Below are 56,349 nucleotides of genomic sequence, written 5' to 3' on the forward strand. Positions count from 1 at the left end.
TTCAAATCCGGCCGAAGCCGGTCGCCGCTTAGGGCTCGGATTGTTCACGGTCGACGATTTGATGCGGTAGTCGCCTATGAGCGGTCAAAACGAACGCAGCTGGTTCGCCGATCGACCAAACGGCGAGCGCACTGTGCTTTGCTCAGACCGCCACCGAGTGCCTCGCCGTTCCCCCTTTGAAATATGTATCGAACTTGGCCGCGATGGTTCGAATGAAGGGGCGACTTTCAGTCCGTACGAGGAAACTGTCACCATCGAATTCAAGCGCTCGGGCAGGATCGTGGAGTGCGATGGACCTCGAGCGATGAAGGAGCTGCTCGCCGGCTTTGCCGAACCGCTCCACCAGGTCGACTGCCGAGAAGGCAAAATCACACATCAGCCGCTCGATGATCCAGCCACGGACGCGATCGTCGTCGGAAAGGGCAACGCCGCGGACGGCAGCCAACCCGCCATCCGCAACCATGCGCCCGTACCCGGCAGTCGAAGCCATGTTCTGCACGTAGCCTTGGCGAAAACGACCGATGGACGAAGGGCCAAGTCCGATCAGTGTCGGGCAGCGATCCTCAGTGTAGCCCTGAAAATTGCGATGCAAAACCCCTGCGCGGGCCGCTATGGCCAGCGCATCGTCGGGCTTCGCGAAATGATCGAGTCCTATTGCCTCATATCCCTTGGCGACAATTGCCCGCGCCGCGAGTTGAGATTGGGCGAAACGCTCAGTGGGACTCGGCAGCCATGCCTCGTCGATCATCGTCTGATGCTTCTTGAACCAGGGCACATGTGCGTAGCCGAACAGGGCCATCCGGTCTGGCTCCAAGGTCAGTGCCTGCGCCACCGTGGAACAGATCGTCTCGCGTGTCTGATTCGGGAGCCCGTAGAGCAGGTCCAGATTGACCGATTCGACGCCCCGCGAACGAACCCCGTCGACGACTGCCTTGGTCTGCAAAAAACTCTGCTCACGATTAATTGCTTTTTGCACTTGCGGATCGAAATCCTGCACGCCGAGGCTCGCCCGCGTTACGCCGATTTGAGCAAGTGCATCAAGGCGCGCCTTGTCCATGTCGTTGGTTTCGATTTCGATGCTGACCGTAGCATCCGGGAGAAGGTCGAAGCTGTCCCGCAAGGCCGCTCCAAGAGCAACCATATCATCGGGCCTCAGAATAGTTGGCGAACCGCCACCGAAGTGGATTGCACGGACATGTGCCTTGCCGCTCACCAGACCGGCAATCGTGACGATTTCGGCATTCAGCGAGCGCAGATAAGCGGCCACCGGCTCATATTGGTGCGTCTGCTTGGTGTGGCAGGCGCAGAACCAGCAGAGCTTGTCGCAGTAAGGAATGTGCAGGTACAGCGAGATTTCGTCGCCGCTTTCCAGCGTCTCCAACCAGCCACGGTAAATGGCAGCATCGATCCCCGAATGGAAATGCGGCGCCGTCGGATAGCTGGTGTAGCGTGGGACGTTCTCGCTGAGTTTGACAGCTATTTCCGATTGCATCTCGCGTTCACCGTGTTGCCCGCCGGAACACTGCACGCATCGCTGAAGCAGACCCTGATCTCGATCAGCCGCGCTCATGGACAAACCGCCGCAGGATTTCTCTACCTGGATGGGTATCCTGCCGGCAGTTAGGATCGGGTAAGGCGAACGCATGACCTTTCGGCAAGACATTCATAGTTCCGGCATTCCTGTTCTTTGCTTCCCTTGCGAGGCACGGCGTCGCGGTGTCTGCGGTGCGCTCGATCCAGACAATTTGGTTGGGCTCGCCAAGACTTGCTCGCGTCGCCGGATCGAGTCAGGAATGGAGTTGACCGGCGAGGCACAGAACGTCGACAGCTACTCCAACGTGCTTTCAGGCGTGGTAAAGCTATCAAAGAGCCTGTCGGATGGGCGCCAGCAGATCGTCGGTCTCCAGTTTGCACCGGATTTTCTGGGACGTCCTTTCAAGGAGGAAAGCTCGATCAATGCGGAAGCGGCAACAGCAGTCACGCTGTGTTCGTTTCCGCGAGCGGCCGTCGAACGGATGATGAAGGCGTCACGGGAATTCGAGCATCGCCTGCTCAAACAGACGCTGAATGAACTCGATGAGGCGCGCGAGTGGATGGTGACGCTGGGGCGCAAGACAGCTCCGGAAAAGGTGGCGACTTTTCTCCTCATGATGGCCCGGAATATCGATTCCAGTCTCGATGCGGCTTCCGGGTCGGCCTCCTTCGATCTGCCGCTGACGCGTGCCGAAATGTCTGATTTCCTTGGAATCACCAGCGAGACCGTGAGCCGCCAACTGACGCGATTGCGGGCTGACGGGGTGATTCGGATTGAGAACGCACGCCATGTGACGGTGGACAGCATAAGCCGTCTGGAGAAGCGCTGTGGCGGCGGACGCGAGCGGCCCTAAGCGGCGAGGCCATGTCGCATGACTCCGGGGCGGGCCGTGTTTGCCTTTTAATGCGATGTCGCCGCGCCTTCGACGAAGCGGCGTCACGGTTGTCGAGACAAACAGCTTTCGGGCTTTGATAGGAACGTGACCAATCGCCAGGTGTGTTTCGGCACATACCGGCGAAGCATGGTCCTTAATCTGCCACGGCTCGGCGGAACGATCGCGTTCGTTTCCAATGGGATCCGAACAACGTTTGGCAGGGCATCGGCAATAGCATCCAACGCGCGCAGAGCCTCAGCTTTCGCCTCAGCGATCGCGTCTGCGCCCGCCCAACCCAGGGAACGCCTTCCATGAGGGAGTGAGCCCGCGCTGCGTTCCTCGTTCATTCGCCACCTGCTGATTGCGCCGCACAAAATCGTGCGGCCTGACATAGATCAGGGCGAGGGGGCGGCGGCTGCGCGATTAGTGCGCTGCGGATTTGGCATCCACCAGATTCGAGATCGGGATCTGCAATGAAATTCGGCACAGAGATCGTCCTTCTAAGCGTGTTCGCTTTTGCGGCCCTGGTGGCCGCCGGCTTCGGCGTGGATGAACCTTTCCGCCGACACATGTGGGTGTTGTTCTTCGCAGTGGCTGGTTTCACTGCGATCCTGTTGCGCAACACGGAGTTCAGGCCAGCAGCTCCGATTGACCCATCCGCTTACATGGATGGTCCGATCCGCTACGGCGCGATCGCCACCGTGTTCTGGGGTGTCGTCGGCATGCTGGTCGGCGTGGTGATCGCGCTGCAGCTCGCCTACCCCGATCTCAACATCCAGCCCTGGTTCAATTTCGGTCGTTTGCGGCCGTTGCACACATCCGGTGTCGTTTTCGCCTTCGGCGGCAACGCGCTGCTTTGCACGTCTCTGTATGTCGTGCAGCGCACCTGCCGCGCGCGCCTCTTCGGCCGTGATCTCGCCTGGTTCGTCTTCTGGGGCTACCAGCTGTTCATCGTCATGGCCGCGACCGGCTACCTGCTCGGCATCACCGAGGGCCGCGAGTACGCCGAACCCGAATGGTATGTGGATGTCTGGCTGACCATCGTCTGGGTCGCCTACCTCATTCTGTTCCTTGGCACGATCCTGAAGCGCAAGGAACCGCATATCTACGTGGCCAACTGGTTCTACCTGTCGTTCATCGTGACCATCGCGATGCTGCATGTGGTCAACAACCTGTCCATACCAGTCTCGTTCCCGGGCTCCAAGAGCTACTCCGCCTTTTCAGGGGTCCAGGACGCCTTGACGCAATGGTGGTACGGCCACAACGCGGTCGGCTTCTTTCTCACCGCCGGCTTCCTCGGCATGATGTATTATTTCGTGCCCAAGCAGGCGAACCGGCCAGTCTATTCGTACCGGCTGTCGATCGTCCATTTCTGGGCTATCATCTTTCTCTACATCTGGGCCGGGCCGCATCACCTGCACTACACCGCCTTGCCCGATTGGGCGCAGACGCTCGGCATGGTGTTCTCGATCATGCTGTGGATGCCGTCCTGGGGCGGCATGATCAACGGCCTGATGACGCTGTCCGGCGCCTGGGACAAGCTGCGCACCGATCCGATCATCCGCATGATGGTGATGGCCGTCGCCTTCTATGGCATGTCGACCTTCGAAGGCCCCATCATGGCGATCCGGGCGGTCAATTCGCTGTCGCATTATACCGACTGGACCATCGGGCACGTCCATTCGGGTGCGCTCGGCTGGGTCGGCATGATCTCGTTCGGCGCGATCTACTACATGGTCCCGAAGCTCTGGAACCGTCAACGGCTCTACTCGCTGAGGCTCGTCACCTGGCACTTCTGGCTGGCGACACTCGGGATCGTCGTCTACGCCGCGGTGATGTGGGTGTCCGGCATCATGCAGGGCCTGATGTGGCGCGAATATGGCGAGCAGGGCTTCCTGGTCTACTCCTTCGCCGAAACCGTCGCCGCCATGCACCCCTACTATGTCCTGCGCGCCATCGGCGGCGCCATGTACCTCTCCGGCGCCCTGATCATGGCCTGGAACATCACCAGGACCATCCTCGGCCACCAGCGCGAGGAGGAGCCGATGCCGAGCCCCGTCGCCATCCGACCTGCGCGATCAGGAGCCAGGTAATGGGCTTGATGGACAAACACGCAATCATCGAGAAGAACGCCACGCTTCTTCTCGTTGGCTCGCTGCTCGTGGTGACGGTCGGCGGCATCGTCGAGATCGCGCCTCTCTTCTATCTCGACAACACGATCGAGAAGGTGGAAGGCATGCGCCCCTATTCGCCGCTCGAACTTGTCGGGCGCAACATCTATATGCGCGAGGGCTGCTACCTCTGTCATAGCCAGATGATCAGGCCGTTCCGCGACGAAGTTGAGCGCTATGGCCACTACAGCCTGGCTGCCGAGTCCATGTACGATCACCCCTTCCAGTGGGGATCGAAGCGCACCGGGCCGGATCTCGCCAGAGTTGGCGACCGCTACTCGAATGCATGGCATGTCGCGCATCTTACCGACCCGCGCTCGGTGGTGCCGGAATCGATCATGCCGAGCTATGGGTTCCTGAAAGACACGCCGATCGACGTGAAGGATTTCTCGACGCATCTGGTCGCCAACAGGCTTGTAGCCGTCCCTTACACCGATGACATGATCGCCCACGCCAATGCGGATCTGGCGGCGCAGGCCGATCCCAATGCCGACACATCAGGCCTTGAGGCGCGTTACCCAAAAGCCAAGATCGGCGACTTCGACGGCAACCCGCAACAGGTCACCGAAATGGATGCCCTGCTCGCCTACCTGCAGATGCTTGGCACACTGGTCGACTTCAAAAATTACGACGAAGCCGCCGGCTACCGCTGAGGAGAACGCTGATGACCTACAATTTGATGCGGGCGTTTGCCGACAGCTGGGGCCTGGTTGCGATGGCGCTGTTCTTCGTGGGGTGCATCGCCTTTGCCCTACGCCCCGGCAGCCGAAGGCTGGCCGACGAAGCGGCCCGCATTCCGCTCGAGGACGAGTGATCATGAGCGACGAGCATATCGATGAAATCTCTGGCGTCTCGACCACCGGCCACGAATGGGATGGTATCCGGGAGCTGAACAACCCGCTTCCCAGATGGTGGGTTATCACTTTTTACGTCACCATTGTCTGGGCGATAGGCTACACCATTGCCTATCCAGCATGGCCTCTGTTGCACTCGGCGACAACGGGTGTGCTCGGCTATTCCAGCCGCAACGAGGTCAGGAACGAGCTGACCGCGGCTGAGGCCGCCAAGGGCAAATATATCTCGGCGGTGGAGTCCAAGAGCGTCTCGGAAATCGCCGCGGACGACGGCCTGCGCGAATTCGCAATCGCCGCCGGTGGCGCCGCTTTCAAGGTCAATTGCGTACAATGTCATGGCTCCGGCGCCCAGGGTTCCAAGGGCTTTCCCAATCTCAACGACGACGACTGGCTGTGGGGCGGCAAGGCCGAGCAGATCCAGCAGACGATTACGCACGGCATCCGCTTCGCATCCGATCCGGACACGCGCCTGTCGGAAATGCCGGCCTTCGGCGACATCATTACCGCCGACCAGATCGCACAAGTCAGCGCCTACGTGGCCAGCCTTTCCGGCAAGGTCCGCGATGCAAGTCTGATCCAACCCGGCGCCAAGGTCTTTGCCGAGAATTGCGTGGCCTGTCACGGCGACAATGCAAAAGGCAACAGGGAATTCGGCGCCCCCGACCTGACCGATGCGATCTGGCTCTATGGATCCGGTGAGACAGCCATCGCCGCACAGGTCCGTGCGCCAAAACAGGGCGTCATGCCGGCCTGGGTTGGCCGTCTCGGCGAGATCAAGGTCAAGGAACTTGCAGTTTATGTCCATTCGCTTGGCGGCGGAGAATAGGAATGGAAGGTCCTATTCTTCGGTCCCCCCTGCCAAGCGGACGAGGCCCGGCGTGAGCCGGGCCTCGACACCATCCCTAATGCGATCTGCACAACCCGGCAAGGCTATCCTACGGCGAGGCTTTACGACAGGTGCCCCTGACATTGGCTGGGAAAGTGGAGTTGCACATGCGTGACAAGACGCAGTTGACAGGGCTCGAAACAGAAACTGTCAATTCCGCCAAAACCCGCAAGCCGCTTTATGCCGCGCGTCAAAAGATCTTTCCGAAGCGCGCCTCGGGCAACTTTCGTCGCTTCAAATGGCTGGTGATGACGATCACACTTGGCATCTATTACCTGGCTGCGTGGCTGCCTTGGGCTCGCGGTCCATTTGCCCCGGACCAGGCAGTCCTGCTCGATCTCGCGAACCGGCGCTTCTACTTCTTCTTCATCGAGATATGGCCCCAGGAATTCTTCTATGTGGCCGGCCTCCTGGTCATGGCGGGCGTCGGTCTTTTCCTGATCACCTCGACTGTCGGCCGTGCCTGGTGCGGCTATGCATGCCCTCAGACGGTGTGGGTCGATCTGTTCCTCGTCGTCGAACGTGCGATAGAGGGCGACCGTAACGCTCGCATGAAACTCGATGCAGGCCCCTGGACCGCCCGCAAGCTGATGCTGCGCTTATCGAAGCACGCCGTCTGGCTGGTCATCGGTGCGGCGACCGGCGGCGCCTGGATTTTCTATTTTGCCGATGCGCCGACGCTGGTTGGCGAACTCTTCACCGGCACCGCGCCACCCGTCGCCTACATCACTGTCGCCGTGCTGACGGCTACCACCTACACGTTCGGCGGTCTGATGCGCGAGCAGGTCTGCACCTACATGTGCCCATGGCCGCGCATCCAGGCAGCGATGCTCGACGAAAGTTCTCTCACCGTCACCTACAATGACTGGCGCGGCGAACCGCGTTCTCGCCACGCCAAGAAGGTCCTTGCCGCAGGGCTGCCGGTCGGTGACTGCGTCGACTGCAATGCCTGCGTCGCGGTCTGCCCGATGGGGATCGACATCCGCGATGGCCAGCAGATGGAATGCATCACCTGCGCGCTGTGCATAGACGCCTGCGACGGGGTCATGGACAAGCTCGGCAAGGAGCGCGGGCTGATCTCCTATGCGACACTGTCCGACTACAACGCCAACATGATGCTGGCGACCGCGGGCGGCTCCAGTTCAGTCAACCCGTCGCAGGTCAGGACCGCTGATGGCCTGTTCTCCGACAAGGTGGCGCATTTCCATATCCGCAAGATCTTTCGGCCACGCACCTACGTCTACATGGGTATCTGGTCGCTGATCGGCCTGGGTCTGCTCTATTCGCTGCTGACGCGCGATCGGCTCGAAGTCAACGTGCTGCATGATCGCAATCCGCAATTTGTCACGCTGTCCGACGGCTCGATCCGCAACGGCTACACCGTCAAGCTGCTCAACATGATCCCCGAGCCAAGGACGATCGTTGTCGCGATTCAAGGCTTGCAGGGCGCCGAGATGAGCGTGGTCGGCGACGACATCCCGGAAGGCCGTTCTTTTGCCATTCCGGTCGAACCCGACCGCCTGAAAATGCTGAAGGTCTTCGTGCGCCAGCCGGCGGATCAAATCCAGGGCACAGCGCAGACCTTCAAGTTCCGTGTCGAGGACAAGGCGAGCTTCGAGGCGGACGAATACACCGCCACCTTCAACGCGCCGGAGACTGCCAGATGACCGCTAACGCTGAAAAACCCCGCGTATTCACCGGCAGGCACATGCTGGCCATCATCCTAGCCTTTTTCGGGGTGGTCATCGCGGTCAATCTGACGATGGCAACGCTCGCCAACACGAGCTGGACCGGCCTTGTCGTCGAAAACACCTATGTGGCGAGCCAGCAGTTCAACAAGAAGGCCGAGGAGGGGCGGGCGCAGGCAGCGCTCGGCTGGACCGGCAAGCTGACCATCGCATGGGGCGAGGTCCGCTATAGCCTTACCGACGCCGTCGGCAAGCCGATTGCCTTGCATGGCGTCAAGGTGCTGTTTCGCCATCCCGCCTACGAGAAAGAGGACAAGGCGGTCAACCTCGCCCTCGCCTCCGGCCAGGAATTCGCAGCCCAGCACATGCCGAAGGATGGCGTCTGGATCGTCGAAGTCGACGCTGACGCCGGTCTGGCCGAGCCCTACCGCGAAGTCCGCAGGATCATGATTTCCCATGGAGCGCTGAAATGAGTTGTTGTGCACCGGGCGCCGAAATGGCGCTTGATCTGGGCAGCACCACGTCGGTCCTGCCGTCTAGTCAAGAGATCAGGCTGGCGAGCCGATCGCTTGGAGATGATCTCCGCCAAACCGATCTTTCGGTGCCGAGCGTTCATTGCGCAGCTTGTATCCAGACGATCGAGACGGCGTTGGGAACGCTCGATCGCGTCGAGAGCGCCCGCGTCAACCTGTCGACGAAACGGGTCTCGGTCCGCTGGCGTGGCGACGAGGTTCCACCGTTCGTCGCCGCGCTTGGACGGCTCGGCTACCAGGCGCATCTCTTCGCCCCCGAGATTGATGAAAAGGACAGGACGCTTTCGGAGTTGATCCGCGCCGTCGCGGTTGCCGGGTTCGCGGCGGGCAATATCATGCTGCTTTCGGTCTCTGTCTGGTCCGGGGCCGAAGGGGCTACCCGCGACCTGTTTCACTGGGTCTCCGCATTGATCGCCATCCCAGCGCTCGCCTTCGCCGGCGGCATCTTCTTCCGCTCGGCCTGGAATGCACTGCGCCACGGCCGCATGAACATGGACGTGCCGATCGCGGTCGGAGTGTCGCTCGCTTACGCCATGAGCCTCTATGAGACGATCAACCATGGCGACCACGCCTATTTCGACGCGTCGGTTTCGCTGCTTTTTTTCCTTTTGATCGGCAGGACGCTGGATCACGTGATGCGCGAACGTGCCCGCACCGCGGTGAAAGGCCTGTCGCAGCTGGCCGCACGCGGCGCCATGGTGCTGCGCGGCGATGGCGCGCGCGACTATCTGCCGGTTGGCGAGATCGAACCGGGGATGCAGCTGCTGATCGCGGCCGGTGAAAGGATCCCCGTCGACGGCAAGATCATCCACGGAGCGTCTGATCTCGACTGCTCGCTGGCCTCAGGCGAAAGCGCGCCGAAAAACGTGGCGCCGGGCGAAGCCGTGCAGGCCGGCGTGCTCAATCTTACCGGCCCGCTGACGATCGAGGCGACCGCCGCCGCGAAGGATTCGTTCCTCGCCGAAATGGTTCGGCTGATGGAAGCCGCAGAGGGCGGTCGCGCGCACTATCGCCGCATCGCTGATCGCGTGTCGGCACTCTACGCGCCCGTGGTTCATCTCACCGCCTTCGTGACATTCCTGGGTTGGATGGCGGCGACGGGCGACTGGCACCGGGCGATGACGATCGCCATTGCCGTTCTGATCATCACCTGCCCGTGCGCGCTCGGCCTCGCCGTACCGATCGTTCAGGTGGTCGCCGCGCGGCGTCTGTTCGAGAACGGCATCATGGTCAAGGACGGTTCGGCCATGGAGCGCCTGGCGACGATTGATAACGCAGTGTTCGACAAGACCGGAACGCTCACGCTCGGACAACCCCGGCTCCTCAATGCATCGTCGATCGATCCGGCCATGCTGGCAATCGCGGCAGACATGGCCGCGCACTCGCGTCACCCGTTTTCAAAGGCCATAACCGGCTTTGCCGCTCCTGGCGGGCAACACAAATTCGATGCCGTCACAGAGCATCCGGGGTTCGGGATCGAAGCCACTGTCGCCGGAAGCATCTGGCGGCTGGGTCGACGCGGATGGGCTGGATGGAAGGCCCGGACCGGTGGTGAAGGCAACCATGGCTATGGCGGAACGGTGCTGACAAAAGACGGGTTCATTGTCGCGACCTTCGATTTCGAGGATGCGCTGCGCGCCGACGCGGCGGCGGCGATCAAGCGATTGAACGATACTGGGGTGTCGATGCAAATGCTGTCGGGCGATACCGCAGGTGCCTGCGGTGAAGTTGCAAGAATGCTGGGTGTCGAGGACTTCGTTCCGTGCCTGCTGCCGTCGGGCAAGGTCGAGCGCATCGAGACCCTGGCGAAAGACGGACACAAGGTTCTGATGGTTGGCGACGGCCTCAACGACACGCCGGCGCTGAGCGCGGCGCATGTCTCGATCGCTCCGGCCACCGCCGCCGACATTGGCCGCAATGCCGCCGACTTCGTATTCCTGCGCGAAAGCCTTCTGGCAGTGCCTCTCGCGCTGGACGTCTCGCGCAAGGCGGGACACCTGATCCGCCAGAACATCGCGATTGCGATCGTCTACAATGCCGTCGCCGTGCCGATCGCCATCCTGGGCCACGCCACGCCTTTGTTAGCGGCGATTGCCATGTCTGCCTCATCGGTGCTTGTTATTGGAAACGCATTGCGCTTGCACGGCTTCGGGGCGAATGCGACGCTGCAAGTTATTCAAAAAGTCGGACGCTCCGCAGTCAGCTATTCGGCATAATCCTCGTGACGACGTTGCTCTATCTCATACCAGTGGCCCTTTTTCTGGGTGCACTGGGTGTGTCCGGCTTCGTCTGGGCATTGCGAAGCGGTCAATACGAAGATCTCGACGGAGCCGCCGAGCGGATACTAATTGATCGGGACGACAAACCGGAACGCTGATTTCAATCCGCTGTGCATAAGATGCGCGGATCGCGCTCGTCAGTCGAGCCGGCTCGGTCGGGAACAAGCTGTCCATGCTCCATGCTCCATGCTCCATGCTCCATGCTCCATGACCATCTTGACCTAAGCTGCACACTACATTTGTGAAAAGCCTCTGTCGTGCGAAGGACTGCCTCCCATTGCACCCAGTATGAGGCGTGTGATGCCACGAGAGTACCTCGCGTGGCCGGACGAGAGCTTGGCAATGTGCGCACGGGTTCCAAAGTGGAACGTCACGGTCGATCACCTGACCGTGAACCGCCAGTGCCGATTGGTCATGTCTGGCTGATCCAGATCAGGGTCATACTCATCGGCGTGGTCTATTGACCAGTCTTCGACGGAGAAATGCATGACTTACGGAAAGATTGGTCGTCATTATCAGCACCTTCACGGTTCTGGGTTTTCTGTCGTGTGGTCGGCCATGCCTTGTGCTTACGGCGCAGCCATTAGCTGACCGGCGTCGTGTGTATCTCGCTTGCTGGCTGACCATCCGCGTGGCTGCGCGGACAGGGGGCCGATCAACAGCTTTCGCCTTTGATGGGTTGTGTGCGTCGTTGCCGATCCATCCCGATTCCCGGCCCGCGCCTTGAGGCTATGCGACGGTACCGGAACCCAGCGCACGTCACGCGGTTCCGCGCGCGTGGTGTCCGCTCGTCACGACGATGAACGAACAAGCGGCTGGAGTACCATGAACACCGTACACATCATCGACTGCCACAATGCAAATGACTACTTCGCCGACAGGCAAGAGGGACCGATCGTGCAGCACTTGTTAAAGGCTGTCAACATCCGCGCGGAGCTCCACATGGCGTTGAACCGAACGAAATTTGGTGAGGCTGTAGTACGAGCGATGGAGGCGGAGTGCGACGTGCTTCACATCGCCGGGCACGGCAATGGTGACGGGATCGCTTCGTCCAGTGGGCGAAGTGGCCTTCTTTGGGCTGACTTCGTAAAAATGTTCCAGGGCTCGCATCCAGCGCCGAAGATCCTCGTGATGTCAACGTGCTGCGGAGCATCATCGGGGTTGGGACGTGCGTTTTCGAAATCGATCAACCGTCCGAAGTTGATCATTGGTTCGAGTGACGCGCGCTATTTCGACGACTATGTCGCCGCGTGGGCTTTGCTCTATCGGCGACTGAATTGCAAGGACATCGACATCGAAGCCATGCAGCAGGTTCTTGATGAGATATGCGCGGTCGTGGATAAAAGTTTCCGCTACCTTGGCTGGGATGACGAGAGAGAGCGCTACGTTCGATACCCTCACCCTCGCAAGAGAGCCCGCTTCGACGTCGTGGAGCGTGAGTAGTATGCGCAAGGGTTCCAGGTGGAATGTGGCGATCGATGCGGCGCGGCCGTCGCTGACCAGCGTCGCGAGTGTCTCGCTTGCTGGCGGCGATCTGCGCGGCTGCGCGGCGAAAGGGCGGGATCGGTTAGCCGCATCCACCTCTGAGCGCTTTGAGTGCTTCGTTGCCGATCGATGCGAATCTCCCGGCCCAGCGCCTTTAGGCAATGCGGCGGGCACGGAGCTCATGTCACTCGGCTCAGTTCCACCGTTACACGAGGATAGGCGACCGGATGGCGGCACGCTGATGGGCTCTGACGATAATTTTGACATCGTTGTCGTTGGAGCCGGCCCGGTCGGCCTTTCGTTCGCTGCGTCGCTTGCCCAAAGCGAACTCAAGGTGGCAGTTGTTGAACAGAACACATTCGATAGTCTGGCGAATCCGGCTTTCGATGGTCGCGAAATCGCGCTGACCAACGCTTCGATCAGAACCCTTCGCGAGCTCGGCGCCTGGGATGTCATCCCGGCTTCGGACAAATCAGCACTTCAAGGCGCGCGCGTGCTCAACGGCTCGAGCGCATTCGCTCTTCGTTTCGATCCTCCCAGCAACTCTGGAGAACCGCTGGGGGTTTTGGTTCCAAATTGCCGGATCCGCGAGGCGCTGTTCAAAATCGTCCGCTTGCAGGATCGCGCCCGGCTGTTGTGCGGCCACTCGGTCGTCGATGCAACAAACAGCCAAGAAGGAGCAGTCGTAACGCTCTCTAATGGCGCGCGTTTAACTGCTCGGCTGGTTGTTGCCGCGGATTCGCGTTTGTCCGCCACGCGTGATCTGCTAGGCATCGGCGCCGATATCAACCGGCTTGGCCACTCGATGCTGATTTGCCGAGTGAGGCACGAGCGCGCCCACCACCAGATCGCCATCGAATGGTTCGATCACCATCAGACGATAGCGATATTGCCCCTCGCGGAGGGCATGTCGTCGCTGCTGCTCACATTGCGCTCAAACGAGGCCTATAGACTGCTTGCCTTCGATGATGATTTGTTCCTGTCGGAGTTGACGAAACGGTGTCGAGGGCGCCTTGGAAAAATGACCTTGGCAAGCAAGCGCCACACCTATCCGCTGGTCACGACCTGGGCGCACAAATTCCGGGCGCCGAGCGCCGCACTCATCGGCGACGCTGCCATCGGCATGCACCCGGTGACCGCTCACGGATTCAACATCGGTCTCAGCAGCCAGAAGCAACTCGCCCGTGGAATCATGACTGCGTGCCGCGACGGCCGCAATGTTGGCGACCCCGACATGCTGCATATATACGAAAGGCGGCTGCGCCTGTCGGCGGCGCCGCTCTACCATGCAACGAACATATTGGTTGGACTCTACTCCAGAGACCACCTGGCGGCACGGCTTGCAAGGCATCTGGGGCTTCGCTTTGCCCAACATGTTCCCCTTGTCCGGCATGGGATTTCGGCGGAGCTCCAGCGGTGATACTGCACCAGCAGTCGCATTTTTGCGCGTGCTGGGCGAGCGATGAGAGAGTGCATGATGCACCGGAGTAATCCTGCTCCCCGACGCTGATCTCCGATTGAAGAATTAACCCGTCCTTCAGGGGGGCTGCATAGGCTGCGGACAAGCAGGAGTAAGCAAGCTGACCCGTCCAGCCTTGGAAAAAGAAGATCCGCTGGAGGCGAGAATCCTTCAGGACCAGCTCGCTGATCTGAGGGCAGGCCTTTTCGTCTCAATGCCGATAAGCATTGTGCTGTCCGGGCTGATTTTGACCGTGCAGGCCCTTTCCGGGAACGGTCTTGCTGGCGCGGCCTGGTTTTCGGTCGTTAATGCGATAAATGCCGCCCGCCTTGCACTCGCCCGTCATCAGCTGAAGGAACCCGGAGTCCAGGATGATCTGACACGGGTTTGGCTGCGGCTTCGCTGGTTTGGCAGGCTTGCTCTTCTGGCGGGATTCACCTGGTCATTCCTTGCCGTCCTAACGGCTGGATACACGACGTCTCAAGCATCGCTGCATCTAATAATTCTGGCGGGCATTTCAGCTGGCGCGGTCACGTACGGCAGCTCATATGCTGCGGCAGCGATATGCTTCATCACACCGCCACTCCTCATTGCCGCCGCATGTTTGCTGACGAAGGGAGCCCCGGAAAACTACATTCTGGCTTTTGCCGTCCTGCTTTTCGAGGGCGGCCTGGTTCGATCCTCGTTCGTTGGACAAGCGCGCTTCCGTGACGCGAGCCGCCTGAGACATCAAGCCGAGCGGCTTGCCGCGGAAATGGAGCGCAATTCCAGGGAGGACCATCTTACCGCGCTCCTCAACAGGCGGGGCCTCGAACATGCAATCGATCAGTTTGAGAACACCGATGGACCCTTTGTGGCCATGCTGATTGATCTGGACGGGTTCAAATCTGTCAACGATACCTACGGTCACAGAACGGGTGACGAGCTGCTTGCCAGGATCGCCCGCCGAATAGAGGAAGAAGCACCGGAGGGCTCAACGCTCGCCCGCATCGGTGGGGATGAATTCGTGCTGGTTTTTTCTTCGCGAAAGAATTCTCCTTCTCCCACCAATCTCGCGTCCAATCTCATAGCCAAGCTTGCTCGCCCCTATCCTGGGATCGCATCAGTCCGCATTGGAGCGTCTATAGGAATCTACTTGGCTGAAAACCCCGGACTAACGGAAATGTTGTTGCGGGCCGACATCGCCCTTTACACAGCTAAGCGCCGCGGCAGGAATGAATTTTGTCTGTTCGATGCCGAGCTAGCCCGGGAGTTGCAACGCCGCCAGTCAATCGAACGCGATCTTCATTCGGCGATAACGATGAGAAGCTTGGTCGCTTGGTTTCAGCCAATCGTAAGACTCGAAACTGAAGCCGTCGTCAGTTTTGAAGCCTTGCTAAGATGGTCTCACCCGCTTCACGGTCCCATTTCTCCGCCCGAGATCATGACAGCGGCACGCGAAACTGGAATGCTTCAGCTGCTAACTCAAACGGTATTCGCCGACTGTTGCGCTCTTATCGAGGGCTTGGTCAAAGCTGACCGTCGTGATGTTCGTGTGGCGATGAATGTTTCACCGTGCGAGTTGGAAGCTGGCGATATTGACGAGATGATTCTTAATGGTCTGGCGGCAAAAGACCTCCCTGCAACGATGTTCGACATCGAGATTACCGAAGAAGCCCCAGTGGATCCGGACAGAGTGGATGAAAAGCTCGCCCGGCTTTCACATGCTGGCATTTCTATCGCGCTCGATGACTTCGGCACCGGTTTTTCGACGTTGGCATCGCTCAAGGACAGTCGGATCAGGAAGGTGAAAATAGATCAGGGCTTCGTTCGCGGCTTAGCCAAGTCCCGGGAGAATCGGCTGCTTGTCAAAGCGGTGATTGATCTTGGTAGGACGCTCGGGATCGAGGTCATGGCCGAGGGCGTTGAAACAGAGGCAGATCGGCAAACTCTGTACAAGCTTGGCTGCAGAACCGCGCAGGGCTTCCTGTTCTCTAAGGCAGTGCCTCTCCATTTGGCACTTGATTCGGTAGTAAAAGAGCACGCGAAGGAGTTGTGACCGGCCTCTCCGTCCGTGCTGCTCGCGGAACTTTCATGTGGGGTGGACCTGACGCGCGAAAGCCGTTTCGGACGGTAGAGTTATTACGGGGGCGAAACTGAGCACGTGGTTTGGATAGCAGCAATCCGGTCCACCGGCGCACATGCAGCGGCTTCATACAAGCGTTCAAGTTGCGAGATGAGCTTGAGTGAACGACGTCGGAGAATTGCGTCCTTTGGACGCTGGTTTCGCGGTTCCCGTAGGATTCGATTACGGGAAGCGTTCTTGGCTGCTTCTCGGCTCAGCGCTCATCGGGATGAACAACGTACCCGCGGTCAAGGTCTTCGCGACCTCAACCCAGTCACCATCCCGCAACAGCAGCGGTCGGGTCCTGATCAAGCGCTCAGCCTCAGCACAGGTGCTGGAGCAACGGTAGAGCGCGGAAAACGTGTATCGGAATGCGCTGGCTCACCATAGGAAGCTGCCACGGCATGTCGAATGTCCCCAGGGGGCGGACCGTTCCCTTGCATTTGTCTCGATGACGGGCTCTCAAAGCTAAAGCCAAGAGAGCTTTATAAAAATCGCACCCGATCGGCTGCGCAACGACGACCAGCTGAGGCCCGATCGGGTGCTAAGGTCGTGCCAAAAAAGGCGCGTCACTGTCGCATTTCTAGCCGGCTTGCGATCGGACGTCATCTCTTGGCGATCGCTGCCCCTTCTCTCAAATGCGCTTAGCGGCGCCGATGGCGAATAGCGCAAGCTTTTCCACCCGTTTCTACTCCACTACCGAGACTCGTCACCAACCTCCTTTTATTCGCTTCCATATGGCCCATCCTGTCTCCAATCGAGGAGGAGCGCGAACATGGGCCAAGCCGTAGAACGTCTCAGTCTCGGGAATTCTTCTGCTCGCCAAACTGCCGTTGTCGCCGGCACCATATTTGGCAGGGTGACAGTGCACGACAAGATATCAGGCGTTCTTGTCTGGGCTGAACTATGCTTGCAAGCCATAACCCAAAAATCGCCGATCCCTTTGAATTCGAGCCGGATGAATGGGTGTTTCAAAATTTTTGGCGGTTTTAGGCAGAACCCTCCGATGGCCCGCGTACCGGTCAAGCTTCGTGAGCACTTTAGGTTCGTCGATCAGGCATAGGTTTCTTTCCCATGCCACATGCTGGCCGTTTGCCTAGTTCGGAAGCCCTCGAGAGGCGTTGCTCGTCTTGGTATGGCGTCGCCCCTTTTTCCGATCCATCGGCCACGGAGCTAGAATGGTGTCTAGCTGTTGCCGCCTACTTGGTCATCCGGCATGGAGATGCCTATATACCGACCTTCGAAAGGCTGGAATACGAGGTCGAACAAATGCGGCGGAAGCTCGGAAATCGCGAGCGAGCGCAGCGCGTGCTGGCCACGCTCAACCTAAATGGCTCGGACAGCTGGAGCCGTGAGGTTGGTTCTCAAGGCCTGGATGGCGCCGCAATCACATTCGCCCGGGCGGGGTAAAAGCGATTTTTTGGAGCCACTCGCGCTTTTGCGCTAACGAAGGTCCCGCGCCGTATTTGGGCCGGATCCATTTGTGGCCCATCAGAGAAGCAATTACCTTCTCCGGCGCCTCAACTGCCGTCAGCCGGTCCTCGAAAGTGTGTCGCAGGCTATAAAGACTATGCTCGGAAGTCGGCAGAAGTTCCTTGCTGGCGAGCACCTTGTTGACGAGCGCTGAAAGTGACGCGGCCTTGTCGCGATAACGAGGAAAGCCGTCCGGATGGAGCTTGATGGCTGCAAGTGCGCCGCCAACCAAGGGAATGTCACGGGCTGAATGACCGGTCTTCAAGCGACGGCCATTGGGGCGCACCCGCACATGCGGGATTTCTCGATCGAGGTGGATTGTTTCGGTGGTGAGGTTTGCCGCTTCAGAAAGCCTGAGCCCGGTATCGGCAATCACATAGATTAGATGGCGGGCTTCGTCATTGAGTCCGTCGAGCGCGCCTTCAGCGAGTATCTTCTCCTGAATGAACTCCGCTGTGAACGCAGCGCGTTGCCCGGGGACGGCGCCGGAAAGACGCAGGTTTCGAAAAACCGGCTCCAGCTTGAGCTGGTGAGTCAGATCGACGACGCGCAGCATTTTCGAAACATGGCCGATGTCCTTGTTGGCCGTACCGATATCAAGTCCATCCTCAACGATCCGCTTTTGCCACCACTCGCGGAACGCGATTGCGTCGTCCCGAGTGAGGCTTGCGATCTCCTTGTCGCCAATGACTCCAACCAGATTGGCAACTGCGCGCTTTTTGGGGTTACGCCATTTCTTGATTTGGTTGGGCGACATGGTCAGCAAGTTCTGTTGCTCGATCGTCTCGAATTCCTTGATAAGACCGCTCAGGCGGACCGCTGGCCGCTTCTCCCCACCCATGACGGCCGAGACGTCCTGCGCGTCCTCGATCGATTTTTTGTCGAGGAGCAGCTTGATACGGGCCATGAGTTCGTCGAGCGGCCCCGCTGCTAGTTCCTCGTTAGTGCGATAGGCCAATCCAAATGACCGCGCGCGCTTCCTCGCGGCTTCGAAACGCAGCCCCGCCTCGGCGGATTGGCCTTCCCGCAGTCTACGCCAATACGCCTCCAGCCCCGCGCCGAGGCTTTGCACTGCATCTCGCGCCCGTACACCGCGGGGATCGTCAGCCACGGCGACGCCCGTGGAAATGCGTACTAGGCAGCGGCGATCAAACGCCGCGAATTCCTTCGGCACCCTGCGGACGAGATACCAGATGCCTTCACGTTTATGCGGCTTTGGCGCTGCGGAACGTCGCATTATCTTTCTCTAATGTTACACAGTTTGTTACACAGTCTAAGATATGTTTCGCTTCGTGCTGGTCAAGCGCAACAAGGAAGCTTTTGAAAGGAAAGGATTTTTATGGAAGCTAAATGGCGGAGAGGGAGGGATTCGAACCCCCGATACCCTTGCGAGTATGCCGCATTTCGAGTGCGGTGCATTCGACCACTCTGCCACCTCTCCGCGAGGTCATGGTCGGCCGTTGGCGGCGCGGCGCACTAGATAACGGCTGACCGCTGGAGTTACAAGGCCCTATTCGAGCGAATTCCATGTTCCGCGAAAAGCAGCGGCGACGGCACACCCGCCTGCTTTGCCGGCGGCATGGTTCGGCTTGTCGTCCGGGGCAGGCCCGTTTGCCTTGACTCCAACGCAACCTTCGGTTAGGGACAGCCCGCATTCGGCGTGGAGGCTCTTCCGCGCCGCTTGTTTTTTGAACCCGCAGACTGACAAAAAGACGGCCGAACCGCCCGAGGCGGTTCATCGAGGCCGACCGAACAGCGAAAGGCAAAAAATGTTCGCAGTCATCAAAACGGGCGGCAAGCAGTATCGCGTCGCCGCCAACGATCTCCTGAAGATCGAGAAGCTCGAAGCCAAGGTCGGCGATATCGTCGAGATCGGCAATGTGCTCGCGCATGGCGAGGGCGAGAATGTCACCTTCGGCGCGCCGTTCGTCGATGGCGCACTGGTCACGGCGGAAGTCGTCGAGCAGGGCAAGAACCGCACCGTCATCGCTTTCAAGAAGCGCCGCCGCCAGAATTCGCGCCGCAAGATCGGCCATCGCCAGCTTCTGACCACAGTGCGGATCGCCGAGATCCTGCTGGGTGGCGCCAAGCCGTCGAAGAAGGCTGCCGCGAAGCCGGAAGCCAAGGCAGAGGCGAAGGCTGAAGTCGCCGCCGAGGCGAAGGCCGAGGCCGCCCCGAAGGAGCCGAAGGCCAAGAAGGAAACCAAGGCTGAGGCCGCTGCCGGCGAAGAGGCCAAGGCCGCGCCGCTGTTCAAGGCGCCGAAAGGCGAGCCGGACGACCTGACCGTGATCAAGGGCATCGGCCCGGTCGCGGCGAAGGACCTCGCCGAGCAGGGCATCATCACCTTCGCGCAGCTCGCCAAGCTCACCGACAAGGATGTCGCCAAGATCGACGAGCATATGCCGTTCAGCGCCGACCAGATCAAGGACTGGCGCGAGCAGGCCAAGGAACTGGCGAAGAAGTAATTTTCCCGGCGACGATCGTCGCCGGTACGGACTTGAAACGGAACGCGAACGCGTTCATAAGACCATTCAAGCGCCTCAGGGCGCATCGGAGTTAGTCAAATGGCACACAAGAAAGCTGGCGGTTCGTCGCGCAATGGTCGCGATTCGCACTCCAAGCGTCTGGGCGTGAAGAAGTTCGGCGGCGAAGCCGTCGTCGCCGGCAACATCATCATTCGTCAGCGCGGCACGCAATGGCATCCGGGCACCAATGTTGGCATGGGCACGGACCACACCCTTTTTGCGCTCGAAGCCGGCGCAGTCACCTTCAACAAGAAAGCCAACGGCCGAACCTACGTATCGGTGAACCCGATTACCAAAGCAGCGGAGTAGCCGGTTCCGCACCATAACACCGGCGCCCATCTCGGGAACCGGTGTCTGGCCAGGCCAGGAAAAGGATCAGGAGAGATGGGCTCGCCCTCTCTCCTTTTCATTTTTTCTTGCCCTGGAGGACTAAAATGGTTGCCGAAGCGGAAGACACCGAAGACGAAAGTTACGCGATCGATTGCCCGGCGCTGGCCACCGAGCGGCTGGTCATGCGTGCCCCGCGCGAAAACGATCTCCAGCAACTCGTCACGCTTGCCGACAACCGACATGTCGCCGAAATGCTGGCCCGCATGCCGCACCCCTATGGCGAGGCCGAGGGCCGCACCTTCCTTGCCATGGCGGCGTCGCGGCGCGCCGGCATCGTCTATGCGCTGACGCTCAGGGACAGCGACACTTTCGTCGGCTGCGCCGGGCTGAACACGACCGATCGCGGCCTGGAGCTCGGCTACTGGATCGGCGAGCCCTATTGGAAGCGCGGCTACGCCACCGAGGCCGCGCACGCGCTTGTCGACCTCGCCTTCCAGCGGACCTCGATCCAGGTGCTGCATGCCTCGACCAGGGTGATCAATCCGGCCTCGCGCCGGGTCATCCACAAATGCGGCTTCCAGTATGCCGGCCAGGGCATGCTGAACTCAATCGTCGCCGGCCAGGTTCCTGTCGAGCGCTATCGCTTGGATCGCAAGACGTGGAACAGTCTTCGCAACTGGATCCACTATTGATGGATGACGCCGGTCAAGCCAATGGTCGATGACAGCAACGACATTGAAACGATCGCGCCGATAGCGCCGGGTCACATCGAAAGCTTTCATCGCGCTCTCGATCTTGTTGCGCGTGAGCGGAAGTACCTGTCGTTCCTCGAAGCGCCGCCACTCGATCAAACCCGGCGCTTCGTGTTGGACCGTATCGCGGCGGGCGATCCTGGCTTCGTTGCCGTCGTTCGCGGCGAGGTCGTCGGCTGGTGCGATATCTCACGCCTTGAACGACCCATCCATGCCCATCGCGGCACGCTCGGAATGGGGATCGTTGCCGCCCATCGCGGGCGTGGGCTTGGACTGCGGCTTATCAATGCGACCTTGGCACAGGCACGCAAGGTCGGCTTTGTCCGGGTCGAGCTGTGCGTGCATGCCGACAATCCTCGCGCCATCGCTCTTTACGACAAGGTCGGGTTTGTCAGGGAGGGCGTTCAGCGCGACGCCATTTGTATCGACGGACAATACGGCGATACTATCATGATGGCGATCGTCGAACGCGAAAACGCAGCCGGATAAGGAGCCGTCAGCCCAGTTCGGCCCAGAGCGGGAGGTGGTCGGAACCGACGGCGTCCCGGTCGGACCAGAGGCGTTTCAGCGATCTGGCGAGCGAGGCGCTGGTGAAGATGTAGTCGATGCACTTGTGGCGGCTCTTGTCATCGGGCCGCTCAGGATCCACCCAGGTGACGAGGTCGGCGACCGCCAGACGCTGGGCGACGTCGACGGCGAGATCGGCGGTCAGCGGCATGCCGAATTCATGATCCGGCCGGCCGGCAAGCTCGACATATTCGGGCGAGCCCGGCAGCATGTTGAAGTCGCCCATGACGATGAAGGCTTCCGGATAGGGCAGGTCCGGCAGGCCGATCTCGGGAATGCCCGACAGGCCGCCGCCTTCCAGCGCATAGTTGAGGAGGCGCTGGCGCAGGAAACGGATCTGGCCCTGGCGCTCGACCGGGCTGCGATGGTCGAGATGGGTGGAATAGAAGCGGATGAAGCCAAGCGGCGTCTCGATCAGCGCCTCCAGCGCGCCGCGCTGGAAGTTCATGGTCTCGAGGCTGCGGCTTCGCGGAAGAAGGAGATTGCGCGACAGATGAATAGGCGTCGTCGACAGCACCATGTTGCCGAGCTGGAAGGAGGTCGAGATGGCGCGGCCGTTCTCCAGCCGCGAGCCGATATTGACCTCGAAATTGCTGCCATAGGCGGCAAAATAATCGGGCAGCGCCTCGCTGATCTCGGCCACCATGTCGCGACCGCCGTTGCGCGGGTTGTTGCGGGTCACTTCCTGCAGCGCGATGACATCGGCGCCGCGCACCGCGTCGGCGATGCGGCCGAGATCGTATTTGCCGTCGAGGCCGATGCCGTATTGGATGTTATAGGAAACGATCTTCATTACGTGCCCCTCCAGCACTTCCGCACAGTGCTACCGCGTCCTTGGTAAAAGGGCACCTGGCGCTTTAGTCACAAATCGGCCTCGCGCTGTGTCGCTCCTTGGTTTAGAGCAATCCCGCAAGCGCAATAGCAGAAACCTGAAAATCCGATGAAATTCCTCGACCAGGCCAAGGTTTACATCCGTTCCGGCGACGGCGGTGCCGGTTCGGTGTCGTTCCGGCGCGAGAAATTCATCGAGTTCGGCGGCCCGGATGGCGGCGACGGCGGCCGCGGCGGCGATGTCTGGGCGGAAGCGGTCGACGGGCTGAACACGCTGATCGACTATCGCTACCAGCAGCATTTCAAGGCCAAGACCGGCATGCACGGCATGGGCCGCAACATGACGGGCGCCAAGGGCGCCGACATCACGCTTAAAGTGCCGGCCGGCACCCAGATCTTCGCCGAGGACAATGAGACGCTGATCTGCGACCTAACCGTGGTCGGCCAGCGCTTCCTGCTGGCCAAGGGCGGCAATGGCGGCTTCGGCAACCAGCATTTCAAGACCTCGACCAACCAGGCGCCGCGCCGCGCCAATCCCGGCCTGCCTGGCGAGGAGCTCAGCATCTGGCTCCGGCTCAAGCTGATCGCCGATGCCGGCCTAGTCGGGCTGCCCAATGCCGGCAAATCGACTTTCCTGGCCGCTGTCACCGCGGCCAAGCCGAAGATCGCCGACTATCCGTTCACCACGCTCTATCCCGGCCTTGGCGTCGCCCGCATCGACGGCCGCGAGTTCGTGCTGGCCGACATTCCAGGCCTGATCGAGGGCGCGCATGAGGGCGTCGGCATCGGCGACCGCTTCCTTGGCCATGTCGAGCGCACGCGCGTGCTGCTCCATCTGGTCTCGGCGCAGGAGGAAAATCCCGGCAAGGCCTACAAGACGGTGCGCGCCGAGCTCGAAGCCTATGGTCATGGGTTGACCGACAAGGTCGAGATCGTCGCGCTTTCCCAGGTCGATATTCTCGACGCGGAGGCCCGCAAGAAGAAGGCGGCCTCGCTGAAGCGCGCCGGCGGCCGCGCGCCGCTGCTTCTGTCGGCCGTCACCGGCGAAGGCGTCGAGGCCGTGCTGCGGGCCTTGATGGCGGTGGTTGCCGAATCTCGCGATGCCGTGCCGGCTCCCGTCGAGACGCGCTGGCAGCCATAACGATGAAGTCGCTCAAATCCTACAAACGCATCACGGTGAAGATCGGCTCGGCGCTGCTCGTCGACCGAGCGACGGGCTTGAAGCGCGACTGGCTGACCTCGCTTGCCGACGACATCGCGGTGCTTGCCAATGCCGGCGCCGAAGTGCTCGTCGTTTCTTCAGGTGCGATCGCGCTCGGCCGCACCATTCTTGGCCTCGGCAAGCGCGCGCTGAAGCTTGAGGAGAGCCAGGCGGCGGCGGCCGTGGGCCAGATCGCGCTTGCCGGCGCCTGGTCGGACGCGCTCGGCAAGGACGGGCTGAAATCCGGCCAGATCCTCCTGACGCTTGGCGACACCGAGGAACGCCGCCGCTACCTCAACGCGCGCGCGACGATCTCGACCCTGCTCAAGATGAAGGCGGTGCCGGTCATCAACGAGAACGACACGGTGGCGACCTCGGAAATCCGCTATGGCGACAATGACCGGCTGGCGGCGCGGGTGGCGACGATGATGGGCGCGGACCTGCTGGTGCTGCTCTCCGACATTGACGGGCTCTACACGGCGCCGCCGGCCAAGGACCCGGGAGCGAAATTCATCCCGGTGGTCGACCGCATCACGCCCGACATCGAGGCGATGGCGGGCGCCGCCGCGTCCGAGCTGTCGCGCGGCGGCATGCGGACAAAACTCGACGCCGGCAAGATCGCCAATGCCGCCGGCACGGCGATGATCATCACCTCGGGCACAAGGCTGTCGCCGCTGATGGCGATCGAGCGCGGCGAGCGCGCGACCTTCTTCAAGCCGAGCGCCAATCCGGTGAAGGGCTACAAGACCTGGATCGCCGGTCAGCTCGAGCCGGCCGGCCGGCTCACCGTCGATGCCGGCGCCATCGGGGCTTTGAAGTCCGGAAAGTCGCTGCTGCCGGCCGGGGTAAAACTGGTCAGCGGCAATTTCTCGCGCGGCGACACGGTGGCGATCCTGTCGCCGGAGGGCCGCGAGATCGCGCGCGGCCTGGTTGCCTATGATGCCGCCGATGCCGTAAGGATCGCGGGTCTGAAGACGGCCGAGATCGAAAATGTGCTCGGCTACGAGGCGCGTTCGGCGATGATCCATCGCGACGACCTTGTGGTAAGCGTCGCCGGCGACCACGTATTGGCCGACGACTAAGTATTGAACGACGACGGGCGGAGGATGAACCATGCTGAAGCTGCATGAAAAATCCGGCGAAGACACGATTGTGCTGATGGCCGATATCGGCCGTCGCGCCCGCGCCGCCGCCCGACCGTTGGCCGTTGCTTCCACCAAGTCCAAGAATGCCGCGCTCGTCGCCATGGCCGAAGCCATCCTGCGCAACGAGCAGGCGATCCTCGATGCCAACGCCATCGACATGTCGAATGGCGAGGAGGCCGGTTTGTCGGGCTCCTTCATGGACCGGCTGAAGCTTGACACCTCGCGCATCAAGGCGATGGCTGACGGCATTCGCGAGATCGCCGCGCTCAAGGACCCGGTCGGCGACGTAATCGCCGAGTGGGACCGGCCGAACGGGCTGCATATCGAGCGCGTGCGCACGCCGCTCGGCGTCATCGGCGTCATCTATGAGAGCCGGCCGAATGTGACGGCGGATGCCGGCGCGCTCTGCCTCAAGGCCGGCAATCCGGTGATCCTGCGCGGTGGGTCCGACTCGCTCAATTCGTCGGCTGCCATCCATGCCTGCATGGTGGAAGGGCTGAAGGTCGCCGGCTTGCCGCAGGATGCCATCCAGCTGGTGCCGACCACCGATCGCGCCGCCGTCGGCGAGATGCTGAAAGGACTTTCCGGCAATCTCGACGTCATCATCCCGCGCGGCGGCAAAAGCCTGGTAGGGCGCGTGCAGACCGAGGCGCGGGTGCCGGTCTTCGCGCATCTCGAAGGCATCTGCCATCTCTATATCGACCGTTCGGCCGATCTCGACATGGCGGTCAAGATCGCGGTCAACGCCAAGATGCGGCGCACGGGCGTCTGCGGCGCGGCCGAGACGCTTCTGGTCGACCGCGCGGTAGCCGCCACGCATCTGGTGCCGATCCTCCAAGCGCTGCGCGCCGCCGGCTGCGAGATCCATGCCGACCAAGAGGTGCTGCGGGCTTTTTCCGAAGCCAGCCCAGCAACTGACGCCGACTGGGTGACGGAATATCTCGATGCCATCATCGCGGTGAAGCTGGTCGACGGCGTCGGCGAGGCGATCGAGCATATCGAGACCTTCTCCTCGCACCACACCGAGGCGATCATCGCCGAGGACGCGCAGGCTGTGGAACGCTTCTTCAACGAGATCGACTCGGCGATCCTGTTGCACAATGCCTCGACACAGTTTGCCGATGGCGGCGAGTTCGGCATGGGCGCCGAGATCGGCATCGCCACCGGCAAGATGCACGCGCGCGGACCGGTCGGCGTCGAGCAGCTCACCTCGTTCAAATACCGCGTGCGCGGATCGGGACAGGTGAGGCCTTGACCTTTTTCGCCCGGCAGGCCTGAGGGGAGGCCAAGGCGAATGCTTTCGCAAGCCGAGCAGCCTGTCCCTGCCCGCTATCTTCGCATGCCCCACGCCGCCAGGGGCCTGACGGTCGGCCTGTTCGGCGGATCGTTCAATCCGCCGCATGCCGGCCATGCGCTGGTCGCCGAGATCGCGCTGAGAAGGCTGGCGCTCGATCAGCTGTGGTGGATGGTGACGCCCGGCAACCCGCTGAAAAGCGCGCGGGAACTTGCGCCGCTCGCCGAGCGCATCGAGCTCTCCGAAAAAATCGCCAGGAATCCCAGGATCAAGGTCACCGCCTTCGAGGCATCGCAGCATGTGCGCTATACCGCCGACACGCTGGCCCTGGTCAAGGCGCGCAATCCGGGTGTCGATTTCGTCTGGATCATGGGCGCGGACAGTTTGCGCGACTTCCACCGCTGGCAGCGCTGGCGCGAGATCGTGCTGACCTTCCCGATCGCGGTCATCGATCGCCCGGGCGCGACGCTCTCCTTCCTGTCGTCGGTCGTCGCCAAGACCTTCGACTACGCCCGCATCGACGAGGGCGACGCGCCGCTGCTCGCCCGCATGCCGGCGCCGGCCTGGACCTTCATCCACGGCCCGCGCTCGTCGCTGTCGTCCACCGCGATCCGCAAGGCCGCGAAGGGCTGAGCGCCCTCCTTCCCCACAAGGGGGGAAGGGAAGGCGTGCGATGTCGCTTTTGCGGCGGCCTTTTGCTTCCCGGTAAGCGATGCTGACAGACCATGCTGGAGAAGAACCCCACCAAGACCGACGCCGTCCGCGCCGAACAACCGGCGCCGCTGATCGCCATTGCCAGCGTCATCGTGTCGATGGCGCTGATCGCGATCGGCAATGGGCTGATGTTCGCCTATATCCCGGTGCGGCTCGGCGCCGACGGGTTCGACCCGACCTGGGCCGGGCTGATCGTCACCGGGCTTTCGGCCGGCGGGCTGGCCGGCTGCATCCTGACCGGGCCGCTGGTGCGACGCGTCGGGCACGCCCGCGCCTTCATGGTGCTTTCGGCGCTGATCGCGCTTTCCAACGCGGCGATCGGCGCCGGGCCGATCCCGCTTTTGTGGATCGCCGCGCGGGCGCTTTACGGCTTCGCCATCTGCGGACTGTTCATCGTCGCGCAGAGTTGGCTGAACGATGCGTTGCCGAATTCGATCCGCGGCCGGGTGATGGCGGTGTTCTATGTCGCCTATATTGCCGGGCTGGGCGTGGGTTACGCGACGCTCGCCCTGGTCGACATCCACTCGGCGGCCGCGTCGCTGATCGGCATCACCTTCACCGCGCTTTCCATCCTGCCGGTCGGCATGACCAGGCTTGCCCAGCCGCCGGCGCCGCAGGCGGCGTCGGTCGCGCTACGCCGCGCCTGGCGGATCTCGCCGGTCGGCGTCGCCGGCATGCTCGCGGTCGGCGGCCTGTCGATGATCGTTTCCGGCTTCGCGCCGATCCACGCCACCGCCAAGGGCTACAGCCAGGCCGATGTGGCGCTGCTGTTGTCGGCCATGCCGGTCGGCACGCTGATCCTGCAGATTCCGCTCGGCTGGATTTCGGACCGCACCGACCGGCGCTACGTGCTGGCCGGGGCGGCGGCGCTGGCGGTCGTCGCCAGCACCTTGGCCATCGTCTTCGACGGCGGTGCGCTGATGGCGCTGGTGGTGATCTATCTGATCTGGGATGGGGCGTCGGAATCGATCTACGCGCTGTCCAGCGCGCATGCCGCCGACCGCGCCGCCAAGGACGAGCTTCTGGCGCTGTCGAGCTCGATGCTGTTTGCCTGGTCGCTGGCCGGCTTCATCGTGCCCGGCATCGTGACGGCGCTTTCCGCCGTTTTCGGCACCGCCACCTTCATCTATGTCGGCATCGTCATCGCCTCGGCCTTCTGCCTGTTCGTGCTGTGGCGCGTGACGGCGGGGCGGCCGACACCCGCAGCCACAAGCGGCAGCTTCGCGCCGATGTCGGCGCAGACGCCGCTGCCGGTGGAGCTCGCCTTCGCGCCGGACGAGACGGCAGCCAAGCACTGATCGAGGATGGACCGATCGGGCTACTGCTTGCGCGCTTCCGGCGCCGGGACTTCCGGCGGCGGCAGCGGGATCGAGATGCCTTCGCTGTCGAAGGCCTGCTTGGCGCGCTTGGTCATGTCGATCTGGGTCGAGAAATAGTCGGCGGCCGATGTCCAGTAGCGCAAGGTAAGCGAAACCGTCGCGTCGCCGACACTGGCGATGAAGGCGATCGGAGGTGGTTCGCGCCGGATGCGCCTTTCGGCGCCGGCGATGGCAAGCAGCGTCTTCTGCCCGCGGTCGATATCGTTCCAGGAGCCGATGCTCAAGGTCACGTCGGTGCGGCGCACGCCGTTGCGGGTGAAGTTGCGCACCGGCTGGTTCCACAGCGTCGAGTTGGGCGCCAGTATGTAGACGCCTTCGGCGGTGCGCAGCTTGGTGGCAAAGAGGCCGATCTCCTCGACGGTGCCCGCGATCGCGCCGACCTCGACATTCTCGCCGATGCGGAAGGGCCTCAGTGCCAGAAGCATGATGCCGGCGGCGATGTTCTGCAGCGTGCCCTGCAATGCCAGTCCGATGGCCAGGCCAGCGGCGCCGATCGCGGCGATGATGGAGGCCGTCTGCACGCCGAACTGACCAAGCACCATGATGACGACGAGGATCAGGATGGCGTAGCGCACGACCTGCGAGAAGAAATGCCGCAAGGTCTCGTCGAAGCCGTGGATATGGCCGAGGCCGGCATAGATCGAGCGTTCGGCAAGCCCGGCGACCAGATAACCGACAACCAAAAGGATCACGGCGCCGATGGCCGAGAAGGAATAGGAAACGATCAGGGTGCTGAGCTGTGCGAGCCCGGCCTGGATGGTGATGAGGGCGCTCTGTGGGTCGGTGGGCATGGCGGGGATTCCGTTGGTCGGTGCGCCGATAACCCATGCGTCCGGGATCAGTTCCCGCTTTTCAGACACTGCTAAAACAGCGATCCGGATCAGGCGCGGCCCAGGCAAAAGAGGCCGTCGTCTTGAAACTGCAATGGAACTCTGCCTATCTAAGTGGTGTCACCTGATTTGCAGGGTGATTTGGTTGTTCTTGTTGGGAAAGGAAACACACTGAGAACAGCACTGCGGAAGAAGGCTGATATCATGCCTTCGCCGGCCGGGATCAGCGGCAACGCCGCCGCGAGCCTCGCCATCGACACAGTCCTTGCCAGTCTGGAAGACTCCAAGGCCGAAAACATCGTCTCAATCGACATCCAGGGAAAATCGAGCCTCGGCGACTATATGGTCATCGCCTCGGGCCGATCGCACCGTCATGTCTCGGCTGTCGCCGATCATCTCCTCAAGGCGCTGAAAGATGCCGGTCTCGGCAATGCGCGCGTCGAGGGGCTGGCCAGCGCCGACTGGGTCCTGATCGATTCGGGCGACATCATCGTCCATGTCTTCCGCCCCGAAGTCCGCGAATTCTACAATCTCGAAAAGATGTGGCAGGCGCCGGACCTCGAGGAAGAGACCTTGCACTGAGCCTTGATCCGCGTGCCGTGAACCTTCACGGTATGCGCTAGACAAGCTCGCCGGGGCGAGGATGAAGACCACCATTCATGCCGTGGGCCGGATGAAGACCGGCCCCGAGAGAGAACTCGCCGACCGCTATTTCGAGCGCTTCGCCAAGAGCGGGCCCGCGGTCGGGCTGGAGTTTGCCGGCATCGTCGAGATCCCCGAAAGCCGCGGACAGAGCGCCGACGAGCGCCGCCGCGAGGAAGCCCAGAAGCTGCAGGCCCAGTTGCAGGCTGGCACCGTTCTCATCCTGCTCGACGAACGCGGCAAATCGCTTTCGTCGGAAGACCTGGCCGCGCGTATCGGCCAGTTGCGCGACGCCGGTCGCAAGGCGCTGGTCGTCGCCATCGGCGGCGCCGACGGCCATGACAAATCCTTACGCGAGCAGGCCGACCTTGTGCTGTCGTTCGGAGCGCTGACCTGGCCGCACCAGCTGGTGCGCGTCATGCTGGGCGAGCAGCTCTACCGGGTTGCCACGATCCTGGCGGGTCATCCCTATCACCGGTCGTAACTGGCGGTGGCAATATCTGCGGCATTTTCGTATTTTCAACGAACATAGTGGGATTGGGTCATGGCCGCAGATAAAAGCATTCATGTCCGCGCCAGCGAGCGTTCCCTGGTTCGTCGCGATTTGCAGGGCAGCAACGAAGTGTGGGACCGGCTGAAGAGCGAGCTTGAGCCGGGTCTGAGAGCTGACGAGAGCGAATTCCAGGCCGTATCGGCGCAGGATGTTATTCGACGCAGTCAAGGCCGAAGCCTCTAGAAGACGTAGCTATCCGGATTTCCGCCTCAATAACTCGACATTACGATCACAATAGCGCTTCCAACATGGTTGATGGTTCGTTAACGAAGCGGCGGATAGGTTAGAGGCCTGATGTCTGAAGGCTGGTACCCGATCACGCGCACCTGGCGCAGCCGTTGCGGCTTGACCCTTGTCGCCGCCGTGGTCGTGCTCGGGCCGGTCCGGGCGGCCGGGAACACGCTGGACGCGGCGCCGGATCCCGATCAGAGCCGGGCCGAATACGAGCAGGTCTCCAAGGAGATCACGCTGTCATCGGAGCGGCTGGCCAAGCTTGCCGCCGACATCGCTTCGGTGCGCAAGGATTATGCCTCGATCACCGCGGCGCTGATCCAGTCGGCGATGACCGAGCAGAAGCTCGGCCAGGACATCGAGGATATCGGCGCCAAGCTCGAAGGGCTGAAGGACGAGGAGCAGAAGCTGCGCGCCTCGCTTGCGGCGCGGCGCGACGTGCTGGCCGAGGTGCTCGGCGCACTGCAGCGCATGGGGCTCAATCCGCCGCCGGCAATCCTGGTCAAGCCGGAGGACGCGCTGTCGTCGGTGCGCAGCGCCATCCTGCTCGGCGCCGTGGTGCCGGAACTGCGACAGCAGACCGAACGGCTGATGGCCGATCTCAAGGAGCAGACAAGGGTAACGGCCTCGATCGAGGCGGAACGGGCGCGACTCTCCGCCGCCGTCACGGACCAGACGGCGGAGAAGAAGCGGCTCACCATGCTGCTCGAGGCCAAGAAGAAGCTGCAGGCCGATACCCAGACCGCGATGGCGGCCGAGCAACGGCACTCGCAGGAGCTGGCGGCGAAGGCGAGCAGCCTCAAGGACCTGATCGCCTCGCTCGAAGCCGACAAGGCGCGCAAGGCGCAGGACCAGGCCAAGGCGGGCGAGCGGAAATCGACCGACAGCGACACGACGGCCTCGACGACCGAGCTTGCCGCGTTGCCGGTGCCGGAGGCCAACCGCCTCACGGGGTCGGCGCCGTTTTCGGCCTTGCAAGGCCAGATCGCGCTGCCGGTCATCGGCAAGATCAAGCGGCGTTTCGGCACCGACGACGGCAATGGCGCGGCGATGCAGGGCGACATGGTTGCGACACAATCGGGGGCCATCGTCACCGCACCGGCGGATGGAAACGTGCTTTATGCGGGGCCGTTTCGCTCCTATGGTCAACTCTTGATCCTCAATGCGGGCGATGGGTATCATGTCGTCCTGGCGGGGATGAGCAGAATCAGCGTCGCGACCGGACAGTCGGTGCTCGCGGGAGAGCCGATCGGCGCGATGGGAGAGGCCCGGGTGGCAAGCACCTCGGCCTCGCGGAATGAAAATTCGGCGTCGGAACTCTATGTCGAGTTCCGCAAGGATGGAAAACCCGTCGATCCAGCCCCATGGTGGGCGGATCGATTCTCTGGAAGGACGTGAAATGATGCGGAAACTGTCGCTTCTGTTTGCCGGCGCGCTGATGGGCGCATCGGCAATGAGCCTGGTCTATGGCGCACCGGGCTCGGCGGCGAACGCTGCGGGTTCGGAAACCTACAAGCAGCTGGCGATCTTCGGCGACATCTTCGAGCGTGTGCGCGCGAATTATGTGACGCCGCCGGACGACAAGTCGCTGGTCGAAAACGCCATCAACGGCATGCTGGCCTCGCTTGATCCGCACTCCTCCTACATGAATGCCGAGCAGGCGCAGGACATGCGCGTGCAGACCAAGGGCGAGTTCGGCGGCCTCGGCATCGAGGTCACCATGGAAAACGACCTCGTCAAGGTGATCACGCCGATCGACGACACGCCGGCCGCCAAGGCGGGCGTGCTTGCCGGCGACTACATCGCCAAGATCGACGGCGAGGAGGTTCGTGGCCTCACCCTCAACGACGCGGTCGAGAAGATGCGCGGCCCGGTCAACACGCCGATCAAGCTCACCATCCTGCGCCAGGGCGCCGACAAGCCGATCGAGCTGACGGTGGTGCGCGACATCATCAAGGTCAAGGCGGTGAAGTACCGGGTCGAGAATGACATCGGCTACATGAAGATCACCTCCTTCACCGAGAAGACCTATGACGATCTCGAGAACGCCATCGAGAACATCAAGAAGCAGGTGCCGAACGACAAGCTGAAGGGCTATGTGCTCGACCTGCGCCTCAATCCGGGCGGCCTGCTCGACCAGGCGGTCAGCGTGTCGGATGCCTTCCTCAAGCGCGGCGAGATCGTTTCGACGCGCGGCCGCGATCCGAAGGACGTCACCCGCTTCGACGCCAAGCCGAAGCAGGTCGACGACATCAACGGCAAGCCGATGATCGTGCTGGTCAATGGCGGTTCGGCGAGCGCCTCGGAAATCGTCGCCGGCGCGCTGCAGGATCTGCGCCGCGTCACGGTGGTCGGCACGCAGTCCTTCGGCAAGGGCTCGGTGCAGACCATCATACCGCTCGGCGAGAATGGCGCGCTCAGGCTGACGACCGCGCTCTATTACACGCCGTCGGGCAAGTCGATCCAGGGCAAGGGCATCACGCCAGACATCAAGGTCGACCAGCCGCTGCCACCCGACCTGCAGGGCCGTGACCTGACCCGCGGCGAATCCGACCTCAAGGGCCACATCAAGGGTGCCGACGAGAGCTCGACCGGTTCTGGCTCGGCCGCCTATGTGCCGCCGGATCCGAAGGATGATCTGCAGCTGATCTATGCCGAGCAGCTGCTGCGCGGTGAGAAGACCGACCCGGCCTTCCCGCCGAACCCGGACAAGGCCGTGCTGAACCAGTAAGGCCGTCACGGCCGGGGCAAGGCTCTGGCCGGCTGAGCGAAGCAATGCGATGCTGCCGGGACCGCGAGGTTCCGGCAGTTTGATTCGGGGACCGCGGCTAGAGCAATTCGAGGAAAAGTGTGAGCGGTTTTCCGTCCGGAATTGCGTAAAAACAAAGAGTTAGGCGCCACGCGTCTGGGGTATCGCGCCAGCGATTGTGAAGTTCACGCGAGATGTCACGAGAACGTGACATTCATTCCAAGTGGGCGTGCTTCCGGGGAACATAACTTGGCTGAGATCGGCAAGGACATCGAACGCCCGCTCGGACAGACGCTTCGGCCTCAGCGCAAGGCCTCGCGCGGTATCAGCGGCGGCACGCTTGCCGCAGCGGTGGCCGTCCTTGCCGTGATCGGCGTTTCCGGCGCGATCGCATTGCGCGACAAGCCGTTCCGCAAGCCGCAAGAGGTGGCGGTTTCGACGCCGAAGGTCGTCGCTGCTCCCGCCACACCCGCGCCGCCTGCCGCACCGGCTCCGGTTGCGGCCGCGACGCCGCAGGCCAGCACCCCGATGAAGAGCGGCGGGCCGCAGATCATCCACGTCCAGACCGAGGAGGGCGACAGCCCGCCGAAAGCGGCGATCGTCATCCGCGATCCGTCGACGCTCGGCCAGAACCTCAAGGTCGCGCATATCCCGGACAGGGCGCTGATCGAGGCCAGCGACACGGGTCCGCTGCCGATCCGTTCCGCCGACGGCAGGCGGCCCTTCGACGTCTATGCCCGGCCGTGGTCGGGGGCGCGCGGCGCGCGGGTGGCGATCGTCATTGGCGGGCTCGCCGTCTCGCAGACCGGCACGCAAGCCGCCATCGCCAAGCTGCCGGCCGAAGTGACGCTGGCCTTCGCGCCGCAGGGCAACAGCATCGGTCGATGGATGCAGGCGGCGAGGCAGAGCGGGCATGAGATCGTCATGCAGGTGCCGCTTGAGCCGTTCGATTATCCCAACGTCAATCCCGGCCGCAACACGCTGACCGTGTCGGCCAGCACGGACGAGAACCTGAAGAGCCTGCACTGGGCGCTGTCCAGGACCACGAACTATACCGGGGTCATGAATTATATGGGCGCGCGCTTCTCGGCCGACGCCTCGGCGATGGAGCCTTTCATCGCCGACCTCGGCAAGCGCGGCCTTGCCTATATCGATGACGGCTCATCCTCGCGCAGCGTCGCTCCTGACCTGGCGCTGAAGGACGGCGTGCCGTTCGTCGCCGGCGACATGGCGATCGACGCCGTGCAGGACCGCGGCGAAATCCTCAAGAAGCTGGACAGCCTCGAAGCCACGGCGCGGGCCAAGGGCAGCGCCGTCGGCATCGGTTCGGCCTTCGACATCACCGTCGACACGGTGACGTCCTGGATTGCCGAAGCGAAGAAGCGCGGCATCGAGATCGTGCCGATCTCGGCGGTGGCGATCGATCCGCAAAAGGGCTAACGCTACCCGCCTCGCCGCATTCAATCCTCGAGACCGCTGGAACGCTGACCCATGGCCAAGACGATCGATCCCGAAACGCTGCCTTACCGTCCCTGCGTCGGGCTGATGATCCTCAACAGAGCCGGCCTGGTCTGGGTTGGGCACCGCATCGCCGAACCGGACAGCGAGTTCGCCGGCACCACGCAGCTTTGGCAGATGCCGCAAGGCGGCATCGACAAGGGCGAGGAGCCGATCGAGGCCGCGGGCCGCGAGCTCTATGAGGAAACCGGCATGCGCAGCGTGGCGCTGCTTGCCGAGGCGCCGCATTGGATCAACTACGATCTGCCGCCGCATCTGGTCGGCGTTGCCTTCAAGGGCCGTTATCGCGGCCAGACGCAGAAATGGTTCGCCTATCGCTTCGAGGGCGACGAAAGCGAGATCGCGATCAATCCGCCGCCCGGTGGCCACACGGCCGAGTTCGACGAATGGGCCTGGCGGCCGATGTGGGAATTGCCCGAACTGATCGTGCCGTTCAAGCGCAAGGTTTATGAGCAGGTGGTGGCAGCATTCCAGCACCTGGCTCCCTGAGGCTGCCGATATTCAGGTGAGGCCGGCCTGCAAATGGCGGTTTCCTGCGCTTCCGGTGCTCGCGTACGAAAAGTACGCCCCGCTCCGGTTCTCGGAAGCCACCCAGTTTGGTCGCTTCGCGCCCGTCTTCGACTCCGACTCGGCCTGACCTGAATCTCATCAGACTCAGGGCAGTTGCTGCATCGACGACAGAATTCTATTGATTGCCGATGCAATGAACGGGGGTCGCCATGGACGACACCAGCCGCGCTTTGATCGGATCCGCCGCCGGCAGCCAGCCGGTGAGCGAGGCGGCCGCCGGCGCTATCCTGACGATCGACCTCGGAGCTATCCGGGAAAACTATCGCCGGTTGAAGGCGCGGCTGGGCGGTGTTCGCTGCGCCGGGGTGCTCAAGGCAGACGGCTATGGGCTTGGCGCCGCCCAAGTGGCCTCGGTCCTGGCGAAAGAGGGCTGCGACATCTTCTTTATCGCGCTGCCCGGCGAGGGCATCGCGCTGCGCAAGGCGATCGGGCCTGGGCCTGACATCTTGGTGCTGAACGGCCTGCCGCCGGGTTCGGAGCCGGAAGCCCTGGCGGCCGGCCTTTGCCCGGTCGTCAACAGCGCTACCCAGCTGAAGGCCTGGCGCCAGGCCGCGCGGAGCGCGGGCCGGAGCCTGCCGGCCGCCATCCAGGTCGACAGCGGCATGGCCCGGCTCGGCATGGCGCCGGCAGAAGTCGAGGCGGTCGCGGGCGAGGCCGGCGCCTTCGACGGCATCGACATCCGTTTCGTGATGAGCCATCTCGCCCGCGCCGACGAGCCCCAACAGGTGGCCAACGAGAAGCAGCGGCACGAATTCGACCGGTTGCGCAAGATGCTGCCCGCGGCGCCCGCCTCCTTGGCCAACTCGTCGGGCATCTTTCTCGGACCTGCCTATCATTACGACCTTGCCCGTCCCGGAGCCGCGCTCTATGGCGTCAACCCGACACCCCACGAAGCCAATCCGATGCTGCCGGTGATAAGGCTGGAAGCCAAGGTGGCGCAAACGCGTGAGATCGGTGCCGGCACAGGCATCGGCTATGGCCACACCCACCAGGCGGACGGGCCGCTCAGGCTGGCGACCATTTCGCTGGGCTATGGCGACGGCTGGCACCGGCGCGCCGCCTCGGCCGCCTGGTTCGAGGGTGTGCGTTTGCCCTTCATTGGGCGCGTTTCGATGGATTCGATCATCCTCGACATTTCGGCACTTCCGGCAGGCAGGCTCGGCGAGGGCGACCTCGTCGAGCTCATCGGCCCCTCGCAAAGCGTCGACGACGCGGCCGGCCACGCCGGCACCATCGGCTACGAGATACTGACCAACCTGGGCACGCGCTTTCACCGCCGCTACGTCGGCGCCTGACCACGCCCCTTGGCGGGCGCCGCAAAATCCGGCACACAGATGAACGAGCCAAAGCGCCTCGGCGTGCAAGGCCTTTGAGGGAGACAGAATGAAAGTCATCGTGCTGGGCGGCGGCGTGATCGGGGTCACCACCGCTTACTTCCTCACCGAGGCTGGTCATGAAGTGACCGTCTACGATCGCCAGCCGGGGCCGGCCCTCGAAACCAGCTTCGCCAATGCCGGCGAAGTGTCGCCGGGCTATGCCTCGCCCTGGGCCGGGCCAGGCGTTCCGATCAAAGCCGTCAAATGGCTGTTGATGAAATACGGCCCGCTGGTGGTGCGGCCGGCGTTCGACCCGAATATGTGGACCTGGTTGCTGAAGATGCTGCGCAACTGCACGGCCGAGCGCTATGCGCTCAACAAGTCGCGCATGGTGCCGCTTGCCGAATACAGTCGCGACACGCTGAAAGCACTGCGCGAGGCGACCGGCATCACCTACGACGAACGGGCCAAAGGCACGCTGCAGCTCTTCCGCAAGCAGAAGCAGCTCGACGCCACCGGCGGCGACGTTGAGGTGCTGAAGAAATACGGCGTGCCCTACGAGATCCTCGACCGCGACGGCTGTGTCGCCGCCGAACCGGCGCTGGCCGCCGTGCGCGACAAATTCGTCGGCGGCCTCAGGCTTCCCGGCGACGAGACCGGCGACTGCAAGATGTTCACCGACAAGCTCGCGGAACTCTGCGTGGCGCGGGGCGTGATATTCGAGTACGGCTCGACCGTCCGGAAAGTCGTCAGGAACCGCAACCGCCTCACCAATGTGCTCACCGATAGCGGATGGAAAACCGCCGATGCCTTCGTGATGGCGATGGGCAGCTATTCGGCGCAGTTCATGCGCAAGCTGGGGCGCCCGATCCCGGTCTATCCGGTCAAGGGCTATTCGATCACCGTGCCGATCAGCAATGCCGAGGCAGCACCGGTGTCGACCGTCATGGACGAGACCTACAAGGTGGCGATCACCCGGCTCGGCGACCGCATCCGCGTCGGCGGCACGGCGGAGATTTCGGGCTATGATCTTCGCCTGCATGAATCGCGCCGCCGCACGCTCGAACATTCGGTTGGCGATCTTTTCCCCGGCGGCGGCGATCTCAAGGCGGCGAGCTTCTGGTGCGGCTTGCGGCCCATGACGCCGGACGGACCGCCCTTGGTCGGACTGAGCGAGGTTGCCAATCTCTACCTCAACACCGGCCACGGCACGCTCGGCTGGACCATGGCCTGCGGCTCGGCCAAGGTTCTGGCCGACATCATGTCCAACCGGGTGCCGGAGATCAACGCGCGCGACCTCAGCCCGGAACGGTACCTGAAGCCTATTTAAGCGCGCTGCTCGGTATGGAATCGAGACGGCGCGCTTCAATCCTTCAAAACGCCTCTCTGACCCAATTGTCGCTGAACAGCAGCCGGTATGCCCAGCCGATCGTGACATTGGTGGCGACCGGCCGTGAATGCGCAACGTAGTCCTGGTAGATCGGCTTCATCCTGGCATAGAAGGCCGGATCGAGCACGACCATGCCGTTTTCCGAGTCATGGAAGAAGCTGCGGTTGTTGAGGTTGACCGAGGAGATGGCGACCAGCCTTTCGTCGATCATCATGATCTTGGAATGCAGCACGACATCCGGCGCCTTGAACTCGCGGATGTTGATGCGGTCGCCATATTTCTCGACGAACAGCTTGTTGAGCGCGGTGAGGAACCGGCCGCCGATATCGCCCTTCAGGTCGATGCGGCCGACGACGTCGATCTTCACGCCCCTGGCCAGCGCCCGGTCGAAGGCCCGGGCGATATCGGGCGTCAGGTTGAGATAGGGATTGACGATCTCGATGCGATGCTCGGCGGTGTCGATCAGCTCGACGAAATAGGCCTCCAGCGCGTGCCCATCCTCATAGGGCACGGAGATGAAATGCCGCGCCACGCCGCGCGGGGCAGCTATGGAACGAACCGGAATGGAGAACGGTCGCGACAGATTGGTGTCGGCGTCGCGCAGCCAGATGGTCGACAGATGCGCGGCCAGCGTCTCGACGGTCGCCTGGTCGGCAATCTCCATGTCGAAGTCGCTCCAGTTGGAATAGTAGTTCAGCGAGAAGCCGTCGGTCTTGCCGTATTGCTCGAGGTCCGGATGGTGGGTCAGGTCGACCGGCCTGTGGAACAGAAAACCGTCATGGATGTTGCGGCCGCCGATGATGACGCGCGAGCGGCGGGGCTGTTCGGCCAGCGTCGCCAGCATCTTGACGTGATGGGTCTTGTGCAGCTGCGATATCTGCTCGTCGAACGGCGCGCCGTGATCGGCCTGCCAGCGATATTCCTGCAGCTCGACATTGGGGAATTCTGCCGCTAGCCGGTGCAGCATGGCGTCGTCCTTCTCCCGCTCCAGCACGTCGGTGACCAGGATGCGCACCTTGGTGCCAAGTGCTGCGTGATGGCGGATCAGCCGCTCCATCACGCGGCCGGAGAAATCCGCCTTGAATTCCAGCGACGACAGGTAGATCAGCCTGAGTTTCGGGGCGTTGGAGAAATCGAGCGGCAGCTCGGGGTCGGCCTTGTCGAAGGCGCTGTCCGGGAGCCTCTTGCCGAGCAGCGCTTCGACCTTGGCATTGAAGCCGTCGCGTGACTTGCGCAGCAGGGTCGGCGATCCCAGCGGCAGCGCGCAGGTCTGCGACAGCCAGCGGCTCGCATAAAAGACGCGGTCGAGTTCCTCCATCCCCGCCGGATCGGGCACCGGGCAGCGGTCGTAGCGGCTGTCCAGAGCCGTGATCCAGGGATCGGCGGTCTCCTCGCGCAGCAAGGTCAGCGGCGCGCCCGCCGGCGCCAGGGCGGAGCCGACGCGCAGATCGCAACGGGTCAGTGCCTGGTCCGGAAACAGGCTGGCGGAGGTTTCGGCGACCGGCAGGCTCAAATGGAATGGCGAGGCTGCGGCGACTGTGGTGGATCGGCCCGATGCGCGGATCGCAAGCGGGCCGTTGCAGGTGCCGCCGATGTCGACAGGCCGCTGGCCTGACTGGCGCAGCACGATCTCGACCGAGCGCGCCTGCAGGCCGGAGAAGCTGAAGGTCTTGGGCGCCGAGGGCCGCGCGGCGGCATCGAGATAGAGGGTCTGCCGCGACATGCGCCAGCGGCCGGTGAAATGGCCTTCGCCAGGCTTGCCTGGCGTCGGCGCGAGTTCCGTGTCGTCGAGCGGCCTGGCCAATCGTTGCAATGCCGGATAGGTCGCGTGGAAGCCGCTGTTTTGGACGTCGCGCCAGTCGCGGCCGAAGCGGCCGGTGCCGTTGGCGCGGTCGAGCGCATCGAGGCGGTTTTGGGCGAGCAGCGCCTGGAACTGTCTCTCGTAAGCGCTGTTGCCGTCGCTTGCGAAGTAATGGGCCATGGCGATCTCGGCGCCGCTGCTGTCCGCCGACACGGGCGGGCGGTCGCAGGAATCGTCGCCCGGAAAGAAGGCGCAGGCCGAATGTTCGGGCATGCCGGCGCAGCCGGCCACCACCGACAGCGCCAGTCCAAGCAATGCCTTGGCGACGGCAGACCCGAGGCTCATCCGGCGGCCCCGCTCACGGCTTTGAGCTCGGCGGGGTCGCGCGGCGGCAGGAAGCCTTGCGGAAAGATCCGGCAGACGGGGAAGGCGAAGGTGGCGATCAGAAGTTCGGCCTCGTTTCGTATCTTGCGCGGCGCCGTCTTGTCGTCTCGGATTTTCCGCGCTGAAGCGACCAGCGCGCCGTCGCAGTCGCAATGATTGTGCCTTGCAATGTAGCAGGCATCGTGGATCTGGCAGGCGGCATCGAGGCGGTCGACGGGCCTTGCCGACAGATCGCCGGTGCGCGTGCCCGGGCCGCAATAATTGCCGATGACGAAAGGCGAGGGTCGCGACATGGCGTAGCGTACCGGCTTCGGCAATTGTGCTTCAGGGACCTTTGTCCAGGGATTGGCGCAGTCCGACAGAAAAAGCAGCGGCAGAATGGCAAGAACGGCTCGCATTTCCCCGCCGGCGTTTCGAAGATTGTCCCCCAGAGCGCTTCACCGTTTCGCGGAAAGGGCGAACCGCTCTATCTTTTTTGTTCTGACGCAATTCCTAGAATTGCTCTGGCGCCCGGTCACGGCATGCCAGGCGCGCTGGTGCCACAGTGGCTGAATTTGTGGCGGAGGCAAGGCGGCAAGGACCAACTGCCTGTGATAAGATCAGTAGCAGCGAGGGGACTTTGCAATGCGTCTTTTTCTAGTGGCGGCGACCGCATATCTGGCCTGCGCCGCGGCGGCGCTTGCCGCGGACAAGACCGTTCACGATAGGGAGCACGGCTTTTCGCTGACCTATCCCGAGGAATGGGCGAGCGAAACCGCCTTTGACAACACCATCCGGCTCAAGATCAAGTCCGGCGAAAAAGGCCTGACCTGCAGGGTGTCGCAAAATGCCTACGACCCGACCGCTCCGGACAATCCGCCTGATGTCAGGGCGTTCATGGAGAAAGACTGGCAGATGAGCAACTGGCAGACCACGGTCGGCGTCGCTTATCAATCGGCCAGCTTCAGCCAGGACAGGCTGGCGCATTTCCCGGACGGCTATCCGGTGCGGATCGCCGACATGGATTTCCACTATATGGATGAGAACGTCAGCTTCTACGGCCATTCCCGCATCGCGCTGACGCTGCGCAGCTCGCATTACGGCTTCGTGGACTGCGGGGTCTCGGCCGACAGCGCCGAGGAGGCCGCGCGCAAATGGGCGCCGTTTGCGGATCGGGCGGACAAGATCGTGAGCTCGTTCGTGCTCGACGCGGATTAGACGAAAAGGCCGCGCTCCCGTTCCACCGCCTTGGTGATGAAATTGGCGACCAGCTGGACGCGGCGCAGCGGCCGCACCGATTCATGATAGACCAGCCAGTAGGCGCGGCGGATGGGCGCGACGATGTCGACCGGCACCAGTTCCGGCATCGAACGAGCGACGAATGTGTGCAGGATCCCGATGCCGGCGCCGGAGCGCACTGCTTCGGCCTGGCCGAGCGCCGAGGAAATGGCGAAGCTGGTGCGCCATTCGGGACTAAACTCGGCGGCATAGTCGAGCGAAGGGCTGACGATGAGGTCCGGCACATAGCCGATCAGCGTGTGCCGGGCGAGTTCCACCGGCGTTTTGGGCAGGCCGTTGGCCTCGGCATAGGCGCGCGACGCGAAGAGGCCGAGCGTGTAGTCGACCAGCTTGCCAGCCACCAGCCGGCCTTCGGTCGGCCGCTCGACGGTGATCGCGATATCGGCTTCGCGCCTGGACAGCGAGAAGGAGCGCGGCACCGGCACAAGCTGGATGGTGAGCTCGCGGTGAAGCGCGGTGATCTCGCCAAGGCGCTTTGCCAGGAAAGCGACGCCAAACCCGTCGGGCGCGCCGATGCGCACAGTGCCGGACACGTCATCACCCTCGCCGGCAATGGTCGAGCGCGCGGCGATCATATCGCCTTCCATGCGCTCGGCGATGTCGAGGAAGCGCTCGCCGGCCGGCGTCAGCTCGCTGCCGGTGGTGAGGCGGCGGAAGAGCTTTGTCCTTAATGCTTCCTCGAGCGCGGCGATGCGGCGCGAGACGGTGGCGTGGTTGAGCTCCAGACGTTTCGCCGCGCCCAGGATCTGGCCGGCGCGCGCCACGGCGAGGAAGATGCGGACGTCATCCCAGTTCATGGGGATGGTCTGCACGATGATTGTCAACGCTGCGTTCCTTCGCGCCCCCCTTTGTCCTGCCGGACATCTCCCCCACAAGGGGGGAGATTGGCAGTGTCGCCGGCAGCGCTTTCTCCTGCATCGGCGATTGGCGAAAACCGACGCGACATCTGATCTCCCCCCTTGTGGGGGAGATGGCCGGCAGGCCAGAGGGGGGCGCGAGAAAACTCAACCTGAGAAGTCCTTCACGTCAGGCATTTGCGACAATTAATGCACACTCCACTGCCGCTGTCTATTTACCGCACAACGGTTGCGATCTTCCTCGCGTTGCCATCGCCGCCGCAAAGGCGGACAATGGCACCATCACTAAATCCAGGGAGAGAAACATGATCGAATACGGTCATTTCATCGGCGGCAAGCGTGTCGCCGGCACCAGCGGCCGCAAGCAGGATGTGATGCAGCCGATGGACGGCTCCGTGCGCGGCACGGTGGCGCTGGCCTCGCAGGCGGAATTGCGCGCTGCGGTCGAGAACGCCAAGGCGGCGCAGCCGAAATGGGCCGCCACCAACCCGCAGCGCCGCGTGCGCGTGCTGATGAAATTCCTCGAGCTGGTCGCCCGCGACTATGACGAATTGGCCGACATCCTGGCGCGCGAGCACGGCAAGACCATCGCCGACGCGCGCGGCGACATCCAGCGCGGCCTCGAAGTGGTCGAGGTCTGCATCGGCGCGCCACATATGATGAAGGGCGAGTACACCGACGGCGCCGGCCCCGGCATCGACGTCTATTCGATGCGCCAGCCGCTCGGCGTCGTCGCCGGCATCACCCCGTTCAACTTCCCGGCCATGATCCCGTTGTGGAAGATCGCGCCGGCCATCGCCTGCGGCAACGCCTTCATCCTGAAGCCGTCCGAACGCGACCCGGGCGTGCCGCTGCGTATCGCCGAGCTCTTCATCGAGGCCGGCCTGCCCGAGGGCGTCCTCAACGTCGTGAACGGCGACAAGGAAGTGGTCGACGCCATCCTCGACGATCCGGACATCAAGGCCATCGGCTTCGTCGGCTCGACGCCGATCGCCCACTACATCTATTCGCGCGGCACGGCTTCCGGCAAGCGCGTGCAGTGCTTCGGCGGCGCCAAGAACCACATGATCATCATGCCCGACGCCGACATGGACCAGACGGTCGATGCCCTCATCGGCGCCGGCTACGGCTCGGCCGGCGAGCGCTGCATGGCGATCTCGGTGGCGGTCCCGGTTGGCAACGACACCGCCAACCGGCTCATGGAAAAGCTCGTGCCGCGCGTCGAAAGCCTGAAGGTCGGCCCCTCGACGGATTCTTCCGCCGATTTCGGCCCGCTGGTGACGGCACAGGCGCTGGAGCGCGTGAAGGGTTACGTCGATATCGGCGTCAAGGAAGGCGCCAAGCTCGTCGTCGACGGCCGCGGCTTCAAGATGCAGGGCTATGAGAACGGCTATTATATGGGCGGCTGCCTGTTCGACGATGTCACCGCCGACATGCGCATCTACAAGGAAGAGATCTTCGGCCCGGTGCTCTCGGTGGTGCGCGCGCCGCGCTACGAGGACGCCATCAAGCTCGCCAACGACCATGAGATGGGCAACGGCGTCGCCATCTTCACCCGCGACGGCGACGCGGCCCGTGACTTTGCCAGCCGCGTTCAGGTCGGCATGGTCGGCGTCAACGTGCCGATTCCGGTTCCGATTGCCTATTACACCTTCGGCGGCTGGAAGGCGTCGTCCTTCGGCGACCTCAACCAGCACGGCCCGGACGCGTTCCGCTTCTACACCAAGACCAAGACGGTCACCTCGCGCTGGCCGTCCGGCATCAAGGACGGCGCGGAATTCGTCATCCCGACGATGAATTAGCCGGACGGTCTTTTGGCTGCGCGTCCTCGCCGCGTTGCGGCTGCGGGCGCGCGGCAGGCATCAAGGACGGTGCTGAGTTCGTCATCCCGACGATGAACCAGCCGGACGGTTTTCTAAGAGCTTTCAAGGAAGCGCGGTGCAGACCGCGCTTTCTTTTTATGCTGCGTCGACCCTCTCGCTTTTCGGTTCTATGTCCAACCTCAGGTGCATGATTCCAGGAACGGCACGTCGAGAGCGTATCCGCACCTTCTAAAATTCCATCGCCGTGTGATGGAACCAACAGACCGGTATCTGCCTTAGGCTGTATTCCTGCCATGCGTGCAGGCAACCGAACAGCGCCGGTGGCAGCCGGGGTTCTCGTCTGGCGCGAGGAGGTGTCAGATGACACGATTTGTTGTGGCGGCAATGTTGGCGACGGCGGCGATCATCCTTGGAGCCGCCCCGGCAAGCGCGGCGGCGCAATGCGCGGCCCGCGCCGACATCATCAAGGCGCTGGGCGACAAGTTCCACGAAACCGAGGCCGGGCGCGGTCTGATCAACCCGAACGTCGTGCTGGAGATTTTCGTCTCCGATCAGGGCAGCTGGACGGTCCTTGCCTCCGACACCAAGGGGCAAAGCTGCGTTCTGTCGGTCGGCGAGGGCTGGGACAGCCCGACGATCAGGGCGGCGATGCCGGGCGCCTGAACGAAGGCTGTGCCGCAGCGAGCCTGGCGGCAGGATGCCGCTCAGACTGTCGGTATCGTACCGCCGTCAATGACATATTCGGCGCCGTGGATCGCCGATGCACGATCCGAAACCAGGAAGGCGACCAGCTCCGCGATCTCTCGCGGCCATGCCGGCCGGCCGATCGGGATACCGCCCAGCGCATCCATGATGCCCTGACGGGCGGTTTCTTCGTCCGACCCGGCATGGGCGGCCAAACGCTTGACCATGGCTTCCGATGCGCTGGTGTGAATCCAGCCTGGCGCCACGGCGTTGACGCGGATGCCTTTGGGGCCGAGTTCCTTGGATAGTGCCTTGCTGTAGGTCGAGAGCGCGGCCTTTGCCGCCGCATAGGCAATGGTGGATTCGTGCAAGGGCAGGCGGCGCTGGATCGACGAGATATGAACGATCGCGCCCGATCCCTGCTTGATCATCTCGGGAACGAGCAATCGGTCGAGCCTCACCGCCGCAAGCAGATTGAGATTGAGTTCGTCCTGCCAGATCCGGTCGGACAGCGCCGCGAAACCGCCGCCTGGGCTTTTCGACCCGCCAACGCTGTGAATGACGATGTCGATGCCGCCAAGTCCGTCGATAGTGGCGGCGGCAACGTTTGCCGCACCGTCGAGAGTGGCGACGTCAGCCTGCACGAAGAGTTCTGCCGGTGATCCGGCGTCGGGCGAACGGGCGGTTGTCGCGACCCTTGCGCCTGCCGCGGCAAGCCGGTGAACGATAGCCTCGCCCGCGCCTTTGGTGCCGCCGGTGACCAGCACGCGCTTGCCCCGGAACTCCTGGTCATCGATCGCGAATGTCTGCCGGATGGTCACAGGCCGATCTCCAGTTTCGCGATCCGGTCGCCGCCCAGCGTGAAATTGTAGTGGAGCGTTATCGGGCTGCCGGGGAAATCTCCGGAGACGATACCGGCGATCCGCCATGCGTTGGCTGTGACACCGGCCTCCTTCACCTCGACTTTCGCGTGATATTTGTCGGTCGTGCTTTGCATCCACTGACGGATCGCTTCGGTTCCGCGATGGGTCTCGCCTTCGTCCTTGACGATGGCCTCCGGTGCGAAAGGCGCGAGCATCGCGTCGATGTCGTGGCGGTTGTTGGCGGCGAAATAATCCGCCAACGGCGGAGGAAGGGTCACGGTCACGGTTTGTCTCCGATTGGATGCCGTCGTCTGTAGGAGGGGGCGGCTGTTGTCGGCCGCTAAGATGAGGTATGCTGTGGAAATGACAAGAACCGACGAAAAAGTAAGGTACTTACCTGGAAGTGAGCCCGAGCCTCTGACGCCTTCGTCCGCCGCGATCGGCGTCGAGAACGTGCTGCGCATTCTCGAAGGCCGGTGGAAGCTGGTGATCCTGTTTCACCTGTTCGGCGGCAAGGTGCTGCGCTTCTCCGACCTCGAGCGGGCCATTCCCGCGATCTCGCAAAAGATGCTGATCCAGCAACTCAGGCAGATGGAAGCCGACGGCATCGTGCGCCGCATCGTCCATCACCAGGTGCCGCCGAAGGTCGAATACTGTCTGACCGACTGGGGTCAGGCGCTGTGCCCGGCTCTCGATGCCTTGCTGAAGTGGGCGGCGAAAAAAGAGCCGGCTGACAACTGACGGGATTAACGCGTCGCGGCGACCTCCGCGTGGCCGCGCAGCAGCGCCATCAGTTTCTTGGCGTCCTTGGCGGCGCCTTCCTCGTCGCCGTCGAGGATCGAGCGGATCAACGCGACATGATGCTCGGCTGATTCGGCAAGACCGGTGTCGGCCTTGTAGCGGAACCAGAAGCGGCGGCTGTGGCTCTGCAGGGGGGCGGCCACTCGCGCCGCGAAGGGATTGTCGGCGGCGATGGCCAGCGCCTCGTCGAGCGCCTTGTCGGCCTGAATGAAGGCAAGCACGTTGCCCGAGATCACCGCCTTCTGCATCGCGAGCGCCGCCTCGTGAAACAGGTCGGCGGCCTCGCGGGTGACGAAGCGGGCGGCCGAGCGGGCGAGCACGACCTCGATGCCGCGCCGTGCATCGAGCACCCGCAGCCAATCGCCGGCGTGAAGCGGCGCGACCGCGATGCCGGCGCGGGGTCTTATGTCGAGAAGCCCTTCCCAGGCCAGCCTCTGGATTGCCTCCCGCACAGGCGTGCGTCCGAGACCGAGGCGATCGATCAGCGCGCCTTCCGTGACGAAGCTCGATGGCGCCAGCTCGAGCGTGACGATCATGTGCTCCAGCGCGCGATAGGCCTTGGTCGCCGCCGGTTCGAAGGCGGTGTTCGCGTCAGCGGATATCAGTGGGGAGATCAATGGCAGGCTCCTGATATATTTTTCGTATATCATAACGGATTCAGCGTTGACACGCCAATTCTTAATAGATATACGACTGATATATCAGAGGAGAGACAAGCCATGTGGACCGGAGTTTTCCCAGCAGTCACGACCAAATTCACCGCCGACGACCGCCTCGACCATGCCGAGATGGAGCGTTGCTACTCCCTGCAGATGGAGGCCGGCTGCGACGGCCTCATCGTCTGCGGTTCGCTCGGCGAAGGGCCGATGCTGTCGCCTGACGAGAAGATCGAAGTGCTGAAGACGGCCCAGAAGATCGCCGGCAAGAAGCCGGTGCTCTTGACCGTCAACGAGCCCGGCACCCGCGAGGCGGCAAGCATCGCGCGCCGCGCGGCCAGGGAAGGCGCCGACGGCCTGATGGTGGTGCCGAGCCCGATCTACCACACCAACCCCGAAGAGACCGTAGCCGCCCTGCGTGCTGTTGCGGAAGCCGGCGACCTGCCGGTGATGATCTACTCCAACCGGCTCGCCTATCGCGTCGACGTCACCGTCGACCTGATGGAGGAGCTGGCGTCCGACAAGCGCTTCGTCGCCATCAAGGAATCCTCCGACGACATTCGCCGCTCGACCGAGATCATCAATCGCTTCGGCGATCGCTACGACCTCTTCACCGGCGTCGACAATCTCGCCTTCGAGGCGCTGTCGGTCGGCGCCATCGGCTGGGTCGCCGGCCTCGTCACCGCCTTCCCGCGCGAGACCGTCGCGATCTACCAGCTGATGCGGCAGGGTCGCCGCGAGGAGGCGCTGGCGATCTATCGCTGGTTCCGGCCCCTGCTCGACCTCGATGTCTCGACCTATCTGGTCCAAAACATCAAGCTTGCCGAAGTGCTGGCGATCGGTACGAATGACCGCGTGCGCATGCCGCGCCAGCCGCTGTCGGGCGAACGCCGCAAGGCTGTCGAGAAGATCGTCCGGGACGCGCTGGCGGTGCGGCCGACGCTGCCGTCGCTCCAGACGTCTCCTCGATCGACGGACAGGCTGGTGGCGGCCGAATAAGGACAGCCTTCACGTGCAGGAAAATTCCGAGGAGGGGCGCCGCCCTTCATCCGCCCTTCGGGCCTCTTCTCACCGTGAACGGGGAGAAGCGGAAGACATCGCCATCATCGGCGGCGGCATCATCGGCATCTGCGCCGCGGCCCTGCTCGCGGAAGCGGGGCGCAGCGTAACCGTCTTCGACCGTACCGGCGTGTGCGAGGAGACCAGCTCCGGCAATGCCGCCGCCTTCGCCTTCTCCGACGTGCTGCCGCTGGCGCATAAGGGGATGATCCGGCAATTGCCGAAATGGCTCGTCGATCCGCTCGGGCCGTTGGCCATTCCGCCGGCCTATCTGCCGAAACTCCTGCCCTGGCTGATCCGCTTCTGGCGGGCGGGCGCGGCGAAGCATTACGAGATGAGCCTCGCCACACAGGCCGGCATGATGAAGCTTGCTGAGGCCGAGTGGATGGGCCTGCTCGACCGCTCCGGCACGCGGCCGATGCTGCGCGAGGACGGCTCGCTGGAGTTCTATGAGAGCGAGGCGGAGTTCCGCGCCTCGCTGTCTGGCTGGGCCGAGCGGCAGCGGTTCGGCATCGGCTTCCGGCATGTCGAAGGCGAGGAGATGGCGGCGCTCCAGCCGGGTCTTTCGCCGCGCTTCGTCAAGGGCACCTTCGTGCCGGGCTGGAAGACGGTCGCCGACCCCAAGCTGCTCGGCAAGGCGGTCTGGGCCTATGCGGAAAAGCTTGGCGCCCGTTTCGAGCATGCGCGGGTCGGGCGCGTGGAGGCAGGTGCGAACGGCCCGACGATCGTGCTGGCCGATGGCACAAGACGAACGGCAAGCAGGCTTGTGATCGCCGCCGGCGCCTGGTCGCATCTCCTGGCGAAAAATCTCGGCGATCGGATCCCGCTCGAAACCGAGCGCGGCTACAACACGACGCTGCCGGCGTCGGCTTTCGATGTGAAGCGGCAGCTGATCTTTTCCGGGCACGGCTTCGTCATCACGCCGCTGCAGACGGGCCTGCGCGTCGGCGGCGCAGTCGAGCTCGGCGGGATCGAGCGGCCGCCCAACTTCGCCCGTTCCAAGGCCATGCTGGAAAAGGCAAAACGTTTCCTGCCTGGGCTCGACCCGTCGGACGGCCGCGAGTGGATGGGCTATCGCCCGTCGCTGCCGGATTCGCTGCCGGTGATCGGCGAGGCGCGCGCGCCCAATGTCTACTACGCTTTCGGACACGGCCATCTCGGCCTCACCCAGTCGGCGGCGACCGGCCGCTTGATCCGCGATCTCGTTCTCGGGCAGACTCCGCCGCTCGATCTGACCCCTTTCCGTCCAGGACGTTTCTGAAAAGAGAGTATGATGGCCAAGAAATCCTTCTTCTGCATCGACGGCCACACCTGCGGCAATCCGGTGCGTCTTGTCGCCGGCGGCGGGCCGCTGCTCGAAGGCTCGACGATGATGGAGCGGCGGGCGCATTTCCTCGCCGAATATGACTGGATCCGCACCGGGCTGATGTTCGAGCCGCGCGGCCATGACGTGATGTCGGGCTCTATCCTCTATCCGCCGACGCGCGAGGATTGCGACATCGCCATCCTGTTCATCGAGACGTCGGGCTGCCTGCCGATGTGCGGCCACGGCACGATCGGCACGGTAACGATGGCGATCGAGCATGGGCTGGTGAAGCCGAAGACGCCGGGCGTGCTCAGGCTCGACACGCCCGCCGGCCTGGTCATCGCCGAATACAAGCAGGTTGGCGAATATGTCGAGGAGGTGCGCATCACCAACGTGCCCTCCTTCCTCTATGCCGAAGGCCTGACCGTCGAATGCCCGATGCTCGGCGAGATCAGCGTCGATGTCGCCTATGGCGGCAATTTCTACGCCATCGTCGAGCCGCAGAAGAACTACCGGGACATGGCCGATTACACGGCCGGCGACCTCATCGCCTGGAGCCCCGTGGTGCGCCAGCGTCTCAACGAGAAATATACCTTCGTGCATCCGGAGAATCCCGGCATCAACCGTCTGTCCCACATGCTGTGGACGGGCAAGCCGCGGAATGCCGAGGCCGATGCGCGCAACGCGGTGTTCTATGGCGACAAGGCGATCGACCGCTCGCCTTGCGGCACCGGCACCTCGGCGCGGATGGCGGAGCTCCACGCCAAGGGCAAGCTCAAGGAAGGCGACAGTTTTGTCCACGAATCGATCATCGGCTCGCTGTTCAAGGGCAGGGTGGAGAAAGAGGTTTCCGTTGCCGGCAAGCCGGCGATCATTCCCTCGATCGGTGGCTGGGCGCGGATGACGGGACTCAACACCATCTTCATCGACGACCGCGATCCGTTCGCGCACGGCTTCATCGTGACGTGATCGTCAGCCGGACTATCCAGCTGGCTTGCCGGTCAAGCCTCGGCTTTGACCGAAACCTGATCGCGGAACCATTCGGCGAACCTGACCTCGGCAGAGGAGGGCTGCGCCGACATGGTCAGGAAATAACCCTTGTCGTCGTCGGTCGAAATATCGGAGAGGACGACGAGGTCGCCGCGCCTTAGCTCCTCGCGAAAAACCTCGACCGGGCACAATGCCACGCCGTGCCCGGCGATGACCGCGGTCGCCAGTATGTTGAAATCGGCAAAAACCGGGCCGCTCCCGACATCGCGCCCTTCGACCCTGGCCTTGGAAAACCATTCCTGCCAGCCCTGGCGCGTCTCGTCGTGCAACAGATCCGCCGCCGCGATGGCCGCCACCGTTTCCAGCCGCCCCTTGCGCGCAAGATAGTGCGGACTGCAAGCAGGCCGGCTGATGCGGGAAAACAGCTTGAGGCTCGTGACATGCGGCGAGGGATCGGCGCCGAGCGTGATGAGGATGTCGTTGTCTTCCTCGAGCCGATCCTCGGCCTTGGCGTAGGCTACACGGATCGCGATCTCGGGATGGCGCGCCGTGAAATCCGACAGGCGCGGCACTAGCCAGCGGCTGGCGATCGAGGGAATGCAACCCACCGACAGCGATGCCTGGGCGGCGCTTCTGCGAATGCGGCGACAGGTCGCGCCCAGCTCCGACAGCGCCGCGCTCGCTGACGCCTGCAGGATAAGCCCGGCCTCCGTCAGGCGCACCTTGCGGGCGTCGCGATGAAACAATGCGACGCCAAGCCACTCCTCCAGGCGTCTGATTTGGTGACTGATGGCAGGGTGGGTGACATGCAGTTCCTCGCCGGCAGCGGAGAAACTGAGGTGGCGAGCGGTCGCCTCGAAGGCCCGGATGGCATTCAGCGGCAGATAGTCCATCTGTAAAATTCTCTAACAGAAAGGGCCAAAATCCATCATTTGAAGCATGGCGCAACCTGAGTCATTGATCTGGGCCGACGGCGCAAAATCTAACCGGGCCAGACCAATAAGTCGATGCTCGCCCGCCGAATTCGAGGGCGTGGCGCCGCTTCTCAAACCTGATTTCATGGAAAGACGCGATGTTCACCAGACAATTGGCTGATGTAGAAAAAACTGACTTCTTCGTCGACTGGGGCAACGGCACCAGCCATCGGTTGCTGACGAGCCAAGACGGCATGGGCTTCACCATATGTCACACGGTGGTGCGCGCCGGCAGCGAATCGCGACTGCAGTACCGGCGGCACCTGGAGGCCTGCTACTGCATCTCCGGCAGCGGCGAGGTCGAGGACATGACCGGCACGGTCCATCGCGTCGAGCCGGGCACGGTCTATGTGCTCGATGCCCATGACGACCATTTCCTGCGCGCCGACAGCGCCGGCGACATGGTGCTGGTGAGCGTCTTCAATCCGCCGCTCAAAGGCACTGAAAAGCACAGTCTCAATGGCGAGGAAGGCTCTGCTTACTGAGGCGTCGCTTCAAGGTTCTCTGTTGTGGCGCGGCGCCTTGGCCGAAGGGCGCCGCACCGTCACATGCCCGTCACAGATGACGGAATCCTAACCTAGCGGAAGGTGCGGTGACCGGAAACCGGGCGCTTCGGTTGGCGCAAGGATTCCTCTCATCAATTTATTTTGACGCTGGTTTCTTCGACACGAGGCCCATCATAAGGCTGAATCGTCAAAGACATTGCGTTGTGCCAATGCTAGGGTCCGCGATAGTCCAGGGGTCGGGTGTGAAAAAACGGGCAATCGGACCGCGTGCTTCCAAACCACGCAGAGCGATTGAAAAATCACGTTGCAATCCGGGCTCGAAACTTTACGACTAGGGGAAATACGACAAGGAGTGCGATCCGAAAACGGGCGACATTCCAGGGGAGCCGCGTAAATATGCAGTACTTCGTCCAGCAGCTTATCAATGGGCTGACGCTGGGATCTATCTATGGGCTGATCGCGATCGGCTATACGATGGTCTACGGCATCATCGGCATGATCAATTTCGCCCATGGCGACATTTTCATGGTCGGCGCCTTCACCGCCCTCATCGTCTTCCTGATCCTCGGCGCGTTGTTCTATTCGGTGCCGGTCGTGGTGGCGCTTCTGATCATGATGATCGTGGCGATGCTTCTGACCAGCCTCTACAACTGGACGATCGAGAAGGTGGCCTACCGGCCGCTGCGCGGTTCGTTCCGGCTGGCGCCGCTGATCACCGCCATCGGCATGTCGATCGCGCTCTCCAACTTCGTGCAGGTCACGCAAGGCCCGCGCAACAAGCCGATCCCGCCGCTGGTCAGCCAGGTCTACACGATCGACGGCATCAGCATCTCGCTGAAGCAGATCATCATCGTGATCGTCACCATCGCGCTGCTCGCGGTCTTCTGGTACCTGGTCAACAGGACGGCGCTCGGTCGCGCCCAGCGCGCCTGCGAGCAGGATCGCAAGATGGCGGCGCTGCTCGGCATCGACGTCGACCGCACCATCTCCATCACCTTCATCATGGGCGCCGCCCTTGCCGCCGTCGCGGGCACGCTGTTCCTGATGTACTACGGCGTCGTGGTGTTCTCCGACGGCTTCGTGCCGGGCGTTAAGGCCTTCACCGCGGCCGTGCTCGGCGGCATCGGCTCGCTGCCGGGCGCGGTGCTCGGCGGGCTCTTGATCGGCTTCATCGAGAGCATGTGGTCGGCCTATTTCTCCATCGACTACAAGGACGTCGCAGCGTTTTCGATCCTGGCGATCGTGCTCATCTTCCTGCCCTCCGGCATCCTCGGCCGGCCTGAAGTCGAAAAGGTCTGATCCTCATGGCCGTTACCGTGTCCTCGGAGCGCGACACCGTCGCCACTCCCATCCAGCGCGCTTTTCGTGAGGCGCTCTATGCCGGCGCCATCTCGCTCGGCCTGTTCGTGCTGTTCATCGGTCTCAGGACAGACCAGAACATCAGCAACGAACTGATCCTGGTGCAGCGCTGGGGCCTGCTCGCCATCGTGGTCATTGCCGTCACGCTCGGCCGTTTTGCCTATGTGGCGTATGCGATTCCGGCGATGGAGCGGTCGAAGGCCGAGAAGGCGACGGCACCCGCCGTCGTCGCCGAACCTGGCTTCCTGAAGCGGAACTTCAACAGGATCGGCCTTGTCGTCCTACTGCTCTATCCAATCGCGATGGTGCTCCTGTTCGGCTTCCAGGGCTCGCTCAAATGGGTCGACAATTTCGGCATCCAAATCCTGATCTATGTGATGCTGGCCTGGGGCCTCAACATCGTCATCGGGCTGGCCGGCCTGCTCGATCTGGGCTACGTCGCCTTCTATGCCGTCGGCGCCTATGCCTACGCGTTGCTTGGCACGCATTTCGGCCTGTCGTTCTGGATCCTTTTGCCGGCCGCGGGCTGCATGGCGGCCTTCTGGGGCGTCATGCTCGGCTTCCCGGTGCTCAGATTGCGCGGCGACTATCTGGCGATCGTGACCCTTGCCTTCGGTGAGATCATCCGCCTGGTGCTCATCAACTGGCGTGAGGTCACCAATGGTTCGGCCGGTATCTCGGGCATTCCGAAAGTGTCGTTCTTCGGCCTGATGTCTTTCAACGTCTCCGACCCGAACTACATCGCCAAGGTTCTGCACATTGCCCAATCAGGGGCCTACTACAAGATCTTCCTCTACTATCTCGCCCTGGCGCTCTGCCTGCTCACCGCCTTCGTCACCATCAGGCTTCGTCGCCTGCCGGTGGGGCGCGCCTGGGAAGCGTTGCGCGAAGACGAGATCGCCTGTCGCTCTCTCGGCATCAACACCACCACCACCAAGCTGACGGCGTTCGCCACGGGCGCCATGTTCGGCGGCTTTGCCGGCTCGTTCTTCGCGGCCCGGCAGGGTTTCGTCAGCCCTGAATCCTTCGTCTTCCTTGAATCGGCGATCATCCTCGCCATCGTCGTTCTCGGCGGCATGGGGTCGCTGGGCGGTATTGCCGTGGCGGCGCTGGTGATGATCGGCGGCACCGAGATCCTGCGCGAACTCGACTTCCTCAAGGCCGTGTTCGGGCCAGACTTCACGCCGGAACTCTACCGCATGCTGCTGTTCGGCATGGCCATGGTCATCGTCATGCTGTGGAAGCCGCGCGGCTTCGTCGGCAGTCGAGAACCGACGGCCTTCCTGAAAGAACGAAGAGCGGTCTCGGCGTCCTTCACCAAGGAGGGGCACGGCTGATGAACGCGCAAGCTTCCGCAAACGACTTCATCCTGCAGGTCGAACATCTTTCGATGAAGTTCGGAGGCCTGGTCGCCATCGGCGACCTGTCCTTCCAGGCCAGGCGCGGCGAGATCACCGCACTGATCGGCCCGAACGGCGCCGGCAAGACAACGGTGTTCAACTGCATTACCGGTTTCTACAAGCCGTCAGAAGGCATGCTGACGCTGAACCGGCGCGATGGTTCGACCTACCTGCTCGAGCGCCTGCCCAACCACGAGATCCCGGCGCGCGCCAAGGTGGCGCGCACTTTCCAGAACATCCGCCTGTTCTCCGGCATGACGCTCTTGGAAAACCTTCTGGTGGCGCAGCACAACAAGCTGATGAAGGCCTCTGGCTACACCTTCCTCGGCCTGTTCGGCTTCCCGAGCTATCGCCAGGCGTCCGCCGAGTCGATCGATCTTGCCAGGCACTGGCTGGAAAAGGCCGACCTCGTCGATCGCGCCGACGATCCGGCCGGCGATCTGCCCTATGGCGCGCAGCGGCGCCTGGAGATCGCGCGCGCCATGTGCACGGGGCCGGAGCTCTTGTGCCTGGACGAGCCGGCCGCTGGCCTCAACCCGAAGGAATCGGCGGCGCTCAACGACCTGCTGATGGACATCAAGAACAACACCGGCACGTCCATCCTGCTCATCGAGCACGACATGTCGGTGGTGATGCAGATTTCCGATCACGTTGTGGTGCTCGAATACGGCCGCAAGATTTCCGACGGCAATCCGCAATCGGTCCGTACCGATCCGCGCGTCATCGCCGCCTATCTCGGCGTCGACGACGAAGAGGTCGAGACGGTGCTGACCGAAGTCGGCGACGAGGACGTCATCGAGCAGCTCGATACGGGTCCCGACTCCGCGCATGGCCCAGGCAACTCCGCTTCGATGATGGCGGGTCCGGTTTCCGACAGTGTCGAACATGCGGACGAGGGCGAGCGGGTAACCGTGTCCAAGGGCGCGTCGAAAGCGGCGCAGGTCGACGCCCGCGCCGCCTCGATCGCCAGCAAGCCGCAATCGGCAGCCAAGCCGGCCGCGAAATCCAGCGCAGCGAAAGCAGCGCCTAAAAAGCCGGCCGCCAAGGCTTCAGCCGCGAAAACCGGCAGCGCTTCGAAGGGCAAGGAAACCGCGGCCAAGCCCACAGCGGGCAAGCCTGGAGGGCGCAAATAATGGCCGGCACAACGCTGCTCGACATCAAGGGGGTCGAGACCTATTACGGCAACATCCGGGCGCTGAATGGCGTCGATGTCAGCGTCAACCAGGGTGAGATCGTGGCGCTGATCGGCGCCAACGGCGCCGGCAAGTCGACGCTGATGATGACCATCTTCGGCGCACCGCGCGCCCGCGCCGGCACCATCACCTTCGCCGGTACCGACATCACCAAGATGCCGACCCATGAAATCGCGCGGCTGCGCATCGCGCAATCCCCGGAAGGCAGACGCATCTTCCCGCGCATGACGGTGATGGAAAATCTGCAGATGGGCGCCAGCCTCGACAATCTCAAGCATTACGACGAGGACGTCGAGAAGGTGTTCACGCTGTTCCCGCGCCTGAAGGAGCGCATCGGGCAGCGCGGCGGGACGCTGTCGGGCGGCGAGCAGCAGATGCTGTCGATCGGTCGCGCGCTGATGGCGCGGCCGAAGCTCTTGCTGCTCGACGAGCCGTCGCTTGGTCTCGCGCCGCTGATCGTCAAGCAGATTTTCGACGCCATCCGCGAGCTCAACAAGACGCAGGGGCTGACCGTGTTCCTGGTCGAGCAGAATGCCTT

General features: G+C 62.9%; 52 protein-coding genes, 1 tRNA gene and 1 pseudogene (1 of these 54 only partly in view). 42 read left to right on the plus strand and 12 right to left on the minus strand.

Going from position 1 to position 56,349, the window contains the following annotated elements; genetic code table 11:
- Nucleotides 1–142: 142 nt before the first annotated feature.
- Nucleotides 143–1,492 (minus strand): oxygen-independent coproporphyrinogen III oxidase, encoded by a 1,350-nt coding sequence (gene hemN / locus E5X34_RS24190; RefSeq protein ID WP_063169226.1) that lies wholly within the window; start codon nucleotides 1,490–1,492, stop codon nucleotides 143–145.
- A gap of 151 nt (nucleotides 1,493–1,643) precedes the next feature.
- Between hemN and E5X34_RS24195 the strand changes: the two genes are divergently transcribed.
- From E5X34_RS24195 to E5X34_RS24250, 12 genes are all read left to right on the plus strand, one after another.
- Complete coding sequence (locus E5X34_RS24195) at nucleotides 1,644–2,387, plus strand: Crp/Fnr family transcriptional regulator (RefSeq protein WP_024502861.1); 744 nt, start codon at nucleotides 1,644–1,646, stop codon at nucleotides 2,385–2,387.
- A 494-nt stretch (nucleotides 2,388–2,881) separates the two neighbouring features.
- Nucleotides 2,882–4,501, plus strand: a complete 1,620-nt coding sequence (ccoN, locus tag E5X34_RS24200) for a cytochrome-c oxidase, cbb3-type subunit I (protein WP_063169225.1) — start codon at nucleotides 2,882–2,884, stop codon at nucleotides 4,499–4,501.
- The gene (ccoO, locus tag E5X34_RS24205) at nucleotides 4,501–5,232 is read left to right on the plus strand and encodes a cytochrome-c oxidase, cbb3-type subunit II (RefSeq protein ID WP_063169224.1); all 732 of its coding nucleotides are present in this window, start codon (nucleotides 4,501–4,503) and stop codon (nucleotides 5,230–5,232) included. Before ccoN ends, ccoO begins: the two co-directional genes overlap by 1 nt.
- An 11-nt stretch (nucleotides 5,233–5,243) precedes the next feature.
- Nucleotides 5,244–5,393 carry a cbb3-type cytochrome c oxidase subunit 3 gene (locus E5X34_RS24210; protein ID WP_024502864.1) on the plus strand — a complete coding sequence of 50 codons (150 nt, stop codon included), beginning with the start codon at nucleotides 5,244–5,246 and terminating at the stop codon, nucleotides 5,391–5,393.
- 2 nt (nucleotides 5,394–5,395) lie between these two features.
- Complete coding sequence (ccoP, locus tag E5X34_RS24215; protein ID WP_063169223.1) at nucleotides 5,396–6,259, plus strand: cytochrome-c oxidase, cbb3-type subunit III; 864 nt, start codon at nucleotides 5,396–5,398, stop codon at nucleotides 6,257–6,259.
- Between the two features lie 167 nt (nucleotides 6,260–6,426).
- A complete protein-coding gene (gene ccoG, locus E5X34_RS24220; RefSeq protein WP_063169222.1) occupies nucleotides 6,427–7,986 on the plus strand; it encodes a cytochrome c oxidase accessory protein CcoG in 1,560 nt (519 codons plus the stop codon).
- Complete coding sequence (locus E5X34_RS24225) at nucleotides 7,983–8,480, plus strand: FixH family protein (RefSeq protein WP_063169221.1); 498 nt, start codon at nucleotides 7,983–7,985, stop codon at nucleotides 8,478–8,480. The genes ccoG and E5X34_RS24225 overlap by 4 nt, the downstream gene beginning before the upstream one ends.
- On the plus strand, nucleotides 8,477–10,756 hold the full coding sequence (locus tag E5X34_RS24230) for a cation-translocating P-type ATPase (protein WP_063169220.1): 2,280 nt from the start codon (nucleotides 8,477–8,479) through the stop codon (nucleotides 10,754–10,756). The genes E5X34_RS24225 and E5X34_RS24230 overlap by 4 nt, the downstream gene beginning before the upstream one ends.
- Nucleotides 10,757–10,761: 5 nt before the next feature.
- A complete protein-coding gene (gene ccoS / locus E5X34_RS24235; protein WP_081714250.1) occupies nucleotides 10,762–10,917 on the plus strand; it encodes a cbb3-type cytochrome oxidase assembly protein CcoS in 156 nt (51 codons plus the stop codon).
- Between the two features lie 727 nt (nucleotides 10,918–11,644).
- Nucleotides 11,645–12,262, plus strand: coding sequence for a hypothetical protein (locus E5X34_RS24240; RefSeq protein WP_127247245.1), 618 nt, complete (start codon nucleotides 11,645–11,647; stop codon nucleotides 12,260–12,262).
- A gap of 280 nt (nucleotides 12,263–12,542) precedes the next feature.
- Nucleotides 12,543–13,724, plus strand: a complete 1,182-nt coding sequence (gene ubiM / locus E5X34_RS24245) for a 5-demethoxyubiquinol-8 5-hydroxylase UbiM (RefSeq protein ID WP_024502870.1) — start codon at nucleotides 12,543–12,545, stop codon at nucleotides 13,722–13,724.
- 175 nt (nucleotides 13,725–13,899) lie between these two features.
- Complete coding sequence (locus tag E5X34_RS24250; RefSeq protein WP_082826564.1) at nucleotides 13,900–15,801, plus strand: EAL domain-containing protein; 1,902 nt, start codon at nucleotides 13,900–13,902, stop codon at nucleotides 15,799–15,801.
- Nucleotides 15,802–17,254: 1,453 nt separating this feature from the next.
- On the opposite strand, the gene E5X34_RS24255 is transcribed toward E5X34_RS24250, so the two are convergent.
- Together E5X34_RS24255 and E5X34_RS24260 are read right to left on the minus strand one after the other, a co-directional pair.
- Nucleotides 17,255–18,577, minus strand: a complete 1,323-nt coding sequence (locus E5X34_RS24255; RefSeq protein WP_063169217.1) for an integrase — start codon at nucleotides 18,575–18,577, stop codon at nucleotides 17,255–17,257.
- A gap of 114 nt (nucleotides 18,578–18,691) precedes the next feature.
- A tRNA-Ser gene (locus tag E5X34_RS24260) sits at nucleotides 18,692–18,781 on the minus strand.
- A 328-nt stretch (nucleotides 18,782–19,109) separates the two neighbouring features.
- Between E5X34_RS24260 and E5X34_RS24265 the strand changes: the two genes are divergently transcribed.
- From E5X34_RS24265 to E5X34_RS24280, 4 genes are all read left to right on the plus strand, one after another.
- The gene (locus E5X34_RS24265) at nucleotides 19,110–19,805 is read left to right on the plus strand and encodes a 50S ribosomal protein L21 (RefSeq protein WP_292569913.1); all 696 of its coding nucleotides are present in this window, start codon (nucleotides 19,110–19,112) and stop codon (nucleotides 19,803–19,805) included.
- Nucleotides 19,806–19,904: 99 nt separating this feature from the next.
- Nucleotides 19,905–20,174, plus strand: coding sequence for a 50S ribosomal protein L27 (rpmA, locus tag E5X34_RS24270; protein ID WP_040991608.1), 270 nt, complete (start codon nucleotides 19,905–19,907; stop codon nucleotides 20,172–20,174).
- 125 nt (nucleotides 20,175–20,299) lie between these two features.
- The gene (locus E5X34_RS24275; RefSeq protein WP_292569916.1) at nucleotides 20,300–20,887 is read left to right on the plus strand and encodes a GNAT family protein; all 588 of its coding nucleotides are present in this window, start codon (nucleotides 20,300–20,302) and stop codon (nucleotides 20,885–20,887) included.
- A gap of 3 nt (nucleotides 20,888–20,890) precedes the next feature.
- Entirely contained in the window at nucleotides 20,891–21,436 is a 546-nt protein-coding gene (locus E5X34_RS24280) for a GNAT family protein (protein ID WP_292569919.1), read from the plus strand.
- 7 nt (nucleotides 21,437–21,443) lie between these two features.
- Here E5X34_RS24280 and E5X34_RS24285 read toward each other — a convergent pair whose 3' ends face one another.
- The gene (locus tag E5X34_RS24285) at nucleotides 21,444–22,307 is read right to left on the minus strand and encodes an endonuclease/exonuclease/phosphatase family protein (RefSeq protein ID WP_292569922.1); all 864 of its coding nucleotides are present in this window, start codon (nucleotides 22,305–22,307) and stop codon (nucleotides 21,444–21,446) included.
- 147 nt (nucleotides 22,308–22,454) lie between these two features.
- Between E5X34_RS24285 and obgE the strand changes: the two genes are divergently transcribed.
- The 5 genes from obgE (at nucleotide 22,455) to E5X34_RS24310 (ending at nucleotide 27,997) form a co-directional block, all read left to right on the plus strand.
- Nucleotides 22,455–23,486, plus strand: a complete 1,032-nt coding sequence (obgE, locus tag E5X34_RS24290; protein WP_292569925.1) for a GTPase ObgE — start codon at nucleotides 22,455–22,457, stop codon at nucleotides 23,484–23,486.
- A 2-nt stretch (nucleotides 23,487–23,488) separates the two neighbouring features.
- A complete protein-coding gene (proB, locus tag E5X34_RS24295) occupies nucleotides 23,489–24,628 on the plus strand; it encodes a glutamate 5-kinase (protein ID WP_292569928.1) in 1,140 nt (379 codons plus the stop codon).
- A gap of 31 nt (nucleotides 24,629–24,659) precedes the next feature.
- Nucleotides 24,660–25,946, plus strand: coding sequence for a glutamate-5-semialdehyde dehydrogenase (locus E5X34_RS24300; RefSeq protein WP_292569930.1), 1,287 nt, complete (start codon nucleotides 24,660–24,662; stop codon nucleotides 25,944–25,946).
- 84 nt (nucleotides 25,947–26,030) lie between these two features.
- Complete coding sequence (locus E5X34_RS24305) at nucleotides 26,031–26,618, plus strand: nicotinate-nucleotide adenylyltransferase (protein ID WP_292570063.1); 588 nt, start codon at nucleotides 26,031–26,033, stop codon at nucleotides 26,616–26,618.
- Between the two features lie 92 nt (nucleotides 26,619–26,710).
- Complete coding sequence (locus E5X34_RS24310; protein ID WP_292569933.1) at nucleotides 26,711–27,997, plus strand: MFS transporter; 1,287 nt, start codon at nucleotides 26,711–26,713, stop codon at nucleotides 27,995–27,997.
- 20 nt (nucleotides 27,998–28,017) lie between these two features.
- Here E5X34_RS24310 and E5X34_RS24315 read toward each other — a convergent pair whose 3' ends face one another.
- Complete coding sequence (locus E5X34_RS24315; RefSeq protein WP_127884650.1) at nucleotides 28,018–28,869, minus strand: mechanosensitive ion channel domain-containing protein; 852 nt, start codon at nucleotides 28,867–28,869, stop codon at nucleotides 28,018–28,020.
- Nucleotides 28,870–29,112: 243 nt separating this feature from the next.
- On the opposite strand from E5X34_RS24315, the gene rsfS reads away from it, so the two are divergent.
- From rsfS to E5X34_RS24360, 9 genes are all read left to right on the plus strand, one after another.
- Nucleotides 29,113–29,490, plus strand: coding sequence for a ribosome silencing factor (rsfS, locus tag E5X34_RS24320; protein WP_126080694.1), 378 nt, complete (start codon nucleotides 29,113–29,115; stop codon nucleotides 29,488–29,490).
- A gap of 61 nt (nucleotides 29,491–29,551) precedes the next feature.
- Nucleotides 29,552–30,034, plus strand: coding sequence for a 23S rRNA (pseudouridine(1915)-N(3))-methyltransferase RlmH (gene rlmH / locus E5X34_RS24325; RefSeq protein ID WP_292569936.1), 483 nt, complete (start codon nucleotides 29,552–29,554; stop codon nucleotides 30,032–30,034).
- Between the two features lie 60 nt (nucleotides 30,035–30,094).
- Entirely contained in the window at nucleotides 30,095–30,286 is a 192-nt protein-coding gene (locus E5X34_RS24330) for a transcriptional regulator (protein ID WP_292569939.1), read from the plus strand.
- Between the two features lie 111 nt (nucleotides 30,287–30,397).
- Nucleotides 30,398–31,732, plus strand: coding sequence for a murein hydrolase activator EnvC (locus E5X34_RS24335; protein WP_292569942.1), 1,335 nt, complete (start codon nucleotides 30,398–30,400; stop codon nucleotides 31,730–31,732).
- Between the two features lies 1 nt (nucleotide 31,733).
- On the plus strand, nucleotides 31,734–33,065 hold the full coding sequence (locus E5X34_RS24340) for a S41 family peptidase (RefSeq protein WP_292569945.1): 1,332 nt from the start codon (nucleotides 31,734–31,736) through the stop codon (nucleotides 33,063–33,065).
- Nucleotides 33,066–33,332: 267 nt separating this feature from the next.
- Nucleotides 33,333–34,523, plus strand: coding sequence for a divergent polysaccharide deacetylase family protein (locus E5X34_RS24345; RefSeq protein ID WP_292569948.1), 1,191 nt, complete (start codon nucleotides 33,333–33,335; stop codon nucleotides 34,521–34,523).
- A gap of 51 nt (nucleotides 34,524–34,574) precedes the next feature.
- Nucleotides 34,575–35,090, plus strand: a complete 516-nt coding sequence (locus E5X34_RS24350; RefSeq protein WP_292569951.1) for an RNA pyrophosphohydrolase — start codon at nucleotides 34,575–34,577, stop codon at nucleotides 35,088–35,090.
- Nucleotides 35,091–35,320: 230 nt separating this feature from the next.
- Complete coding sequence (alr, locus tag E5X34_RS24355; protein WP_292569954.1) at nucleotides 35,321–36,466, plus strand: alanine racemase; 1,146 nt, start codon at nucleotides 35,321–35,323, stop codon at nucleotides 36,464–36,466.
- Nucleotides 36,467–36,554: 88 nt separating this feature from the next.
- Nucleotides 36,555–37,817 (plus strand): D-amino acid dehydrogenase, encoded by a 1,263-nt coding sequence (locus E5X34_RS24360; RefSeq protein WP_292569957.1) that lies wholly within the window; start codon nucleotides 36,555–36,557, stop codon nucleotides 37,815–37,817.
- A 43-nt stretch (nucleotides 37,818–37,860) separates the two neighbouring features.
- Here the strand turns inward: E5X34_RS24360 and E5X34_RS24365 are convergent, their stop codons facing one another.
- Nucleotides 37,861–40,023 (minus strand): phosphatidylserine/phosphatidylglycerophosphate/cardiolipin synthase family protein, encoded by a 2,163-nt coding sequence (locus E5X34_RS24365; RefSeq protein WP_292569960.1) that lies wholly within the window; start codon nucleotides 40,021–40,023, stop codon nucleotides 37,861–37,863.
- Nucleotides 40,020–40,460 carry a hypothetical protein gene (locus E5X34_RS24370; protein ID WP_292569963.1) on the minus strand — a complete coding sequence of 147 codons (441 nt, stop codon included), beginning with the start codon at nucleotides 40,458–40,460 and terminating at the stop codon, nucleotides 40,020–40,022. Before E5X34_RS24370 ends, E5X34_RS24365 begins: the two co-directional genes overlap by 4 nt.
- Before the next feature lie 226 nt (nucleotides 40,461–40,686).
- Here E5X34_RS24370 and E5X34_RS24375 point away from each other — a divergent pair, with 226 nt between their 5' ends.
- Complete coding sequence (locus E5X34_RS24375; protein WP_292569965.1) at nucleotides 40,687–41,259, plus strand: hypothetical protein; 573 nt, start codon at nucleotides 40,687–40,689, stop codon at nucleotides 41,257–41,259.
- On the opposite strand, the gene E5X34_RS24380 is transcribed toward E5X34_RS24375, so the two are convergent.
- A complete protein-coding gene (locus tag E5X34_RS24380) occupies nucleotides 41,256–42,137 on the minus strand; it encodes a LysR family transcriptional regulator (RefSeq protein WP_292570066.1) in 882 nt (293 codons plus the stop codon). The two genes, E5X34_RS24375 and E5X34_RS24380, sit on opposite strands and share 4 nt — an antisense overlap.
- A gap of 365 nt (nucleotides 42,138–42,502) precedes the next feature.
- On the opposite strand from E5X34_RS24380, the gene E5X34_RS24385 reads away from it, so the two are divergent.
- The gene (locus E5X34_RS24385) at nucleotides 42,503–43,999 is read left to right on the plus strand and encodes a CoA-acylating methylmalonate-semialdehyde dehydrogenase (protein ID WP_292569968.1); all 1,497 of its coding nucleotides are present in this window, start codon (nucleotides 42,503–42,505) and stop codon (nucleotides 43,997–43,999) included.
- Nucleotides 44,000–44,380: 381 nt separating this feature from the next.
- The gene (locus tag E5X34_RS24390; RefSeq protein WP_292569972.1) at nucleotides 44,381–44,683 is read left to right on the plus strand and encodes a hypothetical protein; all 303 of its coding nucleotides are present in this window, start codon (nucleotides 44,381–44,383) and stop codon (nucleotides 44,681–44,683) included.
- 41 nt (nucleotides 44,684–44,724) lie between these two features.
- Here E5X34_RS24390 and E5X34_RS24395 read toward each other — a convergent pair whose 3' ends face one another.
- Together E5X34_RS24395 and E5X34_RS24400 are read right to left on the minus strand one after the other, a co-directional pair.
- Nucleotides 44,725–45,525, minus strand: coding sequence for an SDR family oxidoreductase (locus E5X34_RS24395; RefSeq protein WP_292569975.1), 801 nt, complete (start codon nucleotides 45,523–45,525; stop codon nucleotides 44,725–44,727).
- On the minus strand, nucleotides 45,522–45,851 hold the full coding sequence (locus E5X34_RS24400) for a nuclear transport factor 2 family protein (protein WP_292569979.1): 330 nt from the start codon (nucleotides 45,849–45,851) through the stop codon (nucleotides 45,522–45,524). The genes E5X34_RS24395 and E5X34_RS24400 overlap by 4 nt, the downstream gene beginning before the upstream one ends.
- Before the next feature lie 79 nt (nucleotides 45,852–45,930).
- Between E5X34_RS24400 and E5X34_RS24405 the strand changes: the two genes are divergently transcribed.
- On the plus strand, nucleotides 45,931–46,308 hold the full coding sequence (locus E5X34_RS24405) for a helix-turn-helix domain-containing protein (protein ID WP_292570068.1): 378 nt from the start codon (nucleotides 45,931–45,933) through the stop codon (nucleotides 46,306–46,308).
- 5 nt (nucleotides 46,309–46,313) lie between these two features.
- Here the strand turns inward: E5X34_RS24405 and E5X34_RS24410 are convergent, their stop codons facing one another.
- A complete protein-coding gene (locus E5X34_RS24410; protein WP_292569984.1) occupies nucleotides 46,314–47,018 on the minus strand; it encodes a GntR family transcriptional regulator in 705 nt (234 codons plus the stop codon).
- Nucleotides 47,019–47,087: 69 nt separating this feature from the next.
- On the opposite strand from E5X34_RS24410, the gene E5X34_RS24415 reads away from it, so the two are divergent.
- From E5X34_RS24415 to E5X34_RS24425, 3 genes are read left to right on the plus strand one after another with little or no spacing between them, the layout of a single operon-like run.
- A complete protein-coding gene (locus E5X34_RS24415; RefSeq protein WP_292569987.1) occupies nucleotides 47,088–48,023 on the plus strand; it encodes a dihydrodipicolinate synthase family protein in 936 nt (311 codons plus the stop codon).
- A gap of 13 nt (nucleotides 48,024–48,036) precedes the next feature.
- Complete coding sequence (locus tag E5X34_RS24420) at nucleotides 48,037–49,344, plus strand: FAD-binding oxidoreductase (RefSeq protein ID WP_292569990.1); 1,308 nt, start codon at nucleotides 48,037–48,039, stop codon at nucleotides 49,342–49,344.
- Nucleotides 49,345–49,356: 12 nt separating this feature from the next.
- Nucleotides 49,357–50,358, plus strand: coding sequence for a 4-hydroxyproline epimerase (locus E5X34_RS24425; RefSeq protein WP_292569993.1), 1,002 nt, complete (start codon nucleotides 49,357–49,359; stop codon nucleotides 50,356–50,358).
- A 32-nt stretch (nucleotides 50,359–50,390) separates the two neighbouring features.
- Here E5X34_RS24425 and E5X34_RS24430 read toward each other — a convergent pair whose 3' ends face one another.
- On the minus strand, nucleotides 50,391–51,272 hold the full coding sequence (locus E5X34_RS24430; RefSeq protein WP_292569996.1) for a LysR substrate-binding domain-containing protein: 882 nt from the start codon (nucleotides 51,270–51,272) through the stop codon (nucleotides 50,391–50,393).
- A 179-nt stretch (nucleotides 51,273–51,451) separates the two neighbouring features.
- On the opposite strand from E5X34_RS24430, the gene E5X34_RS24435 reads away from it, so the two are divergent.
- From E5X34_RS24435 to E5X34_RS24455, 5 genes and pseudogenes are all read left to right on the plus strand, one after another.
- Nucleotides 51,452–51,838, plus strand: coding sequence for an ectoine synthase (locus tag E5X34_RS24435; RefSeq protein WP_292569999.1), 387 nt, complete (start codon nucleotides 51,452–51,454; stop codon nucleotides 51,836–51,838).
- Nucleotides 51,839–52,255: 417 nt separating this feature from the next.
- Complete coding sequence (locus E5X34_RS24440; protein ID WP_042645691.1) at nucleotides 52,256–53,158, plus strand: branched-chain amino acid ABC transporter permease; 903 nt, start codon at nucleotides 52,256–52,258, stop codon at nucleotides 53,156–53,158.
- A 5-nt stretch (nucleotides 53,159–53,163) separates the two neighbouring features.
- The gene (gene livM, locus E5X34_RS24445) at nucleotides 53,164–54,555 is read left to right on the plus strand and encodes a high-affinity branched-chain amino acid ABC transporter permease LivM (RefSeq protein WP_292570002.1); all 1,392 of its coding nucleotides are present in this window, start codon (nucleotides 53,164–53,166) and stop codon (nucleotides 54,553–54,555) included.
- Nucleotides 54,555–55,673: pseudogene (locus tag E5X34_RS24450) on the plus strand (ABC transporter ATP-binding protein); the annotation flags it as partial. The gene livM and the pseudogene E5X34_RS24450, both read left to right, overlap by 1 nt.
- Nucleotides 55,674–55,750: 77 nt before the next feature.
- Nucleotides 55,751–56,349, plus strand: the 5' portion of a protein-coding gene (locus tag E5X34_RS24455) for an ABC transporter ATP-binding protein (RefSeq protein ID WP_292570005.1). The gene runs 130 nt beyond the window's last position; only the first 599 of its 729 coding nucleotides appear in the window; its start codon is at nucleotides 55,751–55,753; its stop codon lies beyond the right edge, outside the window.

Origin of the sequence: Mesorhizobium sp. (genome assembly GCF_004963255.1) — a bacterium.
Taxonomy (GTDB): domain Bacteria; phylum Pseudomonadota; class Alphaproteobacteria; order Rhizobiales; family Rhizobiaceae; genus Mesorhizobium.

Coding starts and splice junctions, on each gene's coding strand:
- hemN (WP_063169226.1), bottom strand. CDS start 1,492: ATGCAATCGGAAATAGCTGTCAAACTCAGCGAGAACGTCCCACGCTAC.
- E5X34_RS24195 (WP_024502861.1), top strand. CDS start 1,644: ATGACCTTTCGGCAAGACATTCATAGTTCCGGCATTCCTGTTCTTTGC.
- ccoN (WP_063169225.1), top strand. CDS start 2,882: ATGAAATTCGGCACAGAGATCGTCCTTCTAAGCGTGTTCGCTTTTGCG.
- ccoO (WP_063169224.1), top strand. CDS start 4,501: ATGGGCTTGATGGACAAACACGCAATCATCGAGAAGAACGCCACGCTT.
- E5X34_RS24210 (WP_024502864.1), top strand. CDS start 5,244: ATGACCTACAATTTGATGCGGGCGTTTGCCGACAGCTGGGGCCTGGTT.
- ccoP (WP_063169223.1), top strand. CDS start 5,396: ATGAGCGACGAGCATATCGATGAAATCTCTGGCGTCTCGACCACCGGC.
- ccoG (WP_063169222.1), top strand. CDS start 6,427: ATGCGTGACAAGACGCAGTTGACAGGGCTCGAAACAGAAACTGTCAAT.
- E5X34_RS24225 (WP_063169221.1), top strand. CDS start 7,983: ATGACCGCTAACGCTGAAAAACCCCGCGTATTCACCGGCAGGCACATG.
- E5X34_RS24230 (WP_063169220.1), top strand. CDS start 8,477: ATGAGTTGTTGTGCACCGGGCGCCGAAATGGCGCTTGATCTGGGCAGC.
- E5X34_RS24240 (WP_127247245.1), top strand. CDS start 11,645: ATGAACACCGTACACATCATCGACTGCCACAATGCAAATGACTACTTC.
- E5X34_RS24255 (WP_063169217.1), bottom strand. CDS start 18,577: ATGCGACGTTCCGCAGCGCCAAAGCCGCATAAACGTGAAGGCATCTGG.
- E5X34_RS24265 (WP_292569913.1), top strand. CDS start 19,110: ATGTTCGCAGTCATCAAAACGGGCGGCAAGCAGTATCGCGTCGCCGCC.
- rpmA (WP_040991608.1), top strand. CDS start 19,905: ATGGCACACAAGAAAGCTGGCGGTTCGTCGCGCAATGGTCGCGATTCG.
- E5X34_RS24275 (WP_292569916.1), top strand. CDS start 20,300: ATGGTTGCCGAAGCGGAAGACACCGAAGACGAAAGTTACGCGATCGAT.
- E5X34_RS24280 (WP_292569919.1), top strand. CDS start 20,891: ATGACGCCGGTCAAGCCAATGGTCGATGACAGCAACGACATTGAAACG.
- E5X34_RS24285 (WP_292569922.1), bottom strand. CDS start 22,307: ATGAAGATCGTTTCCTATAACATCCAATACGGCATCGGCCTCGACGGC.
- obgE (WP_292569925.1), top strand. CDS start 22,455: ATGAAATTCCTCGACCAGGCCAAGGTTTACATCCGTTCCGGCGACGGC.
- proB (WP_292569928.1), top strand. CDS start 23,489: ATGAAGTCGCTCAAATCCTACAAACGCATCACGGTGAAGATCGGCTCG.
- E5X34_RS24300 (WP_292569930.1), top strand. CDS start 24,660: ATGCTGAAGCTGCATGAAAAATCCGGCGAAGACACGATTGTGCTGATG.
- E5X34_RS24305 (WP_292570063.1), top strand. CDS start 26,031: ATGCCCCACGCCGCCAGGGGCCTGACGGTCGGCCTGTTCGGCGGATCG.
- E5X34_RS24310 (WP_292569933.1), top strand. CDS start 26,711: ATGCTGGAGAAGAACCCCACCAAGACCGACGCCGTCCGCGCCGAACAA.
- E5X34_RS24315 (WP_127884650.1), bottom strand. CDS start 28,869: ATGCCCACCGACCCACAGAGCGCCCTCATCACCATCCAGGCCGGGCTC.
- rsfS (WP_126080694.1), top strand. CDS start 29,113: ATGCCTTCGCCGGCCGGGATCAGCGGCAACGCCGCCGCGAGCCTCGCC.
- rlmH (WP_292569936.1), top strand. CDS start 29,552: ATGAAGACCACCATTCATGCCGTGGGCCGGATGAAGACCGGCCCCGAG.
- E5X34_RS24330 (WP_292569939.1), top strand. CDS start 30,095: ATGGCCGCAGATAAAAGCATTCATGTCCGCGCCAGCGAGCGTTCCCTG.
- E5X34_RS24335 (WP_292569942.1), top strand. CDS start 30,398: ATGTCTGAAGGCTGGTACCCGATCACGCGCACCTGGCGCAGCCGTTGC.
- E5X34_RS24340 (WP_292569945.1), top strand. CDS start 31,734: ATGATGCGGAAACTGTCGCTTCTGTTTGCCGGCGCGCTGATGGGCGCA.
- E5X34_RS24350 (WP_292569951.1), top strand. CDS start 34,575: ATGGCCAAGACGATCGATCCCGAAACGCTGCCTTACCGTCCCTGCGTC.
- alr (WP_292569954.1), top strand. CDS start 35,321: ATGGACGACACCAGCCGCGCTTTGATCGGATCCGCCGCCGGCAGCCAG.
- E5X34_RS24360 (WP_292569957.1), top strand. CDS start 36,555: ATGAAAGTCATCGTGCTGGGCGGCGGCGTGATCGGGGTCACCACCGCT.
- E5X34_RS24365 (WP_292569960.1), bottom strand. CDS start 40,023: ATGAGCCTCGGGTCTGCCGTCGCCAAGGCATTGCTTGGACTGGCGCTG.
- E5X34_RS24370 (WP_292569963.1), bottom strand. CDS start 40,460: ATGCGAGCCGTTCTTGCCATTCTGCCGCTGCTTTTTCTGTCGGACTGC.
- E5X34_RS24375 (WP_292569965.1), top strand. CDS start 40,687: ATGCGTCTTTTTCTAGTGGCGGCGACCGCATATCTGGCCTGCGCCGCG.
- E5X34_RS24380 (WP_292570066.1), bottom strand. CDS start 42,137: ATGAACTGGGATGACGTCCGCATCTTCCTCGCCGTGGCGCGCGCCGGC.
- E5X34_RS24385 (WP_292569968.1), top strand. CDS start 42,503: ATGATCGAATACGGTCATTTCATCGGCGGCAAGCGTGTCGCCGGCACC.
- E5X34_RS24390 (WP_292569972.1), top strand. CDS start 44,381: ATGACACGATTTGTTGTGGCGGCAATGTTGGCGACGGCGGCGATCATC.
- E5X34_RS24405 (WP_292570068.1), top strand. CDS start 45,931: ATGACAAGAACCGACGAAAAAGTAAGGTACTTACCTGGAAGTGAGCCC.
- E5X34_RS24410 (WP_292569984.1), bottom strand. CDS start 47,018: ATGATATACGAAAAATATATCAGGAGCCTGCCATTGATCTCCCCACTG.
- E5X34_RS24415 (WP_292569987.1), top strand. CDS start 47,088: ATGTGGACCGGAGTTTTCCCAGCAGTCACGACCAAATTCACCGCCGAC.
- E5X34_RS24425 (WP_292569993.1), top strand. CDS start 49,357: ATGGCCAAGAAATCCTTCTTCTGCATCGACGGCCACACCTGCGGCAAT.
- E5X34_RS24430 (WP_292569996.1), bottom strand. CDS start 51,272: ATGGACTATCTGCCGCTGAATGCCATCCGGGCCTTCGAGGCGACCGCT.
- E5X34_RS24435 (WP_292569999.1), top strand. CDS start 51,452: ATGTTCACCAGACAATTGGCTGATGTAGAAAAAACTGACTTCTTCGTC.
- E5X34_RS24440 (WP_042645691.1), top strand. CDS start 52,256: ATGCAGTACTTCGTCCAGCAGCTTATCAATGGGCTGACGCTGGGATCT.
- livM (WP_292570002.1), top strand. CDS start 53,164: ATGGCCGTTACCGTGTCCTCGGAGCGCGACACCGTCGCCACTCCCATC.